Source organism: Ensifer oleiphilus, assembly GCF_013371465.1.
Classification (GTDB): domain Bacteria; phylum Pseudomonadota; class Alphaproteobacteria; order Rhizobiales; family Rhizobiaceae; genus Ensifer; species Ensifer oleiphilus.
In genome coordinates this window covers 475,666-530,978 of the sequence record NZ_JABWDU010000002.1, presented here as the reverse complement: position 1 = coordinate 530,978, position 55,313 = coordinate 475,666, and the positions used below count along the sequence as shown (strand labels likewise).

Here is a 55,313-nt window from a genome sequence, read left to right as displayed (position 1 = left end):
CGACCTCAGAACGCGCACCAGCACATCGGGCAATTCGGGCCGCGGCACATGCAGAAGCGAGGCCTCCGCCCAGATGGCGTCGAACCTCTGGTTCCACTCTATCTCCTGGAAGGCGACGACCTCGACCTTGCGGCCGGTCCGTTGTTCTGCGGCGCGCGCCAGTTCCGCGGACCCGTCGCAGGGCGTGACGTCAAGCCCGGCCTCGATGAGATGCAGGCTGTCCTGGCCGCCGCCGCAGCCGAGATCGAGCACGGCGGCGCCAGGTGCCAGTCGGGCGATGAAGGCGGCGAGGCGTTCGGTCGGCGGTTGCCGGTCGCGCGCTGCATAGGTCTCGGCATTGTCGCGGTAAAAGGCCATGGTGTCGTTGCCGGTCGTCGTCACTTGGTATTCCCCTTGCGTGTGCGCTTCATCGCTTCATTTCCAAGCGTTTCATCATGAACAGCCACGTCGGACGTTTCGTGGAAATGCACTGCGAAGTGGCTGACATGCGGCGATGGGATTGCGCCAATGTTGCGCGCAGTCAATCTTCTGCCGAATGGCTGCCTTTTGCCGTGCGATACCCCCGCCGCGCTCGCTGCATTCGGGCGAGCGAAGCCGCCGGGGCGGTCGACGTTTCTGCGGTTTTCTGTCGGATCCGGGCTCTCTTCTACGTCCTTGGAACAGGACCAGACGATTGGATGGGAGACGAATCATGCTGGTTATTGCAGGCCATTACAACGTCCCGGCCGCGCGGCGTAAGGCGTTCGTCGATGCCTTTGCTGATCTGATCAGGCGTGCGCGTGCTCATCCAGGCTGCCTCGACCTGTCGATCAGCGAGGACCCCGTCGATCCAGCGCGTGTCAACATGATGGAGCTTTGGGAATCCGAAGCCGCCCTCAAGGCTTGGCGAAAGATCGCGAAGCCGCCGAAAACTGGTGTAAAATTCGATGCAGGGAATGTCCGCAAGCATGAGATCAGTCATTCGGGGCCGCCGTTCTGATCACGGATCGACGCTGCAATCGTATTGAAACGGAGGAACGCCGAGATGATGAAACTCTATGGACTGGGTCCGACACGCTCGCTTCGCGCGCTCTGGGCACTTCAGGAACTGGATGCGGACTTCGAGTTCGTGCCCGTCAACCTGCTGGGTGGCGAAAACCGTCACCCCGATTTCCTGCGTCTCAATCCCGCAGGCAAGGTTCCCGTCTTGGTCGACGGAGATCTGGTGCTGACGGAATCGGCCGCGATCGTGTTCTATCTGGCCGAAAAATACGGCACCCGGGGGTTGATGCCGGCCGATCTGTCCGAGCGAGCGCAGGCCTATCGCTGGTCGCTGTTTGCCGTCACCGAACTGGAGCAGCCGCTGTGGCGGATCTCCAAGCACAGCTTTCTCTACCCCGAAGACAAGCGCCTGCCCGAGGATATCCCTCTTGCCAGGGAGGACTTCGCGGCGATGGCTACGGTGCTCGAGCGCCACATGGACGGACGCACATTCATCGTCGGCGACCGCATCAGCGTTGCCGATTGCGTCACCGCCTATGTGATCGACTGGGCCAACGAGGTCGGGCTGATCGACGGTTGCCCCAATCTCAAGGCCTATCTCGAGCGGATGTATGCGCGCCCAAAGGCACCACCGCGGATCGCCGACGCACTTGCAAGCCTGGAGGCCACCGAATGATCAGCGGCGTTCGAAAGGGCACGCGGCCCAGGCTTGCCGAGGCCTGGTCCCGGTGCAGCGCTTCTCACCGTGCCAATCCGTGAACTTCGCGCCCTCGTTGCCGATGCGGTCGATGTTGGGCGTGCGATAGCCCATCATGCCGCGGTGGTGGATGCTCGGGTTGGAGCCAGCCGATATCGTGGCCCATGATCATGAGGATGGGCGCTTGCCGGCGCCGCTCTGACCGACGTGGTCGGCGCCAGAGCCTGCGCTCTGTTTTGGCGATGGACAAGCACGTAACGGTTACGCCGGTCCGCCGGACGGCGCGGATCCGTCCGGATGCGACCGGCCGTACGAGGTTGACGCAACGTCGCTTGGCTGACGCCGGGTGAGGGACGGCACGGTTCAGAAAATGGCGTGATTTAGGTCAACAACATTGACATAAATTAGCCGCCGTGATCCTGTCGAAGGACAAAGACATTGAATGCGGAACGCGAGCGCCGAAGACGCTGTCCGCTGCAAAAATCCTTGAGGAAACGACCCAATGCTCGACTGGGACCATATATTCGCGACGCGCTCCAGCCGGATGCGCGCCTCGGAAATCCGCGAACTGTTGAAACTGCTCGACCGCCCCGACATCATCTCGTTTGCCGGCGGCATTCCCGATCCCGAGCTGTTTCCCGACGTGGAGTTCAAGGACGCCTATGCGGAGATCTTCTCCGGCCCGGCCGTGAGCGCCGCCTTGCAGTATTCGGTCAGCGAAGGCTACAAGCCGCTGCGCGAGTGGCTTGCCAAGCAGATGGAAAAGATCGGCATTCCAGCCGGTGTCGACAACATCTTCATCACCTCCGGTTCGCAGCAGGGTCTCGACTATATCGGCAAGCTGTTCCTTTCGCCCAACGACACGGCGCTTGTGACCTGGCCGACCTATCTCGGCGCGCTGCAGGCATTCAACGCCTATGAGCCGCACTACGACCAGCTGAACCCCGGTGGCAACCGTACGCCGGCTGCCTATGCCGAGGCTGCAAAAGCCGCTGGCGGCCGCGTCAAGTTTGCCTATCTCTCGGCCGACTTCTCCAACCCGACGGGCGAGACGGTGGACTTGGCAGGGCGCGAGCGCGTGCTGGATCTCGCCGAAGAGCTCGATATCGCCGTCATCGAAGACGCGGCCTACCAGTCGCTGCGCTACGACGGCGAGGCGATCCCGCCGATCCTGGCCTTGGAAATCGCCCGCAAGGGCGACATCAACCATACGCGCACCGTCTATTGCGGTTCGTTCTCCAAGACGCTGGCGCCGGGCCTGCGCGTTGGCTGGGTCTGCGCCTCGGAAACGGTGATCCGCAAGCTCGTTCTCCTCAAGCAGGCGGCCGACCTGCATTCCTCGACCATCAACCAGATGGCGATCTGCACGGTTGCCGAGCGCGGCTTCGATGCCCAGGTCGCCAAGATCCACAGGGTCTACAAGCACCGCCGCAGCGCCATGCTGGCGGCCCTCGAGAAGTACATGCCCGCAGGCGTGACCTGGACCAAGCCCGAAGGCGGCATGTTCGTCTGGGTGACGCTGCCCAAGGGCATGGACGGCACCGCACTTCTGGCGAAATCGCTGGAGACAGCCAAGGTCGCCTTCGTGCCCGGCCGCGCCTTCTTTGCCGATGGTTCGGGCGAAAACACGCTGCGTCTCTCGTTCTCCTGCGCCAACGACAAGATGATCGAAGAGGGCATTCGCCGTCTCGGCGATCTCGTGCGCGGGGAAGCGGCGGCACTGGCGGCCTGATCGCTACTCCACCGGCTTTATAGAGAGGCGCGTCCGCGGAAACGGGCGCGCCTTTTTCGTTTTGCGGTGTTGCGGCTTGCTCGTTGCAGCCACGATGCGCTCTCGAACGCATTGCACCGGCGCGCCATGTCCGTTACAAGGGTCGAAATGGCCGGGCGCTGTCCGGCCACGTAAGCGTTAACGTCACTCAACGCGTATGATCGAACGGCTCAAGCGGCTTCGATCTGCGCGACTGTGTCCTGCGGATCGAGATTTGCGAGCCCCCAAAGGATACCGATGGATACGACCCAAACCTCTTCTCACAATGCAACGGCCCCGAAGATCGAGCGCGTGCGCCACGATCTCAAGCGGCGTTCGCTTGTTGTTACCGACGCCGAGCGGATTACGCCCGGCATGCTGCGCATCACGCTCTCGGGCGAGGACCTTGCCGACTTCGTCAGCCTTGGAGCCGATGATCACGTCAAGATCATCGTGCCGGCGGCCGACGGCACCGAGGAACGGCGGGACTATACGCCGCGCCGCTTCGACACTGCCGCGCGCACGCTGGTGATCGATTTCGCCCTGCACGAGGCCGGACCCATCACCCAATGGGCGATGAATGCCCGCCCGGGCGACGCCTTGACCATTGGCGGGCCCCGCGGTTCGGCCGTCATTTCCAATGTCGAGCGCTGGCTCCTGATCGGCGACGAAACGGCACTGCCGGCGATCGGCCGACGGATCGAGGAGGCAGCCGCCGGCGCCCGCATCACCAGCATTGCCGCGATCGCCGACGCCGCCGAGCACCAGGTGTTCGATACGACGGCAGAGCTCACATGCCACTGGGCCTATCGCCCGCTGCATCAGGCAACCGACGCTTCGGCGCTTCTGGCGGTCCTGCGCTCGGTTGCCATCGAGTCGAACACCTTCATCTGGGTTGCGGCCGAAGCCACGGTGACGCGGGCGATCCGCGCGCATCTGACCGAGGAACGCGGCTATCCGCTCTCCTGGATCAAGGCATCGGGATATTGGGTGAAGGGCAAGGCTGACAGCACCGAGAAGTTCGAATAGCCGGTGTAGCGGCATGGTGGCCGGCGTTCCGCAGGGCGCGCCACCGCCATTGCCGGCGGCCGTCGCGATCAGGTGGCGCTTGCGAGCCTGAGGCGAAGTTCGTCGAAATCCCGGACGAACCATATGGAATTGCCCTTGTTGGTTTCTCGCACAAAGTCGCGCAGCGCCTTGCTGCCTTCGAGCGCGGTCGAGATGTCGCCGATGATGGCGCATTTCATGCGGTAGTTGACGAACTTCTGGAAAACCTCGCCGGCGACGCGGGTGCTGAGATCGAGAAAATCCGGACCGAGGCGCGCGACCGGGATCGCCAGAAGCTCGGCGCCGTGGCTCCACGCATCACCAAGAAAATCGTTGGCGTCCGCTGGCACCTGAAGCGGCGCGCCTTCATCGGCGCATTGCAGGATGCGCGTGGATCCGATTTCGATGAGCTGTTCCATGGTATCGGGCATAGCGCGGGGGTCTGCAGGTTGCAAGAATTCATCATTGCCCGCCGCCGGCGTTGCTGACAGGAGGCTGCCAGGCCGACGCCGACGGCGGGCTTTCAGCGACGGCGATGGATCAGTTGTGCAAGCAGTGTCAGGACGGCAAAGGCCAGGATTGCGAAGACGCCAGGATAGAGCATGGCGAGCTCAGTGCCGGGCATGATTGCCGCAGTGACGACGGCAAGGCCGCAGGCGCCCCCGACCTGCAGGGAGCTGTTGAGCAGTCCGGCGGCAAGTCCCTGTTCCTCATCGGCAACGCCGCTGGTGCCGGCGACCATCAGTGCCGAGATGCTGAGCGCAAAGCCGATGCCCCAGAGCAGCGATGCGGGCAGCAAGACGGTCCACAGGTCGGGCGTCGGGCCGATCCTGAGCATCAGGAGATAACAGGGCACGAACGCTGCCAGCCCTGCCATCAACACGCGGCGGACGCCGAAACGGTTCATCAGGGCGCCCAGCTTCGGCCCGAGGATGACCACCATGAGACCGGCGGGCAGCAGCACCAATGCCATATGCAGCGGCTTCCAGCCCTGCAGGTTCTGCAGGTAGATCGCGATCAGGAACTGAAAGCCCATCGCGCCGCCATAGAGCAGGGCGGCACTGACATTGGCCGCCACAAGGCTGCGGTTGCGGAAGATGCCAAGACGGATCAGCGGCTGCTCGGCATGGCGTTCGATCAGCAGGAACGCGATGAGGAGCAAGGCGGATAGGGCAAACCCGCCGGTTGTGCGCCACGAGGTCCAGCCGGCATCGGCCGTCGAGGCAACCGTGAACACGAGCAGCAGCGTGCCGGCGACCAGGGTGGCGGCGCCGCCGACATCCAGCCGCACGCGCTCGGTTCGGGGCGCATCCGGTGGCAGGAAGCGCAGGGCAGCCAGCATCAACAGCACCGCGATTGGTGCGGGCAGTGCGAAGATATAGCGCCAGTCGAGCCCAGCAAGCAGGCCGCCAACGATGAGGCCGGAGGAGTATCCCGAGGCCTCGAAGAGGTTGAAGATGCCGAAGGCCTTGTTGCGCTGCGGGCCTTCCGGGAAGGTTGTGGCCAGCAGCGACATCGCCGCCGGTCCGGTGAAGCCCGCGGTCATGCCCTTGATGAAGCGCGAAACGATCAGCAGGATCGGATCGTTGGTGATCATGCCGAACACCGACACCACGGCAAAGACGCCGAGCCCGACGACCAGAACGCGCCTGCGGCCGAACAGGTCGGCACAGCGCCCGCCCAGAAGCAGGAAGCCGCCGAAGGCGAGGATATAAGCGCTGACCAGCCACTGCGCCGTGGCGGCGCTGATTGCGAACTCCTGCTGGATTTCGGGGATCGCCACGGCGATCATGGAAATATCCAGCCCGTCGAGCAGGATCACCCCGCTGACGATGAAGAGTGTACCCCAAAGGCGCGCCGGCCAATGGACCGCGTCGGTGCGTCCGGTCGCGGGGGTGCTGCCCCCTGATTGTTCGTCGCTCGGGGTCAAGCCAATTGACATAAGTTTGCTCCACGGAAGTTGAGGCGCCGCAACACGCAGATGTGCGGTCCCGATCGCCAGGATCGATCGATCATTGAATTACGGGTGGTCTCTGTTGATTGTTAAACGGCGCTTGAAGCTCCAGGCGCCGGATATGTTCCCGCACCGCCTATGGTGCGCCTGCGACGCAAGCGGTCGATACCGGTAATACCGCATGCGGGCGATGAGGCGGGTGATGAGATGATGTTGGCACCGGCGGTGTCGTCTTGGCACCCTTCAGCCAGAAGCCGTGCGGTTATGGCGAGAGGAGGGGCTCTGCCTCATAGGCCCGATGCAGCAGCCCCAGGAGCGCCGAGGGGTCACGCAGAGGTGTCGCATCGATCCGGTTGACGGCAATGCCCGGCGTCCACGAGTTCATCACCACGCCGGCAAGGCTCGCGAGGTTGGCAGGCCTGATCTCCTGCGTGCGCTGCACGACGCCGAGCCGTGCCAGTTGCCGCTGCAGGATGCCCATAGTGGTGCCGGTCAGCATCTCTGCTTCAGGCCAGACGACGGCATCGCCGTCCCAGAAGGCGAGGTTCCAGATCGAGGCTTCGCTGAGGCGGCCCCGCCGGTCGACGAAGGCGGCATCGTCAAACCCCTTAGCCACGGCCTGGCGCAGATAGTAGGTCTTGGCGACCTCGCCGACATGCTTGACGGTCGGCAGCGTGCGCTCGTGCTCGACGGTCAGGAGCGCCAGCGGACCGTTCGGACCTGAAGAGGCCGGCCCGGTGCTGACGAGCATATCGAGCCCGACATCCGGCCCGGCAACGGTGAATTCTCCCGCCGGCGAATAGACGGTCGCCATTAGCGAGCGGTCGGCCGGGGAGGTGGCGAGTGCTGCGCGCAGATGGGCGCGCAGCTGTTCGTCGGGCAGGGCCTTGCCGAACATTGCGATCGACGCACTGCGCAGACGGGCGAGATGCAGGTCGAGGCCGCGCACCTTGCCTGCGCGGACCTGCATGGCGGTGAAGTGGGCGTAGCCGGCAAAGGCGAGCGGCGAAAGTTCGTCGGCGCTCGCCGCGTGGCCGTTGCGTTGTGCGACTGAAGAAGTTGGGCCGGCAGACATGATGTTGCTCCAGGGATCCGGTTTGCGATGGGGCGACTGCCGCATCTCTCACCCTGATCATCGGCCATTGATCGACCAATGAAAAACAAGTAGTTCTCGAGAGATCATTAAACGTGGTTTGAAGATCCATGAGCCGTATGCTGCCAGGAACCCGCGCACTCAGAACCTTCGAGGCCGCCGGTCGGCACCTGAATTTCACCCGTGCCGCCGACGAGGTGGGGCTGACGCCGGCGGCGGTCAGCTACCAGATCAAGGAAATCGAGGACCAGCTCGGTCTCGTGCTGTTCACCCGCACCAGCCGCAGCATCCAGCTGACACCGGCCGGCGGCGTGATGTTCGAGGCGGCGGTCCAGGCGCTGGAGACGCTGCAGCGCGCTGTTGGCCGGGCGCGCCGGATGGAGCGCGGTGCCCGGCAGCTGCGCGTGTCGCTCAGCCCGCGTTTTGCCACCAACTGGCTGTTGCCGCGGTTGCCGCAATTCCGCACTGCCAATCCGAGCATCGAGCTTACCTTCGACATCACCGACGAGATCAGGGATTTCGACGCCGACGATGTCGATATCGCCATACGCTTCGGTTCCGGCCGATATCGACAGACGCGGTCCGAGCGCCTGTTCGAAGCGGTGATTGCGCCGGTCTCAAGCCCGAAGCTGATCGCGGCCGGTGCAAGACCGAAGACGCCGCGCGATCTCTTCGGCCAGACGCTGTGTCATGTCGAGTGCACCACCGAAGGCATGCTCTGGCCCAACTGGCGGATGTGGATGGGGGCAGCCGGGATAGATGATTTCGACGACAGCCGATGCGTTGCTTTCACCGACACCAGCCATGTGGTCGAGGCCGTCATCGCTGGCGGCGCGATCGGTCTCGTCGATCTCGCGATGATCCGCAACGAGCTGTCCGAGGGGCGGCTTGTGCAACTGTTCGACGTCGGCGTCAGCGTCGCCGGAGACTACGCCTATCACCTCGTCTATCCCGAAAGCTCTGCCCAGGATCCCCGTGTTCTAGCCTTTTGCGACTGGATGATGGGCGAGTTGGTGCCGGAGGAACAGTCGGTGGCAACGACGTCCGTGGCCTCGGGCTGACCTGTTGTCGAGGCAGGGCATTTGGGCGAAAGGTTCTGCTCGTTGTGCGAGCTGCAAATGAAAAGCGCCGCGTCTCGAAGAGAGGCGCGGCGCGAACCAAAGGCCAAAAAGGCTTTCGGCGGGGCAGGATTAGAACTTCACGCCGATACCGAAGGTAACCTGGTGCTGGTCGAGGTCGACCTTGACGTCTTCGATCGTCTTGCTGCCGAAATCGTTGAAGCGGTATTCGGCGCGGGCGAAGATGTTGTTGGTGAAGGCGTAGTCAACGCCAGCGCCAACAGTGTAGCCGCTGAAGGTACGGTCGACGTCGCCGATACCTGGGACTTCGACGTAGCCGCTCGTCGCGGTCCAGCCGGCGGTGGTGTAGATGAGCGCGTTGTCTAGGGTGTAACCGGCGCGGGCGCGAACAGAGCCTGCGAGGTCGGTGCCGACCTTCACGTCGGTGCCGAAGATGTCGTACTTGTTGTCGTTCCAGTTGTAGGTCAGATCGCCTTCAGCGCCGATGACCCAATCGCCGAACTGGTAGTTGTAGCCGACGAAGCCCGAGATCAGGCCGCCGTTGAAGTCTTCGCTGATGCTGTCGCCGGGAACGCTGAACTTGCCGTCCAGCCAGCCGCCGCCGCCCTGAACGCCGAGGTAGCCGCCGGTCCAGGTGAACGCCTCGACTGCCTGCGCTTCCGGAGCGGGCGCGATGTCCGCAACGGCGTCGGCTGCGACGGCCGGGGCTGCGAGCGCTGCCAGGATGGCGGCTGAAAGGATAAGCTTATGCGACATTTCAATGCTCCGTAGAATTTGGCACCACTTAATGGGGTGCCTGCTTCTAGCAAGCAGTGATCAGGGTTGCTGTCACAAATATGCCACAGTATGCAACTTCAAGTTATGTGAGCTTTCTCCTTCGACGGTCCGTGTCGATAAGGCTTTGTATCTACATGTGTTTTAATCTATTATAATTGCTTCATATTTGTCGATTTCCGGCGTGCGGCAAAATCTCACATTGCTCGCCTGAGCTTACTGGTGGTTGTGGTCGGCGTCCCCGTGGAATCGCGGATTTCCCGGGCTGGTCGAGGTGGCGCGACCGCCCGCTGGATCAGGCTTTGTTGCCGGCAAGATCGAGCCTGAGCACGGTTTCTCCACCGATCATCTTGCCCGTCTCGCGAAAGCCGAAGCGCTGATAGAGCGCGTGGGCGCGGGTGTTGTCCGGGTAGACTCCGAGATAGATCGCGTCGCACCCGGGAATGGTCGCCATCGTCTCGATCAAAGCAGCAAGCGCCTGGCCGCCAAACCCCTTGCCCTGGTGGCTGATGTCGATCATCAGACGGTAGATCCAGTGGTTGCCGTCGTCAGCGTCGAGCGCGTACATGGCAAAACCGACAGGCTGGCCCTCGGCCATGACGGCAAAGCCGACGCATTCCGGGCGTTCGGCCAGTTCTTCCAGTGATTCGTCGTTGCTGGCGATGAAATCCGTCTGGCTTTCATCAACCGCCAGATTGCGGATGGCATCGGCTTCTACGGCCTCGGCCGGCAGCAGGGATATCGGCATTCACGTGCTCAAGTTTGAAACCCTGACCACGCGTCAGGGCGGTTGGAAAACGACGGCTGAGAGGTCGCGCATCCGGATTGCCGCAGCATTGCGGGCGGAAAGGCAGGGCGGAAATTCACAGGGGCGCACGCCGGTAATGTCACCGGCGGCGCACGGTATGTGTGATCGAACTGATCTCTACCCCAATGGGGAACAGCGACAGGAGGGCGCGGAGGCGCCGCCTTCGGCGGGCTTTGACTGGCCTTGCCCTTGAGCCCCCGCAGAGCAACCGCGATCAGCGGCCGACGCGGGCCTGCAGGTGGGCGGGATAGCGATCGCCCTCGATAGTGACCTCGGCAAGCGCACTGTTGATTTCGCCGAGATCGGCTGATGTCAGCCGCACGGCCGTAGCGCCGATGTTTTCCTCAAGCCGGTTCAGCTTGGTGGTGCCGGGGATCGGCACGATCCAGGGCTTTTGCGCCAGCAGCCAGGCGAGCGCGACCTTGGCCGGCGTTGCCTCCTTGCGGGCTGCGATCTGGCCGACGAGGTCGACGAGCGTCTGGTTGGCCTTGCGCGCTTCGGGCGAAAACCGCGGCACGACATTGCGGAAATCCTTTGTGTCGAAGGCGGTCTCGGCGTTGATCGCGCCGGTGAGGAAGCCCTTGCCGAGCGGGCTGAAGGGCACGAACCCGATGCCGAGTTCTTCGAGCAGCGGCAGGATCTCGGCCTCCGGCTCGCGCCACCACAGCGAATATTCGCTCTGGAGTGCTGCGACCGGCTGTTCCGCATGCGCCTTTCGGATCGTCTGCGGGCCCGCCTCCGACAGGCCGAAATGCCTGACCTTGCCCTCGCCGATCAGCCGCTGCACCGTGCCGGCGACGTCCTCGATCGGCACGTTGGGGTCGACGCGATGCTGGTAGAACAGGTCGATCACATCGGTCTTCAGGCGTTTCAGGGCCGCATCGGCGACCCTGCGGATCTGCTCGGGCCGGCTGTTCATGCCGCTTTGCCCGCCTTGCGCATCGAAGTCGAAGCCGAACTTGGTGGCGATCACCACCCTGTCGCGGATGGGGCCGAGCGCCTCGCCGAGAAGCTCTTCGTTCCGGTAGGGGCCATAGGCTTCGGCGGTGTCGAAAAAGGTGACACCGCGCTCGAAGGCGGTGCGGATCAGGGTGATGGCCGCCTGCTTTTCGGTTGCCGGACCGTAGCCGTAGCTGAGGCCCATGCAGCCAAGGCCGAGGGCCGAGACTTCAAGGCCGCTTTTGCCGAGTGTGCGCTTTTCCATGGGGCTGTTCCTTGTGTCGAATGGCGATGTTTCAGGGATAGAGATGGGTTTCAGGGAAAGGGGAGTGTGCACGCGGCCGTGCGTGCGAGCGCGCCGCACCGTCTGGCGATCATTCCGCCTTGATTTCAGCACCGTAATCCGCATCGTCGACCTTCTCCATCCAGTCGACGACCTTGCCGTCGAGCGCTTCAGCGATGGCGATATGGGTCATGGCGGCGGTCGGCGAAGCGCCGTGCCAGTGTTTCTCACCCGGGTCGAACCAGATGATGTCGCCGGGGCGGATTTCCTCGACCGGGCCGCCTTCACGCTGGGCACGGCCAAGGCCGGAAAGAACGATGAGCGTCTGGCCGAGCGGGTGCGTGTGCCAGGCGGTGCGCGCGCCAGGCTCGAAGGTGACGGTGGCACCACCGACGCGCGCCGGGGCTGCCGCGTTGAAGGGGGCGTCGATGCGCACCGTGCCGGTGAAATAATCCGATGGTCCCTTGGCCGAGGCTGCAAAGCCGCTGCGTTTGATTTTCATGGCGTCGATCCTTTGCAAATGACGGCGTGGCCCGTGTTGGGCCTGATGCGGGGCCTGAGGTGGTTGCGTCCTGTCAGGCAATTTAAGGCGTGAGATTGATCAGAATTAGATGGTAAATCTTGCAAGGGCTTATGAGGGAAATTCATCAATGCCGCGTCAGCCGATCAACGATCTCATCGCCTTCCTTGCTGTCGCACGGGAACGCAGCTTTACCAAGGCGGCAGCGCAGCTCGGGGTCTCGCAATCGGCACTGAGCCACACGATCCGCGGGCTCGAGGCGCGGCTGGGCTTGCGGCTTTTGACGCGCACGACCCGCAGCGTGTCGACGACGGAGGCCGGCGAGCGGCTGCTGGTGTCGATCGGCCCGCGGCTCGACGAGATCGACCGGGAGCTTGCGGCTCTCACCGAATTTCGCGACAAGCCGGCGGGCACGATCCGCATCACCGCCGGCGAGGATGCGGCCGAACGTATCCTCTGGCCGGCCTTGCAGCGGCTCTTGCCCGATTACCCGGATGTTCATGTCGAGGTGATCGTCGATTATGGCCTCACCGATATCGTTTCCGAGCGCTACGATGCCGGCGTGCGGCTCGGCGAGCAGGTGGGCAAAGACATGATCGCCGTGCGTATCGGCCCCGAGATGCGCATGGCGGTGGTCGGCGCCCCCGGCTATTTCGCCACGCGAAAACTGCCGCTGACGCCGCAGGAGCTGACGGAGCACAATTGCATCAACCTGCGCTTGCCGACCCACGGCGGCATCTATGCCTGGGAATTTGAGAAAGATGGCCGCGAGGTGAAGGTGCGTGTCGAAGGCCAGCTCGTCTTCAACAACATCGCGCTCCGGCTGAACGCGGCGCTCGGCGGGCTCGGGCTCGCCTGTCTGCCCGAGGATGCCGTGGCGGCCGATCTTGCTTCGGGCCGGCTGGTGCAGGTCCTGGCCGATTGGTGTCCGCTTTTTGCCGGCTACCATCTCTACTATCCAAGCCGCCGCCAGACCTCGCCGGCTTTCGCGCTGGTTGCTGATGCGCTCCGGTATCGTGGTCCGCGTTAGGGGGACATCGTATCAGGCGTCGTTGCTCGGCCCCGTTTGATGGAAAAGGCAAAGGGCGTCCGTTGCCGAACGCCCTAGGGTTGCCTGCGTGCCTGCGATTGGCGGCTATGCCGAAAGCAAGCCGCCACGTTCACGTTATCAACTTTCCGCTGATTCCAAGTTTAATGAACGGTTAATACACGGAATTATTTTATTGCCGATGCAATCCAGGCGGTAACGCCGGCAGTATTTCTCTCGATTCCATTAGAAAGCCGCAGTTGCAGCCTCTGTTCTCGCCCGCAAACTCGTGTTGAAGCCGTTGTGGCGCCCCCTTTTTGGCGCCGCCCTCAACGGCGTCCTCCGCGCTTGGCTTGGTAATTTCTGCTAACCAGAAGGAGATTGCTATGAAAACGCAGATTGCAATTGGACTGACAGTGGCTTTCACCGCCCTCGTTGCAACGGGTGCGATGGCGCAAAGTAAATACGGCTCGGAAGCCGGCTGGGACATTCTCGTGAAGGACAATATGGGACCGGGTTGCTTGATGACAAAATCAAATGCAGACGGGACACAAGTTCAGATGGGCATCGATGCAACGGCGGCGCTGCGCGGTTACATGGCGCTCTACACAAAGGCCGACGCCAATGTTGCAGCCGACGAGAAGCTCGCGGTCCTGTTCGATGTCGATGGCCAGCAATTCAGTGGCGAGGCGAAGGGCCAGGTGATGGATGGCTATCGTGGCGCGTTTGTGTGGGTCAACAATCCTGACTTCATTTACGACCTTGCCAAGAAGACGGCTGTGACGATTACGCCCGCGGGCGGTAATCCGATTGTCGTGAAACTGGCGGGAACCGATGCCGCCTTCAAGGCGCTGAGGGCTTGCCAGGCCGCTCAGTAACGGCACTCAGGCAAAAGCGAAGGGACTGCGGGCGGGAAGCGTGGAACATCCGCCGTTGATGCTGTGCACACCCGCCGCATTTACGGCTAGCCACTCGCCAGCCTGCCGACGGGCGGCATTTTCGACCAGCTCCCGAGCGCCGGGCAATTGGCCACCGCGAACTGTTCGACAGGGCGGGTGCGTGGTTCAACATCCCTCGTTCCGGCCTTGCGCCGGAATGAGGGCAAGAAATGTTCGATCGGCTGAACGCTTCGGGCTTGCGCACCTCCTGGCCCTTGGCTTCCGCAGCACGGCTGCGGCATCCTCAGCCTTCGCGCCGGATCTCCGGCTCCGGCGAGCCCTTCCACGCGAAGGTGATCGTGCGGCCCTGGCGGATGTTCTGGATGACGGCGGGGCGGAAGACGGAGATGCATTCGCCTTGGGGATGACGGGCGGAAGGGTAGATCAGGCCGTTGCCGCCATCTGCAAGGATTGTCGCGGCGAGCGCCTGGCCGGCAGGATAGGCAAGCGCCGGGTCCGGGTCGAGATAGGCAGCCCCCGTTTCGCCGCGCACATCGTGGAAGCGGCAGGTGAAGCCGGCGATCAGCTCGCGGTAGGCGCCGATGTCCTCGAAGATGCCGGCATCGGCAAGCGCGCGGGTGCGGTGATAGACGATCTCGGCCTGGCAGGTTTCGAGCGCATTGTCGCCGAAGGCGCAGTACCAGGCGCCGCGATCCTCGGTGTTGAAACGGTTGCCCGGCGGGCGGGCGTGGCAGAAGGCGGCGTTGATCAGCGACCAGCCATAGCCGAAGCTATCGTTGAGTAGCTCGGCGGGGCTGACGCCGGCGGGAAGCGCCAGCGGGCTTAGCCGCGCCGACGTCAGCGCCTCCAGCCGGTTGAGGATCTCGATATCATCATCATCGTCGCAGAGCGGCTTGACGGCGGGTTCGTCGATATAGGCGGTCGAGATGAGCCGGATGGTGGCCGGATCGGTGAAATCGATCTCAGGGATCATAGGCCGCCGCGCAGGCCATCGAGATAGCGGCGCACTTTCATCATCGCGGGTATGCCGCCCTCGATCATCAGGTCGACGGGCGATTGGCCGTCAAACACCGGCCCGGTATTGACCGCCTTTGGCCATTGGTAGGTCAGCGGTCCGTTGAAATAGAGGCGCAGGCTCTTGAAGATGCCGACGATCAGGCTGGCGCGCATGCGCTTGTCCTGATCGAGCCGGCCCTTGAAATCGCCGGCCTTCATCCGGTTCCAGGTGGCGATCGGCACATCGAAGAGCTGCGAAGCTTCCTTGTTGGTGAGCTTCCACAAGTCGCAGGCCCTCACCACCGCCTTGACGATGACGGCTTCCTCATGTCTTGCGGCATCCCGTTCGGGGGCAAGAGCCGGCTGCGCGCTGGGCATGATCGTCTCCTATGAAACTTCTTGGCGTATCATATGATATAAAATGGATCGTTTGGGCGGGAAGTCAAGAGGCGTCGACGGTATGGTTGTCTACTTCCCACATGATGCATTGCTTTGACTGTTGCACTTCGTGTCGCCCCGGAGGGGGAGGAACCGAACGTGCCGGGGGCTACCGAATGAAAAGAAACGTGCCAAACTCCAGTAGGGTTGAGGTAAGTTGCGAAACCTATCAGCGGTGGAAGCGAGTCGAGTGGACGACAGGGGAAGCAAGCGACGAATTGACCTCATTCGTGAGTCGGCTGGCTCGCTGACGATCGGCGACGACAGTGATGGGGCGATTGTTTCAATGGCGACGATCGCTGGCCGCCTCTACGGAATTAAGGAGAGGGCGATCTACGTCATAGCTCTTGCTGACGATATTGACCCGGAGCGCACCCGAGAGGACATTCCGAATACCACTCAGAAGATCTTCGATGTCGGGTCAAAGGATGAAATTGTCATTCGGTTGCTTCTGACCGCCATCGAACTGTTCAAGAAAGATCGCCTTTCTGATTCCGTCTATTTTGAGAAGGCGCTGGCAATTGTGGTTGAGATACAGAAGGACTTGGCTGCGGCAAGCCTGATTGTTGACGAGGCCGAGGCTTTTTTAGCAAAGGCGCGCGAAAGCCAGCTTCATCCGAAAGGGAACGCGGTGTCCCTACCTTCATTTCCCGCTCTTCATTCGCAAACGAAAAGTTTCATTCAGAAGCTGGACCACGCTACGCAGAACATCTTCAATTTGTGCTGCGTATTCTATGACCAAGGTGTGCTTCGTAAAGCGGGAAAATGGTTGGACGGGCTTGCTAATCATCTGTCAAAGACGCTGGAGCCAAATGAGGATTTCGCACGTTTCGCCACCGAACTCGCAACTTTTGGGAAAATTGTTCGGAATACGAGGCATTGCATTGAGCACCCTAAGGCCAACCAACGGATTGATCTGCATGATTACAGGATCACGGCAACTCGATCATTAGCGGAGCCTACTATCTCGGTCATACATGATGAGACGCCGGTTGATCCGACTCCAATTGCTGAATTTATGCGATACTTCTATGAGCAGGCTTTGACCGGGGCCGAACTACTCATGGCCTTTCTTGCGGGATATCACGTGGCCGAATTCGGTCAATTTCCGATTGGCGTCGGTGAAGTACCTGAGAACCAGCGAAGTAACGGTGTTCGCTTTGGTTATCTGATCAACTTTGGTGGAACGGTTCATCGGCTGGGCTAACGGCTGGCTGAACATGACTGGCCGCTATGTTTGGGCGAAGTACCGTTGCGCGTCGCACGTCATTTTTTGGTGGTCGGCTTGAAGAATCGACGTTGGTCCAAGGGTGGTAAGCTCCATACATAGGTCTATAAATGCGGCCCCAGCAGCGACAGATCGGCCTCGCCGAGCCGGTCCTTGGCGCTGCGCAGCTGGTGCCAATAGGGATAGAGCACCGGCGGCAGGCTGACGGCGTCGAGCAACTCGCGCTCCTCGTCGCTCAGCTTGAGGCTGGCGGCGGCGAGATTGTCGCGGAACTGCTCCTCCTTGCGGCCGCCGATGATGACGGAGGTCACGCCCTTGCGGTCGATCAGCCAGGCAAGTGCCACCTGCGCCGGCGAGACGCCGCGCTCACTTGATATCGCGGTGAGCATGTCGACGATCTTCCACAGCCGCTCCTCGTCGCGGATCGGCGGCTCGTTCCAGCCGGCAAGCTGGCGGCTGCCGTCCGGCGTCTGGTTGCGCCGGTGCTTGCCCGACAGCAGGCCGCCGGCAAGCGGGCTCCAGACGAGCACGCCCAGCCCCTGGTCGAGGCTGATCGGCAGGAGTTCGTATTCGGCTTCCCGGGCCTCGAGCGTGTAGTGGATCTGCTGGCTGACGAAGCGGTGGCGGCGGTCGAGCGCGCTGATGCCGAGCGCCTTCATGATGTGCCAGCCGGAATAGTTGGAGCAGCCGATGTAGCGCACCTTGCCGTGGCGAACGAGCGTGTCGAGCGCTTCCATCGTTTCTTCGAGCGGCGTCTGGCCGTCCCATTCGTGCACCTGGTAGAGGTCGATCACGTCGGTCTTCAGCCGCCTGAGGCTCGCCTCGCAGGCGGCAATCAGGTGATGGCGCGAGAGCCCGCCGTCGTTCGGCCCCGGTCCCATGTTGAAGCGCGCCTTGGTGGCGACGAGCACGCCGTTCTTGCGCTTGCCGCCGAGGATATCGCCGATGATCTCCTCCGAGCCGCCGGTGGAATAGATGTCGGCGGTGTCGATCAGGTTGACGCCGGCGTCGAGGCACATGTCGACGTAACGGCGCGCCTCGTCGAGGCCGACATTGCCGACCTGCGCAAACTTGCCACCGCCGCCGATCGTCATCGTTCCCATGGTGATCGTCGAGATCTTCAGGCCGGAGCGGCCGAGCAATCGGTATTCCATGTCGCTGTCCTCTTCCCCTGGTGTCGGTCCATTGCCGTCGATGACAAACTAGGAGCGGAGAAGGGCCGAGCAAGGTGATAGTGCCGGCGAATTGGCCGCGTCGGGTCTCTTCTGAAGTTCGGTGCCGTCGTCAGGTGACGGGCGAAAGCGGCCCAGGCGCAGTGCTCGGCGATTTCAAGGGCCGGGTGGCGGCACTCGGCGGCACGGTCGGCTACAATTTCAAGATGGCGAAACGCCGGTCTCGCTGCGGTTGAAGCTGTTCCAGGAATTCGCAGCGAAGAACCGCATGGAAGGGACCGCCGGTTTTGTGACGGTCGCCTTCCCGATCGGCACGCCGCCGAAGCAGGTCGAGTAGCGTCACCCTGGACCGCGTTTGCCGGGGCTGCGTCAGGCCTCGGCGAGAAACCGCGCCGGCATCAGATCCCTTAAGGGAAACATGTGGAAGTGGGGCCGTGCTTCGGCCAGCACGCGGCGCATCGAGGGGCGTTCGAGCAGCCGCTCGAAGTAGGCCTGGAGATGCGGGTGCTTGTCCGCAAAGGGCTCGACAATTCCAGCATAGAAGAGAGCAGGGGCCGCGGCGCAATCTGCTAGACTGAAGGCGGCGCCGCCGGCAAAGGCGTTGGCGGCGAAATGCCGGTCGGCCATGCCGTAGGCGACGCCAAGCGTCGCGCGGGCGTCGGAAACGCCGCGAGGGTCGTTCTCGCCGCTTGCGCGCAATGTGTCAGTGACGATCTTCTGCATCGGCACGTGGATGTAGAGATCGAAGAAGCGATCCCAGAGCCTCACCTGCAGCGCCGCGTCGATATCCCCCGGGATCAGCGGTCGGCTGCCGGGATAGTGGCAGTCGAGATACTCGATGATGACAGAGGTTTCCGGGATCGTCGCGTCGCGGGCGCTGTCGCGCAGAACCGGCATCTTGCCGACCGGCCAGAGCTCGGCAAAGCGGGCCGCCTCTTCAGGGTCCAGAAGGTCCACCAGGCTGGCCTCGAACGGTGTGTCGTTCTCATAGAGCGCGATCAGCACCTTGTGGCAGAACGAGGCGAGCGGATGCAGATAAAGCGTGAGCGACATGCGGGCAGCCTCCGATGCTGACGTTACTGCGTTGCGTTGTGTGCGGCAGCGGCGTGCAACGCGCAGGGGTCTGGTTTCACGCGTGAAGTTATTGCAAAACTGATGCTGTTTTGCAATCAGTTTATGCGGTGGCCCCAGTGTCGTGCGAGGTATTGCGCGGCGCCGGATCTCTGCGTTTTTTCTCAATGCCTTTGAAAGTCAGAAACCTGCCCTAGAATTAATAGAAGGCGGGGCGTTGCAACGCACGGCGCTCTCGCGATCTCGATAGGGGAGGATCGCCGATGCGCTGCTTCACGGTAGTTGGGCCTTCGCAGACCGGAAAGTCCACGCTGGTGGAAAAACTGTCTGCGCTGGGGGAAAGCTCCAGAAAGGTCATGTCACCTTACGGATTGAACGTCACCGAATTCGAGATCGGCAAGGAGGCCTGGTGCGCGCTCGACGCGCCCGGCGCCACCGAAGCGCTTGCCCATGCGCAGCACGCGCTTCTGGCAAGCGACGCCTGCGTGCTCTGCGTCTCGCCGGCGCCGGAGGAGGCGGTGCTGGCGGCACCCTATCTCAAGGTGATCGAGGCGTCGGGCACGCCCTGCATCATCTTCGTCAACCGCATGGACGAGCCGCGCGGCCGCTTGCGCGATGTCATCGCGGCGCTGCAGGACTATTCCAGCCACATGCTGATCCTGCGCCAGGTGCCGATCCGCGAGGGCGACAGGATCGTCGGCAGCTGCGACCTGATTTCCGAGCGCGCCTGGCGCTATCGCGAAGGCCAGACCTCGGCGCTGATCGAGATCCCCGATACGGCGCTGGAGCGCGAGAAGGAAGCGCGCGCCGAGCTGCTCGAACACCTCTCCGAGTTCGACGACTGGCTGCTCGAAGAGCTGATCGAGGATCGCGAGCCGGCAAGCGACACGATCTATGCCATCTCCTCACGGCTGCTCCGGGAAAACCGGATCATTCCCGTGCTTGTCGGGGCGGCGAGCCACAGCAACGGCATCCTGCGGCTGATGAAGGCGCTGAGGCATGAGACGCCGCCGGTCGATATGCTGCGAAAACGGCTGGGTGAGGCAAGCAACATCACTGAGACGAGCCTCGCCGCCGTCAGCTTCCACGCCTACCACCGCCAGAATGTCGGCAAGACCGTGCTGGTGCGCGCCCTTTCCGGTGGCATCAAGCAGGGGGCAGCGCTCGGCGGTGGCGGTGTCGGCTCGCTGCAGGATCCGGCGACCGGCAAGCCGCTTGCGACAGGGATACCGGAGCCCGGCACGATCTTTGCCGCCGTCAAATCCGATCATTTGCCCGTGCCGGCGCTTCTGACCGCCACGGCCGCGTCCGAAGCCCCGGACTGGACGGTGCCGCCGACGCCGATGCTGGAGCGCATCCTGGTGCCCGACAGCGAGCGCGACGAGACCAAACTCTCCGGAACACTGGCCAAGCTCGCCGAGACCGACCGCAGCCTGAAGGTGATGCAGGAGGAGGGCACCGGCGCGCAGCTGATCTGCGTGCAGGGGCCGGTGCACTTGCGCGATCTGTGCAAGACGCTGGCCGATGTCTTCCATGTGGGGGTCACCGACAGGCCGCCGAGCCCGACCTATCGCGAGACCGTCCTCAAACCCTCAGATGTCCATTATCGGCACCGCAAGCAGACGGGTGGCGCGGGACAGTTTGCCGACGTGAAGCTCAGCGTCCACCCCAACGAGCGTGGCGGCGGCTTCAGCTTCAACGAAACGGTGAAGGGAGGTGCCGTGCCGCGCAACTTCATTCCCGCAATCGAGGCGGGTGCGCGCGAGGCGATGGAAAAGGGACCGCTCGGTTTTCAGGTCATCGATGTCGGCGTGACGCTGACGGACGGGCAGCATCACGCTGTCGACAGCTCCGAATTCGCCTTCCGCGCCGCCGCAAAGATGGGCGTGCGCCAGGCGTTGTCACAGGCCTCCGCCGTACTGATGCAGCCGGTGGTGCGCGTCGAGATCCACATTCCGTCGATCTACTCCGGCAGCCTGGTGCCGATCGTTTCCACCTACAAGGGGCAGGTTCTGGGTTTCGACCGCGACGAAGCCGCCAAGGGCTGGGACGTCTTTCGCGCGCTGGTGCCGGGTGCGGCGCTCGATGAGCTGGCGCGGGCGCTGCGCTCGGCAACGCAAGGGATCGGCTATTTCTCCAAGAGCTTCGATCACTTCGAGGAACTCTACGGCAAGGAGGCGGATGCGGTGATACACGCCCATGGCACGGCGCAGGCCGGATAGGCGTCCCGACCGATGGCATTCGCGTCGGCTGCGGTGGGCGAGGACACCGGATAGTCCCTTCGACAAGGGCCTGCATCGGCCCATTTCCCGCCAAATCGCTTGCCCTGGCTGGAGAAGTGCGGCGCGCGCCTTATCTCACCCGGACGCGAACAGCGAAAGGACCATACGATGGCAAAGAATACGATCTGCCTATGGTACGACAAGGACGCCGAGGAGGCGGCCAACTTCTATGCGCAGACCTTTCCCGACAGCGCAGTCGGTGCCGTTATTCGTGCGCCTGGAGACTATCCGTCCGGCAAGCAGGGGGACGTCCTGGTTGTCGAGTTCACTGTTGCAGGCGTTGCCTGCATCGGGCTGAACGGCGGCACCGCCTTCACCCACAACGAGGCCTTCTCCTTCCAGATCGCGACCGACGATCAGGAAGAGACCGACCGCTACTGGAACGCCATCGTCGGAAACGGCGGCAAGGAGAGCGATTGTGGCTGGTGCAAGGACAAGTGGGGCATTTCCTGGCAGATCACACCGCGCGTCCTGACCGAAGCGATGGCAATCGGCGGCGCTGAGGCAAAGCGTGCGTTCGACGCGATGATGACGATGGGGAAGATCGACGTTGCCGCGATCAAAGCCGCGCGGCGCGGCTGAGCCGCAGTCTCGTCGCCAGTGTGTAGACAGCACTGAACGTCATCGTCTTCGCCAAGAGGGCTGGAAGGCGAGATCATTGTCGACGGCGTCCCTATACCCGGAAAACCAGGGGCGTGTGTCAGAAACGAGCCCAGCCTCGCCGTGGGTTAGGGCAGCATCTTGGCTATCCGTAGATGTGCTTAACCCGGAAGTACTATAATTGGTGCGAAATTGCTCTATAGTGATGGCATAATTGTGCAATTGTTTGAATTGCATGGAATAAAGTCAACGTCATAGTGCCGAAGTGATTAAGAAAACAGACCTCATTACGCTAGATAAATGTACCTTTCCGTGCCCGGAAGGTGCTTGTAATCCTTTATATAGACCAGTCTGCGTTACTTTAATCGTATCCGTTGTCTACCGTGACTTGCAATCGGCTCATTTTGGGTCGCTTAGTGTTGGATCAGGCCAGCCGACAGGTCTTGTCAGTATCGACAAGGCACGCGATTTCGCGCGGCTATCACGACAGAGCAATCCGAAGCCACGACCTCCCCATTACAATTCCCGTCGCAGCGCGCATTGCTTTGCCTTTCGCCTGACAAAACGGAGGAATGAGCATGGCAATCGATGCAACTCCAACACGACGAGATATACTTTTGACCGGCGGGTCGCTGCTGGCGATGTCGGCAATCGGCACCACTGCGAGCGTCGCCTTGAGCCGCAGCGCGATGGCGCAGACAGCCGGCAAGAAACCAAACATCGTGGTCATCATGGCGGACGATGTCGGCATCTGGAATATCGGTGCCTACAATCGCGGCATGATGGCGGGTCGCACGCCCCATCTCGACAAGCTTGCCGCAGATGGGATGCTCTTTACCGACTACTACGCCGAGGCCAGTTGCACGGCGGGGCGCGCCAACTTCATTACCGGGCAACTTCCGATTCGAACCGGCATGACCACGGTTGGCCAGGCAGGGTCCCCCATCGGTCTGCCTGCTGCCGCGCCCACCATTGCAACGGTGCTGAAGTCTATGGGGTATGCCACCGGACAGTTCGGCAAGAACCATCTCGGCGATCTCAACGAGTTCCTGCCGACCGTTCATGGGTTCGATGAATTCTTCGGCTACCTCTACCATCTGGACGCGATGGAAGACCCGGCACATCCTGGTTATCCGCAGGAACTGCTGAACGTTGTCGGTCCGCGCAACATGGTCCATTCCTGGGCCACCGACGTGGACGATCCGACGGAAATGCCGCGATGGGGCAAGATCGGCAAACAGAAGATCGAGGATGCCGGCACGCTCTACCCGAAACGCATGGAGACGGTGGACGACGAAATTAGGGACCTCTCCTTCAAGTTCATCGACAAGGCAAAGGCCGACGGCAAGCCGTTCTTCCTTTGGCTGAACCCGACACGGATGCACATCGTCACGCATCTATCGGAAAAGTACGAGAAGATGCGCAACTCGGAGAATGGCTGGACCATCCATGAAGCGGGAATGGCGCAGCTGGACGACATTGTCGGCGAAACCATGCAGAAGCTGAAGGACATGGGCGACGACGACAACACCATCGTCATATTCACCACCGACAACGGCACGGAAAACTTCACCTGGCCGGATGGCGGGCAGACCCCGTTCTTCGGCGGAAAAGGCACCACCTACGAAGGCGGCTTCCGCGCCCCGGCAATGATCCGGTGGCCAGGGCATGTTCCTCCGGGTTCAATTTGCAACGGGCTGATGTCCGGCCTCGACTGGTTCCCAACCCTTGTGGCCGCCGCCGGGAGTACCAACATCGCCGTCGAATTGAGAGCGGGCAAGGAAATGGATGGCCAGACCTACAAGGTGCACCTTGATGGCTATGACCAGACCAGCCTGCTCGCTGGAACCGGCCCCTCGAACCGCCACGAAATCTGGTATTTCGCCGAAAGCGTGCTCGGCGCGGCCCGCATCGATGACTACAAATACACCTTCATGGAACAGCCCGATGGCTGGATAGGCAACACCATCAAGCTGGATGTGCCGACCGTTGTGAACCTGCGCCTCGATCCGTTCGAGCGAACGGCCTTTTTCAAGGGCAACGTCGGTTCGCAATCGTACTTTGAATGGTACAAGTTCGAGTTCTGGCGCTTTGTCCTCGTCCAGCAAAAAGTCGAGGAACTGGCAAAGTCGGCGATAGAATTTCCGCCGATGCAGAAAGGCGCAAGCTTCGGAATAGACGGTGTCAAGGCGCAGATCGCCGAAGCGATGCGCAAGCAGAACGGGCAGTAAACCCGGTTCGACATCCAGTGTCGGGAGCCGCCGATACGGTGCGGTGCGATTGGAGAGCCTATGCTCCCCAACCGCGTCGCACCGTGCCGAACAGCTGCGGCTGTCGGCTCCCGCTGCGATTTGGCTGATCTCTGCCGCAAAGATCTGGCGACACCTGATTGCGGCACGCGCATTTGCGATGCGTCACCGGGGACACCGCAGACAGACCTCGATCGGCCTCTCGAAAATTGAGACTTGTCGCGCGGGGGCGATCGGCGTATTTATTGCCCGTCGCGAAAAGCGACCGCTTCCCTTGATCCGCTCAGTGGCGGAGTAAACAGGTGGACGAATTGGCGTCCAGGCGGTCAAGCACATGTCATCCGTGCGCTCTTGAGCATGGATCGGCCAGCGGCTCCCAAAATCAATACCTGCACCTTGCAGCATGGCGCTTCACCTATGGCGCACAATTCGCTGCAAGCCCTTAAACTCGCTGCGCTATTCCCGCCATAATCCAAATGGTGTGGGGAATTGTGCGCAGCCTTATCGCGAGCGTTTGGCGCCTGTCGGCGCCCGCATGCTTGCGCCGGAGCGTGCCATGACCAGACCCCTTATCGTCATTTTCATTGCCATCGTGCTCGATGCCGTCGGCATCGGCCTCATCTTCCCGATCCTGCCTTCGCTCTTGAAGGAGGTAACCCACGCCGACAACGTCGCGCCCTTTATCGGAATAATGACCGCGCTCTACGCGGCCATGCAGTTCGTCTTTGCGCCGGTTCTCGGTGCGCTGAGCGACCGGCTCGGTCGCCGGCCGGTGCTTCTGATTTCGCTCGGCGGTGCCGCCATCAACTACCTGTTCCTGGCCTTTGCGCCCAATCTCTTCCTGCTGTTCATCGGCCGCGCCATTGCCGGCCTGACGAGCGCCAACATCTCCGTGGCGATGGCCTACATCACCGACATTTCACCCGAGGACAAACGCGCCCGCCGCTTCGGGTTGTTCAACGCCATGTTCGGCATCGGCTTCATCATCGGCCCCGTTCTTGGCGGCGCTCTTGGCGATCATTGGTTGCGGCTCCCCTTCATCGCGGCGGCCGTGCTCAACGGCTGCAACCTGCTGCTTGCCTTCTTCATCCTGCCGGAGTCGCGCACGCCCAGCCGCGAGAAACTCGACCTTTCGGCGTTGAATCCGCTTGCGCCGCTGCGCTCCGTGCTTTCGGTGAAGAGCCTGCTGCCCTTCATCGTCCTCTTCTTCATCTTCAGCGCCACCGGCGAGGCCTACGGCACCTGCTGGGCGCTCTGGGGTGGCGATGCCTTCCAGTGGAACGGGCTTTGGGTTGGGCTGTCGCTCGGCACCTTCGGCGTCTGCCAGACCCTTGCCCAGGCCTTCCTTCCCGGTCCGGCCGTAAAATTGCTCGGCGAGCGCGCGGCCATTCTGACCGGTGTCGCCAGCGTCTGCACCGCGCTCGTAATCATGGCGCTTGCGACGGAGAGCTGGATGATCTTCGCGATCATGCCGGTCTTCGCGCTCGGCGGAATCGGCGTGCCGGCGCTGCAGGCGCTTGCAACCGGCCAGGTGGATGACAGCCAGCAGGGTCAGTTCCAGGGCGTGCTGGCGTCGGTGGTGAGCCTCGCCTCGATCGTCAGCCCGCTGGCGTTCTCAAGCTTCTACTTCGTCGTCAGGGAACAATGGCCGGGAGCGATCTGGCTGTCCGTGGTCGTCGTCTATGCGATGGCTGTGCCGCTGGTTCTCGGCTTGCGGTTGGGGCCGAAGCCGGCGCCTGCAAAGTAGCTACGGCGTGCAAGGTGAGCGGTGATCGTCTTGCTGTCGCCGGGAAGGCGCGGGTGCACGTTTCGAGTTCGAAAGCGGCCGCGTCTCGGACAGCAACTTGGCGTCCGTTGGCGGACGCGCTGTCTCTCAAGTTTTGCTGTCGTGCAGCTCAATCAGACGTCCGCAGCCACCGAGCTCTGCAACGGTCTCCGCGGCCCAAGCGTCGACTTGATGATCCGAGAGGGCGGATTGCGCATTGGCGTCCTTTGCGAGACGTTTAAGATCCGACGCGTTCAGCTTTGCAATTGCTTTCTCGGTGTCCGAGTAAATTTCGGTCCCTGGGCGACAGCCATCTCGTTCGAGACGTTTCAGAAAGCGATCTTGCATCGATCTGGGTTCCGCGCCGCAGTATTTTTCGGCAAGGGCGAAGGCGATCAGTTCAAAGTCGAGGCCCATAAAGCGGGTCTGGATCGGGTCATTCGGGCCGAAGCTGGTTCTGCAATAACTAGGCGTCTTGGCGAAGGCTGGGCCACCAGAGGCGAGCGCCAGCGCCATGATGGTGATGAATCGAAACAAATCGGCCCCGCATTACTAAAACGTGTGCATGGGCGAAATGTGTAGTTTGAGCGTGCTTCTTGATCAAGCACTCCTCGGGGTTTTCCTAGCCAACAGTGCCGACGTGAGCAATCTCGGCATATCTGCGCTGGCGGTCGCCGATTTCCTGCAGGAGCCAGCCGAGAAAGCTCTTGGTCACCGGCTTGGTGCGGAACAGCTCTTCCTGGCAGACGAACTGATAGGTCTCGTTGGGTTCGTAAAAATGGTCGTGCGCCAGGCAGACCTGGCCGGATCTGAGTTCGTACTCCACCATGGTGCGGTCGATCAGCGCCACGCCCTGTCCTTCCTTCACCGCTTCCAGAATGATGTGCTGGTCGTCGAAGATCAGGTCCTGGCGGCTGGGCGTAAGCCTGAGGCCGGAGGAGGCGATCCAGCTCTGCCATTCCTGCAGTCCGCGATAATGCAGGCGGTTGCCGCAGAGCAGGTCGTGCTTGTCGACCTGCGCCTCCCAGATCGCCTTGCCGCAGACCGGCACGAGACGTTCGCGCAAGAGCCGCTGGGAAAAGCGGGCGGGCGGCGGGTGCAGGCAATAGTCGATGATGACGTCGGCGGTGCCGGTGGCGGGCGTGTTGGTTTCGAGATGGGAGAGGTGGATCTGCAGGCCGGGATTTTCCGCCAGAAACTGGGAAATGCGCGGCGCGATCAGCTTCATCGAGAAGAACGGCCCGACCTTGACGCGCAGGATCTTCTGGGTGTTGCGCGGGCGGATATGCTGGACGACGCCTTCGAGATCGTCGAAGGCACGGTTGCAGGACGCAAAGAGCAGGGCGCCTTCGGGCGTCAGCTCGACGCCGTGCTGTTTGCGGACGAAGACGCTCAAGCCGAGATTGTCTTCGAGAATCCGGATCTGGTGGCTGATGGCGCCCTGGCCGATACAGAGCTCGTTTGCGGCTGCCGTCAGGCTGCCATTGCGCGCCGCCGCCTCGAAGGCGCGCAGGGATTTGAGGCTCGGCAGATCGCGCATGGGCTTCTCCGGATGGCTGAACAATGGCTCGACCATATATGAATTTTTTGGATGGCTGTGATTATTTCTTTGACATTGCGAAGCGCTGCCGCATCGCCCATTGTCGACGAATAATAAAGCGAAAACGCAACAACGATCGGCTGTAAAATAACGGAATAGCACGCGAAATCGGCATCGGGTTCGGCCCGATGCTTGGCTTTGCGGACGATCACCCGGAAGGCGCCGAGACTGATAACAAAGGGAACGACATGCAAAAGAAGTTCATGCGTGCGTCAGCACTTTTCTTTGCCTGCGCGATGGCCGGCACCAGCCTTGCGGCAGACAAGCTTTCGATCGGCACGGAAGGCGATTATGCGCCCTTCAACTATGTGACGGCGAGCGGCGAAATCAAAGGTTTCGACTACGACATCGGCCAGGCGGTCTGCGCCGAGATCAAGGTGGAATGCGTGTGGAGCACCAACGAGTGGTCCGGCATCATTCCCGCACTTCAAGCCAAGAAATTCGACGTAATGATTGCCTCGATGGCGATCAACGAGGACCGCAAGAAGGAAGTGGACTTCACCAAGCCCTATTATTTCAACGCCATGCGCTTCATCGCCCGCAAGGACCTGGGGCTTACCGACGTTTCGCCGGAAGCGCTGAAGGGCAAGGTGATCGGCACGCAGTCCGGCTCGGTGGCGGTCGAAGCGCTGCAGGAGTTCTTCCCCGACAGCGAGGTCAAGCTCTACCCGACGCTCAGCGAAGTCTTTCTCGACATGGCCAACGGTCGGCTCGACCTGATCCTCGAGGGCCAGATGGCGCTGACGGACTGGCTGGCCAAGGATGACAGCGGCTGCTGCGATTTCGTCGGCGACAGTTTCATCCTCGATACGGCGCAGGGCAACGCCATGGCGGTGCGCAAGGGCAACGAAGAACTGCTCGGCAAGCTGAACGGCGGGCTGGAGGCGATCATGGCCAACGGCACCTACGACAAGATCCGCAAGCAGTATTTCGACTTCGACATCATGGCGCGGCCGAAGAGCACGAGCGAATATTTTCGGTAGATAGCGAGGGGGTAGGGCCAGGATCGTTGCGGGTTCATCGGAACCCCTCATCCGGCCTGCCGGCCACCTTCTCCCCGCGCGCGGGGAGAAGGGACATCGCGGCAGCCGCTCGTATTCCCAACGACCACCGGCCCTCTCAGTTGTCGCCTCTATCTCGACAAGGTGACGGGGGGCAGCCTGGCTCCCCGCCGCACGCTCAGCGAATGCGTGCGCAGGGTGAATAGGTTCGTAGCGGATCTCGTTCCCTCTCCCCGCCTGCGGGGAGAGGGCTAGGGTGAGGGGCAAGCCACACAAGGAACTTGTGATGGGCAAGCCTCTTCCAAGAAATTCGCTTGTCGCGCGCTGCGTTTCACGCAGGGCGCGACAAGCGACGGGCGCGGCGCCGGGGTGTTCGCGCTTCCCCGGCGCCCGTTTCCTCGATCTTCTCCCAGTCCCCGAATGAAAGTGCATGCCATGAGCTTCAAGGTCGCCGTTCTCGAGTTCAACCAGGAAACCAACACGTTCTCGAAGCTGAAGACCGGCTTCAAGGATTTCGAGATGTGCCACTATTTCAAAGGTGCGGCGATCGAGGACAATTGCCGCGGCACCAATTCGGAAATCGGCGGCTTCATCGACTGTTGCGACCGCTACGGCTGGCAGCCGGTCTACACGGTGGCGGCGCGGGCCGAGCCCGGCGGCCGGATCGACGAGGCGACGCGCCTGCGGTTCGTCGAAGACGTGACGTCGGCGCTCGTTGGGGAAAAACTCGACGGCGTCTTCATCGTCTTTCACGGCGCCATGTGCACGGAGACATCAGACGACGCGCAGATCCAGCTGCTTCAGGTGCTGAGAGGGATAGTCGGTCCGGATCTGCCAATTGCCGCCACTTTCGACCTGCATGCCAATTCGGCGCCCGACATGGCTGACCTTCTTGATATTGCCGTGTCGTTCCGCACCTATCCGCATGTCGACATGGCGGAATGCGCGATGAAGGCCGGGGCTCTGCTGGAAGCGGCGATGCGCAAGGAGATCGCGCCCGCCATCGCCATTCGCCAGCCCCCGATGATCAACGGCTGCAACGACGGGCGCACGACCCATGCCTGCGCCATGACAGAGCTGCTGGATATCGCCGATGCGATCGCGCGCGAGGACGGTATCCTCGCGACCTCCATCAATGCCGGTTTCTACGACGCCGACATCCACAACACCGGCCCGTCGGCGGTGATCTGCTATGACAAGGCGCGCCTGGCCGACACTGAGGCGATTGCGCACGCGGAACGGCTCTGCGACGAGATCTGGCAGCGGCGCGAACATCAGGACGAGCAATTGCCGCTGACGGCACTGCCCGGCGCCATCGCGAAACATTTGGCGGCCAAGCCCAAGCCCGGGCCGCTGGTAATCGCCGATTTCTCCGACAATCCCGGCTGCGGCGCCTATAGCGATTCCACCTGCCTGCTTACGGGTCTCTTGCAGGCGGGTGTCACCAATGCCGCCTTCGGGGCGCTGTGCGACCCGGCTGTGGTTGCCGAGCTGATCGAGGCGGGCCTCGGCGCCGAGCGCGAGGTGACGCTCGGCTGCAAGATCGACCCCGCCGTCGGCGGCGGGCCGATCCGCGTCAAGGGCACGGTGCAGGCGATCTCCGACGGGCGGATCATCTTCGAAGGACCGATGTTCCAGGGCCTGCCGGCGTCGCTGGGGCCCAGCGTGCGCTTCCGCGTCTCAGGCATCGACATCCTGATTTCGAGCGAGCGCCAGCAGCTTCTCGACCAGAACCTCTTTCGCGCCGTCGGCATCGAGCCCGCGAACTACGACATCGTCGTCGTCAAGTCGCAGCAGCATTTCCGCGCCGCCTTCGGCCCGATCGCGTCCGAGATCATCGAGGTCGATGCGGATGGCTTGAGCACCGCCAATATCGGCGCGCGCACGTATCGACGCGTGCGCCGGCCGATCTATCCGCTGGATCGGGCGGAGGAGATTGTGGCGGCGGTCGTTCGCCAGGGAGCGCTTGTCTGAGACGGCAATCGTTTGGCGACCTGCGTTGAGCGTGGGTAACGCCATCTCAACGCCTTCAGCATCGGGCAAGGAAGCCATCAGCCATCGCGCCGACCGCACGTTTCGCGCCGGCAGCGTTCATTGGCGTGGCTATCTGTAATGCAGAAAAGTGGATTTCTCGCCAAGACGCTGCGTGAACCGCTCGAGGTCGACGATGGCGCGCCGATGGATACCTTGTCCGATCAGGCCTGTTTCGTCATGGCATGTCACCTCGAAGAGGAGGGACTTGCCGGCTATCTCGATGAGCTCCACGTCGGCGGTAACCGTCATGCCGACAGGCGTTGCCGCGACGTGGCTGACATCGACGTGCGTTCCAACGGTTCTTTGCGCCTCACCGAGATAGGGGCGCAGACCCTGGATGCAGGTCTGCTCGATAAAGGCGATCATCATCGCGGTGGCGAATACGGGTGGCATGTCGCGAAATCCTGGCCACGCGTCATCGATTTCCGGCACCGTGTGAAGCGGTGCTACCTTCAGATGCTCTGTATGCCGCAGGCCGGCTGCGAGAACAGGAGGTGCAATGGATTGGTTCATAGTCTTCCCACACGCATGTTGATCGGCCACCAGACCGGGCGTTTTCTGGTCGGGTCTCCCCACAGGTCGGAGATGTCGTGAACAAAGGCCTCGAGGATATCCTCGCGCCCGGCTTCGTTGATGCGGCGCACGGCGGACCAGGTCGAGATATAGCCAAGGACCTCGCCAAGCTCCCAGGCTCGATCTATCGCCATTTCGGGATAGTCCATCGCTTCGAAGGGGAAATCGATATCCGCATAGCCGGAATCCACGAGCTTGCGCTCCGGTGGCCAATAGGGCCCGACCTCGTCTTTATAGAACCTGTCGAACCGCTCCTGAAGGTCGGCGGGCGCTAGACGCATTGTTCCATAGCTAACCAACGCGATGACTGCACCCTTCGCGGCGATCCGGGATGCCTCCTTGTAGAAGGAGGGGCGGTCGAACCAATGGGCGGCCTGGGCTGCGGTCACCAGGTCGACACTGTCGTCGGGAAGGGGAAGCAGTTCGGCGGGCGCGCAAATGTAGTCTACGTTTACGTGCCTATGGGCGTTTGCAATCTGGTCTCGGCTCGGATCGGCACCGACGACTCTGGCGAAGTGCTCTGCGAGCTGGCAGGTAAGCTGGCCGTTTCCACAGCCGACATCGAGCGCGCATCCCCTGTGATGCACCGTGTCCGCAAGGAACCGGGAGAGCGCGGCCGGGTATTCCGGCCGAAACAAGGCATAGGCGCTGCCTCCCTTGTCGAACCAATTCTGCGTGGCCGTGTCTTTAACCCGCATCGGTGACCTCCCGATCTTTAGCGGCGGCTTCCAGGCGGTCCGCGAAACCCTGTCGCTCCAATACCGCACTCAGTGCCTCCAGGACCTGGAGGAGTGGATATCCGATCTCATCCTCAAGCTTCTGGATGGCGGCGAACGTGATCTCCCAGTGCGGCTCCAGCGTCTTCAGCAGTTGCTTGCCTTTTTGTGTCAGGCGTAGACCGCTCTTTCTGCCGTCGTCGACGGCATGTCGAGCCACCAGCCCATCCTTCAGCATCAAACCCACGGTCTGGCTGATGGCGCCCTGGGTGAGATTGCTGCTGTTTGTAATGTCCGTGACGGTTTCTGCCCCTGCGCCCAGCGCGCGCAGGACGGGTGTGTATCGCGGCCGATAATCCATCTGGAGCGCGCGGTACCTTTCGGCTGCACCTTGATCGACGAGTTCGCCGACATATCGCAGGAGTTCGCCCAGGCCGGGTTTGTGTTCGATGTCCATGATTGCAAATTACATTAGCACTAATGTAAATTCAAGCTCGAAGTTTTGCGGTCCGACCGAATCGTCTGGTTCGGGCTGCCGCCCTCGCTCGGCACGATCACTGCGGCGCTGTAACTTCTCCGTGGATCGGAGTGGTCTTTCGGGGCGGTGGCGACGGCGCATTGTCGCGATTGACTGATCTGGTTCGTCCTTGGGTTGGACCAGCGAGAGGAGAACGCGATGAGAGAGTTGATCCTGAAGATGTCCATGTCGCTCGATGGCTTTGTCGGCGGCCCAAAGGGTGAAATCGAATGGGTGTTCAGCGGCGATCAAGAGGCCATTGCCTGGTCGGTGGAGACCGTGGAAAACGCCAGTCTGCACATCATGGGCAGCCGCACCTTCAAGGACATGGCGGCCTTTTGGCCCACCTCCACGCAGGCCTTCGCGCCGCCGATGAACCTCATTCCCAAGGCTGTTTTCTCAAGACGGGGGCAGGCGATCCTGAAGGCGGCGGGAGCGACCAGAGCGCTCGAAGATGCCCAGACCGACGCGGGCATCAGCCACTCGGGACAACTGCAACCGGGCGCGCAAAGCTGGAGCGAGGCCTATGTTGCCAGCGGCGACCTGGCCGACGAGATCGCAAAGCTGAAAGCCGGGGACGGCAAGCCGATCCTCGCCCACGGCGGCGCCGCCTTCGCGCGCAGTCTCGTCGCGGAAGCGCTGGTCGATCAATACGTCCTGCTCGTGCATCCGGTGGTGCTTGGCAGGGGCTTGCCGATCTTCTCTGAAATCACCGCGCAAAGGCGTCTCAAGCTGGTCAGCTCAAAAACCTTTCCAGGGGGCGCGGTGGCGCAGATTTATCGGCCGGCTTGAGCACGTCCGTGCATGCGAGCGACTGGTTCCTAGTGCAGATGTCCCAGCTTGTCGGGATTGCGCACGACATCGACCACGTCGCCACGACGTCGCAGGTTTATCGAGTATGTCTGGATGGGCACGGCGGCAAAAAATCGCGTTGCTGCACGGTGGCGCTAATGTTTTCAATGTGTGAAAGAGTTGTTAGGAGGGATCTCCGTCGAAAATGCAGTGTATGATTTGATGGGTGAATCAAAAGAGGATTTGGTAGAGCAGCCGCTCGGCACGCTGGCCAAGGTACTGTTGTTGGCCTGGTCGTTGTTGGGGATGTTGCCTCTGTCCGCCATGGTGGTTGGCTATCACTTCCTGCCGTCGAGCGAGTGGATGTCTACAACAAGCTTGCCTGGACTTGGGGCCGGCCTGGTCTCAGCCGGCTTGGTGCTTTGGCTCTTCCTAAAAGGTGCGCGCATGGTTCCAATCAGTGACATGAATATGGCTGTCGGTGCCGTGTTCGCTCCGATCTTCGGCTACCTCGTGGGAAAGAACATCGTTGTCATCGCCGGTCCGATGATTTTTGCGCTGGTTGCGGGCCGCCAGGTTGAGCTCACTTTCACCGTCGCACGCGCCGATAGTGACGGGATCAGTAGATGCACTTCGCCGCTTGAACTCGAGGGTCTTCCACTCGTCTTCGACACTCTTTGTGGAGTATCAGAGGATTTCAGGCGGGAACTTGAACCCGGCCAGCGCATCGTCGTCATCGGTCGCGGCACCAGTTTGGGTGTTTATGCGGAAGGTCTGCGTCGGATTTATTAGGCACTCTAATGACCGCAATGGCCGCAAGCTATCAAGCCCCTCGCTTGACAATGGGCGCTGCAAGCCGTTCCGCACTTTTGCTGGAATTGCCCTAATGCAGATGCCCCAGCTTGTCGGGATTGCGCACGATATAGATCGCCACCACCTTGCCGTCCTCGATCTCGAGCGCCGTCGACTGCAACTCACCGTCAGCCTCGCGGGTGACGAAGCCGGGCAGGCCGTTGATGAAGCCGGCGCGCACGAGATCCGAGCCGTGCTTGCGGAAGAGGGCGGCCAGTTGCTCGTGCACCTTGATGACCGCGTCGAAGCCGAGGATCGGGTGCATGGCGGCCGAGCGCTTGCCGCCGCCGTCGGCGTGGATGCTGACATCGGAGGCGAGCATGGCGCCGAGCGCCTTCAGGTCCCCGCTGCGCGAGGCGGTGAAGAAGGCTTGCGCCAGCTCGACGCCGCGCTGTTGTTCGACCTGGAAACGGGGTCGCCCCTCGCGCACATGGGTGCGGGCGCGGGCGGCGAGTTGGCGGCAGGCGGCCGGATCGCGGTCGATGGTTGCGGCGACTTCCTCGAACCCGAGACCAAAGACGTCATGCAGCAGAAAGGCGGCGCGCTCGAGCGGCGACAGGCGCTCCAAGGCGAGCATCAGGGGCAGGGTGACGTCCTCTTCCGGCTCTTCCTCGACGATGGGGTCGGGCAGCCAAGGGCCGACATAGGTCTCTCGCTTGAGCCGCGCCGACTTCAGCTGGTCGAGGCAGAGCCGCGTGACGGTGCGGCGCAGGAAGGCTTCTGGCTCGCGCACCGCCGAGCGGTCGGCCCCCATCCAGCGGATGAAGGCCTCCTGCACCATGTCCTCGGCATCAGTGACGGAGCCGAGCATGCGATAGGCGACGCGGATGAGCTTTGGACGCAGCGGGGCGAAACTCGCCGCTGCGTCCTCCTTTGCGCTGTCCGCCATCAGGCGGCCGCCTGCGCGGACTTGGCTGCTGCCGGCTCGATCCACAGGCCGAAGCCGACGGCGAGGCGATTCCAGCCGTTGATGACGTTGATCATGAGCGTGAGCTTCACCTGTTCCTCCTCGCTGAACTGTTCGGCCAGCGCCTGACGGGCGCTTTCGTGGGAATGGCCTTCCGACAGGCGCGTGAGCGCCTCGGTCCAGCCAAGTGCTGCACGCTCGCGTTCGGAATAGCAAGGGGCTTCGCGCCAGGCCGAAAGCAGGTAGATGCGCTGTTCGGTCTCGCCTTTGGCGCGGGCTTCCTGCGTGTGCATGTTGATGCAGTTGGCGCAGGCATTGATCTGCGATGCGCGGATCTTGACGAGCTCGATGAGATCGGGCTCGAGGCTGGCGGCGATGGCCATCGAGACGCTGGTCCAGCTCTTCATCAGTTGCGGGGCAGCGGCGAAAAGGTCGATCTTGGCAGTCATGGTTCCATTTCCTTCTGTTGGTTCCGATACCATGACGAGACAGGATCGGCCGGTGTGACATGGGGGCCGATTTTTTTCTTTTCCGCACGCCCGGCTTTCCTCAGCGGGCAATCGCTTTCGGCCGACTTGCCGCGGGCGTAGCTCATGTGCCTGCACATGTCGGACCTTGTCACCTTCAAGATGCGTCGCCGTTGGCGGTGAGGGCGCCTAATCCCTTTAGACAGCTGTTCCTGCTGCGGGCGATGTGTGAGTGTGTCTTTCAAGCGGCAATCTATTTCAGGTAGCAACTGCATGCTCTGGGGAGGAGCCCATGCCGGAGGAGATCAATGCTGCATTCGATATTCCATTTGTCTTCGAGATAACGATCGATGACCTCGAAACGATTTGGCGCAAGTTTCAAGACCGACGTTTCACCTTGACTGCCCAGTCACCAAGCATGCTCAGTGAACGGCGCTCGGAACTCGAAGTGTCTTTTGGGGCCAGTGATCTATTTCTGGAAATTGACTACGTCGGCATCCCTGTGCATGGCATTGAAAAGACCGCCGTGGAGACAGTTGTCGCGGCGATCCTCATGCGCCGCATTGGCGCAGCCATCCGAGAGCTTGCATTGGAGGCGGCGGAAATGGCTGCCTTCGCCGGCGGGCGCGGCCAGGAGGAGGGGCGCCTGCAATTCGGCGAGAACGGTGCAATCGTCGGCGTTAAAGCGGACTATCTTGCCCGCCTGCTTGACCCGTCTGGAGACCATGCGGGCGACGGCTGCGTCTTCGAAGTCCTGGACGTTTCACTCAACAGTCCGTTGCGCGTGCGGTCGAGGATTGCCTCGATGATGCTGTCGCTGAATGTGGCAATAACGCCCGTTGGCGCAGCGGCGACGGACTACAATCTCATTCTGAATTCCATCAACACGTTCATAGCGGCCGCGAACTTTGGCTACACGCTGTCCGTCAATCGTCAGCGCGAAACGGATAATCTATCAAGAGCGATAGAGCAGGAATTTCTGAGACTGGATAAGTATTGCCAGAACGGCGATGTCCGGCTTGTGCAGACTTATCTGAAGAGGCTGGGCCACTATCAAGGCGAGATAGACAACAAGTTCGGGCCGACTTCTACGCAGGCGGCAGAGAATTTCGCCAGGGCATATCGAATATACGACTACGTCCATTTTAGCGATCGCGAATTTTTGTACACCCTCGCCAAGGTGTATATTCACCACCAGATCCTCGTTTCCGCACCGCCTCCGTGAGGGTGCGACCCCGACTGAGCGCGCTGCCAACGACGGCACGTCGATGTGCCGGCGACCAGATCCGGCACGAGAGCCGGCGATCTGTCACACCGCTGTAAAACATCCGCACTAAGCCTCGGCGCCATCTTGAACCGAGGATATGTCGATGAAATCGTTTGTTTCCGTCGTTGCCGGTGCGCTTGTCGCCTCGCTGCTTTCCACCGCCGCCTTTGCCGAGAGCCTGGTGCTCTATACCAGCCAGCCGAACGAGGATGCGCAGGCGACGGTCGATGCCTTCAAGGCGGCCAATCCCGGCGTCGAGGTGGAGTGGGTGCGCGAAGGCACGACGAAGCTGATGGCCAAGCTGATGGCCGAGATCGAAGCCGGCAACCCGGTTGCCGACGTGCTGCTCATTGCCGACACAGTGACGATGCAGCGGCTGAAGGAAGCCGGCCAACTGCTTGCCTACAAGTCGCCGGAAGCGGCCAGCTACGACGCCGCACTCTATGACGCCGACGGCGCCTATTACTCCACCAAGATGATCACAACAGGCATCATCTACAACACCTCGGCCCCGGCGAAGCCTGCGGGCTGGCAGGATCTGGCGAAGGCCGACGCCAAGGGCCTGGTGACGATGCCGAGCCCGCTGACCTCGGGTGCCGCCCTCATCCACGCCCAGACGCTCGCCGGCATCGACGGCCTCGGGTGGGATTATTACAAGGCGCTGGCTGAAAACGGCGCGACGGCTGCCGGCGGCAATGGCGGCGTGCTGAAGGCTGTTGCCACCGGCGAGAAGGCCTATGGCATGATCGTCGACTTCATGGCGATCCGCGAAAAGGCCAAGGGCGCGCCGGTCGAGTTCGTCTTCCCGGCGGAGGGCGTTTCCGCCGTCACCGAGCCGGTCGGCATCCTGAAAACAGCCAAGAACCCCGACGCCGCCAAGAAGTTCGTCGACTTCCTGATTTCGGAAGAGGGGCAGAAGACGGCGGTGAAGATGGGCTACATCCCGGCACGCAACGGCGTGGCGCTGCCCGAGGGCTATCCGTCGCGCGAGACGATCAAGGTGCTGCCGATCGATGCGGCCGCGGCGGTGAAGAACTCCGACGCCGACCTCAAGATCTTCTCCGGCATCTTCGGCACGAATTGATCGCCTGAATGTCGAAACAGGGTGAAACCAAACGCAGCCGGCCCCGCTGGCTGCGTTTTTCGAATATGGCTGTGGCTCGCACCAGCCGCGTGAAGCCGGGTGCATCGCCGGCCGGCGAGCCGCGTTGGCTCGTGCCCTTCGTGCTCGCCTGCCTTTTCCTCCTTTGTGCGCTGCCGCTCATCAGCCTTGTCAAAGCCGGCTTCGCGGGGTTGGTCAGCGGCAATTCGATCGGCGTGTTGACCGAGCCCGCGACCTATGCGGCCATCCGCAACACATTGCTGACGGCGACCGGCGGCATGCTGATCTCTGTCGTGATCGGCGCGCTCTTTGCCTTTTCCGTTTCGCTGACCGATATCAGGGGCAAGCTCACCTTGAGTTTCGCCTTCATGCTGCCGATGATGATCCCGCCGCAGGTGACGGCGCTTGCCTGGGTGGAGATGACAGGGCCGGCAAGTCCACTTCTGAAGACGCTGGGCATCGCGCCGCCGCTCGGCAGTCCGCAGCCGCTCTATTCGCTGTTCGGCATCTCGGTGCTTCTCGGCGTGCAGCACGCGCCGCTGGTGTTCCTGGCGCTGAAGGCGGGGCTCGCAGCCTCACCGCGCGACGGCGTGGAGGCGGCAAGGCTCTCCGGCGCGTCGCCGTTTCGCGTCTTTCTCGATATCGTCGCACCACTGGCCGCCCCCGGGCTGATCGCGGGTGCGGCGATCGCCTTCGTCTCCGGCGTCGGCAATTTCGGCATTCCGGCAATCCTCGGCATTCCCGCCGGGATCTCGGTGCTGCCGACGCTGATCTATACGCGGCTCGCAAGCTTCGGCTCGGGCACCTTCGGCGAGATCGCGTTGCTTTCGAGCCTGATCGCCGCGATTGCCGCCGCCGGGCTGATCCTGCAGCAGCGGGCGCTTTCCGGGCGGGACTACCGCATCATAGGTCTTTCCGGGGCCAATGCCGCCTTTTCGCTCGGGCGGTTTCGTGTGGCTGTCGAACTTGGCCTGGCGGCGATCCTGTTTCTGGTGCTGGTGGCGCCGCTTGCAGCACTCATCGCCAGTTCGCTGGTGCCGGCCTATGGCGTGCCGCTCAATTGGCAGACGATGTCGCTGCGCGCTTACGAAGAAATCCTCTTTCGCCAGACGATGACGCTGAGCGCCTTTACCAATTCGCTGTTCCTGGCGAGTTCGGCCGCCCTCGGGTTGCTGGTCGTTGCCCTGCCGGCGGCCTATCTCATGAACCGGCGTAAGGGCGTGCTTGCCAATACGCTCGGGATCCTGATCGAGATTCCCTATGCGCTGCCCGGCATTGTGCTGGCGGTCGCCTTCATCCTCACTTTCGCCGCGCCGCTGCCGATCCTCAACGTCTCGCTCTACGGCACCATCTGGATCATCCTGATCGCCTATTTCTCCTCGTTTCTCGCCGTTAACCTGAAGCCTGTGATGAGCGCTTTCCTGCAGATGGACCCATCACTGGAGGAGGCGGCAAGGCTGTCGGGCGCCGGATTCTTCCGGCGGATGCGCGACGTGATCCTGCCGCTGGTGGCGCCGGCCGCGGGCGCTTCGATCATCCTCGTCTTCCTGATTGCCACCAACGAGCTGACGGTCTCGGCGCTGCTCTGGTCGGCGGGCACGCAGACGCTGGGGGTGGCGATCTTCAATCTCGACGACAGCGGCTCGTCCGATCTCGCCTCGGCGCTTTCGGTGCTGGTCGTCGTCATGGTGATGGCGCTGATGGCGGCGCTCGAAACCCTTGCAAATTATCTACCGGAAGGCGTGCTGCCGTGGCGCAACTGATCCTCAATCACCTGACCAAGGATTTCGGCGGTGGCCGTCCTGCCGTCTCCGACGTTTCGCTGACGGTGCGCGAAGGCGGATTTCTGGCGCTGCTGGGGCCGTCGGGCTGCGGCAAGACCACGGTGCTTCGCATGATCGCCGGCTTCGAGCAGCCGACGGACGGCTCGATCGACTATGGCGAGCGCCGGCTATCGGATGCCGCACGGGCGCTGCCGCCGGAAAAGCGCAACATGGCGATGGTGTTCCAGTCCTACGCGCTCTGGCCGCACATGACGGTGGCGGAAAATGTCGGCTATCCCCTGAAGGTGCGCGGCATTTCGGGCGAGACCTGGCGGCGGAAGGTGGGCGAGGCGCTGGCGCTGGTGAAACTCACCGATTACGCCGAGCGCCGGCCGGCAGCGCTTTCCGGCGGGCAGCGGCAGCGGGTGGCGCTGGCGCGCTGCCTGGTGACGTCACCCGACGTGGTGCTGCTCGACGAGCCGCTCGCCAATCTCGACCAGCACCTGCGCAAGTCGATGGAGGAGACCTTCCGCATCTTCCACGAACGCTCCGGTGCGACGATGATCTATGTGACGCACGACCAGTCGGAAGCGATGGCGCTGGCGACCGATGTCGCCGTGATGTCGGAGGGACGGCTGGTACAGATGGCGCCGCCGGCGGAAATCTATGCCCGGCCGGAAGGCGCTGTCGTCGGCGGCCTGATTGGCCGCGGCTCGATCCTGAAGCTGCCCGTGGCCGAGCATGCGCCGCGGGCGCTCGGCTGGCCGCGGCTTCGAGACGCGATCGGCTCCGCGGGTGACGGCCTTCGCCGCGATGTGTTGGTGCGGCCCGAGCATGTGCGCCTGGATGCCGAGGGTATTCCGCTCGAAGTCAAGGCCTGCGTCTATGAGGGTGAACGCTTTGCGCTAACACTGGTGCTGCCGGATAGCCAGGCGCTGAAGGCCTATGGCGATAGGGCCATCCCCGTTGGGCAGAAGGCTAATTTTTCGATTAGCAGCGGCTGGCGGTTGTGAGGGAGTGGGGCAGACAGCCGCGGCGGCGAACATCAACACGATCGACGCCGGCGCGACAGCCCACCTTATGGCCTCAATCGCAACGGGGCTTGCCGAGCTCCACCTTGAACTGCCTTGGCCCGACCAGCCCCGGCTTTGCCGGCAGGTCGACGATATGGGCGATAACAGTACATTTGCCGGCGACCACCGCGTAACGATCGCGGCCCTGGTGGATGATCTTGTCGATCGGATGTGTCGCCACCGCCTCGGCGACCGCGGTGATGACGGCGGTCAACTCGTTGGCGCGCTGGTAGTTCGGCGCGAGCGCGGCATGGGACGCGCCGGCGCTGAAAAGCGCGATGGCGGAAAGGGCGAGGGTTCTGATTTGCATCGGTGTCTCCTGTCTGCCGCAACAGACCACCGGTGGCTGGTGTCTTCAAGGCGGCTTGTCGTCGCGTCTGAGACGTTGACACCGTCGTTTCCCGTGACCTTCTCCGGCGAACCATATAGTTAAATAAAACTGGTTGCTAAAAACAACTGGTATGCCATGATGGTGGCATCAGGAGAGCGCTGGCGACGCTGACGCCGAGCGGATGGAGGACGCGATGAAACTCTATCAGGGCATGGGACCGAATTCATACCGGGTACGCATCTTCATGGCGGAGAAGGGGATCGAGCTGCCGATGGTGGATATCGATTTCTCCAAGGCGGAGCACAGGGCTCCAGCCTTCCTGGCGCTGAATTCGCTCGGCCAGATCCCGGTGCTGGAACTGGACGACGGCACCATCATCACCGAGAGCGTCGCCATCTGCCGCTATCTTGAGGAGACGCATCGCGAGCCGCAGCTTTTCGGAACCGACGCCGTCGGCCGTGCCAAGGTGGAGATGTGGAACCGGCGCGCCGAGCTGGTGATCTTCGGCACGATCGGCAATGTGGCGCTGCATTCGGATGCCTTCTTCAAGGACCGGCTGACGCAGTTTCCAGCTTTTGCCGAGACCGAGCGGCAGGCGGTGCCGAAGAAATGGTCCTGGGTCGACCGCGAGCTTGCCGATGGTCGGCCGTATCTGGCCGGCGACGCATTCTCGATCGCCGATATCACCGCCGGCGTCTGCGCCTGGCTTGGGGACGTCTTCGGCATGGCGGTGCCGGAGGATCTCGCAAACGTTCAGCGCTGGCTCAAGCGCGTGCGGGCACGGCCGAGTTTCCAAGCTTAGGGAAGGGGCGCGGCGGTGTTTCTGGCTGTGCTGCCCCTCATCCCCCTGCCGGGACCTTCTCCCCGCCAAGCGGGGAGAAGGGGCATTGCGGCACTCGCCGAACAGCTTGTTGGGCAGACAGGGAGCCTCCGGTTCTCCCTCGCCCCGCAGGCGGAGAGAGGGTCGGGGTGAGGTGGCAAAACCTCGCCGTAATTTTGGAGTTCGCGTCTGCGCCATTTGGGTGCTGCCAAGCCCCGCTTCGCCGATTGACAGGGAGCAGGAACAGTGGCGCCGCGCCATTTCGGCCTGTCGAAGCCAGAAGAGTGCGTTTTCAGCTCGATCGAGGGCAAATGGTGGTTGCGGCGGTGCAGCTAAATCAAGTCTTTGATAAACTGTCTTAATTCGTCCGTCGCCGCGATCTGGTCGGCAGACTGAAATCCCGCCCATCCGCCAAATGACAAATCATGTGTGGAAAGTGACATTCCCCTTTTCGCTTGCCTTCTCCGTGGCTTTTTTCAATTCCTAAAATAACAGCTGCCCGATTCGCCCCGATCCGTTGTTTTGGCGGCGTTCGCCCTAGGAGACAAAGCCATGAACGATTTCAAGAAGCCGACGATCACCGAGATGCGCCCGAAGATCACCGTCATCGGTGTCGGCGGCGGTGGCGGCAACGCCATCAACAACATGATCACCGAAGGGCTTCAGGGTGTCGATTTCGTCGTGGCCAACACGGACGCGCAGGCGCTGGCGATGACGAAAGCGTCGCGGCTGATCCAGCTCGGCGCGCATGTGACCGAGGGGCTGGGCGCCGGCTCGCTGCCGGAAGTCGGGCGGGCAGCCGCGGAAGAATCGATCGACGAGATCATGGATCACCTCGGCGGTACGCACATGTGTTTCGTCACCGCCGGCATGGGCGGCGGCACCGGCACGGGGGCAGCCCCGGTGATTGCGGCTGCAGCCCGCAAGGCCGGCATCCTGACGGTTGGCGTCGTCACCAAGCCGTTCAGCTTTGAAGGCAAGCGCCGCATGCAGACGGCTGAAGAGGGCATCGAGCGCCTGCGCGAAGCGGCTGATACCGTCATCGTCATCCCCAACCAGAACCTCTTCCGCATCGCCGACGCCAAGACCACCTTTGCCGACGCCTTCGTGATCGCCGACCGCGTGCTCTATTCGGGCGTCGGCTGCATCACTGACCTGATCGTCAAGGAAGGTCTGATCAACCTCGACTTCGCCGACGTGAAATCCGTCATGAAGGGCATGGGCCGGGCGATGATGGGCACCGGCGAGGCGACCGGCGAAGGCCGCGCGCTGATGGCGGCGGAAGCCGCGATCGCCAACCCGCTGCTCGACGAAGTGTCGATGCGCGGCGCCAAGGGAGTGCTGATCTCGATCTCCGGCGGCATGGACATGACGCTGTTCGAGGTGGACGAGGCTGCGACCCGCATTCGCGAGGAAGTCTACGACGAGGCCGACATCGTCGTCGGCTCGATCTTCGACCGCACGCTCGACGGCACTTTCCGCGTGTCGGTGGTGGCAACGGGCCTCGACGGCCAGCGCTCGGCGGCAGACCCGGCCGGTGCCGCGGCAACCGCCGGCCAGCCCGGCCAGGTGCCGACGCGCACGCTGCAGTAACGGTTCGGCGCCACGCGCCGCAGGTTGTTGCGGTGTCGGTGTCTTCTCTCTTTCGTTGAAAATCCTCCCGTGCGATGACAGCCTCCGGGAGGATTTTTTATGCGGAGACGGATATGGCGGACGCGGTAGGAAACCGAAAGACGGGCTTGCCCTTAGGCGAGGCAAGGGCAGAGCAGCGGATTCAGGCCGTTGCTGCGGCCGAAACGATCCTCGGTGAGCGCTACCCCGACGCACTTTTTGCCATCGCTGCCGGGTCGATCTTGCGCGGCGATGGCACGCCATCGTCCGATATCGATCTTGTCGTGCTCCATGAGCAGCTGGATGCCGCCTGGCGGGAAAGTTTCACGACTGGCGGGTTTCCCGTGGAGGCATTCGTCCACGATTTCGAGACGCTGAACTGGTTCGTCGATCAGGATGTTGCGGGCGGCTACCCCGTACTGCTCGACATGGTGGCCGGCGGGACGGTGATCGGCAGGGACATTGGCCGTGGCGAGGTCTTGCAGGCGCAGGCAAGGGCAAGGCTGTCATGCGTGCCGGACGAGCTGGCGGCAGAACGCCGCAACGCGCTACGCTACCACATCACCGACCTGCTTGACGACCTGAAGGACGAGCGGCCGCCGGCGGAGATACGCGGGATAACCATTGCCCTTCACCAGCCGCTTTGCGACCTGGCGCTTCTCGGGCGCGGCCACTGGTCGGGCAAAGGCAAATGGCTGCCGCGGCTGCTTCAGCGTCTCGACCCCGAACTGGCGCAACGCTTCGACGATGCCTTCCGCCTTGCCGGCGAGGGGCAGGCGGATGCGTTGGTGGCGCTGGCTCAGGATGAGCTCGGACGCCACGGAGGGCGGCTGTTCGACGGCGACCGCCGCGATGCGCCGCCGGCAGCGCGACGGCCGGGTGGGCTTTCCGGTTGAGCGCCTGCATCGCGAACAGAGTCAGGAAACCGCTCTATCGCCTTGTTTTAATGCATGCCGGGCCTTTTCCCGGTGAGCGCAAGTGGCAGCGACGGGACATCTGTCCGTCGCTCGCACGTTTCGGCCCGGCACTGTCGCAGGCGTCGTCAGCGCCCGGCTTAACCCGCACCGCGCCGCGAACGCATCCGGGAGAAATTGGCGGGCGTGATGCCCGGGCCACGAGATGGGCCGATGCTGCTGGCGCTGCTTTATAGGGCCTGCAAGGTCTCCCTACGGTTGCCGGGAAGCCTTCGCCGATCGGCTGGCAGCACGGATGTGTCCATCGACGGCGCCGCCCGATCGGGCAACTCGACGATGATGGGCAAGGCCAAAGGGACATCCGACAAGGGGTGGCGTGGACGACCCCGCGGCAAGTCTGCAAGCGCAGTCAGCGTTCGCGAGGTGGCTTGCCATCCTGCTTCAAGAAATCCTCGGCGGTTCGCCCCGGTTCGGTCGTGAAATATTCTTCGAGTGCACCGAAGTCCGACATCCGATCGATCCGGAAGACGCGAAAGCCGTTGCGCGTTTCGCACCATGCCGCAAGCAGCCAGACGTGGCCGTAGAACGCCATGATCAGCGGGCGGACCCGCCGATCGCTCGTCCTGTCCTCGAGGTCACGATAGACGAATTGCACCTTGCGCTTTTCCCGGATGGCGCGTCGCAACGCAGCCTGGTCGATGGTGATCGGTACGCGGGCAGGTTCGACTGGCGTCCAGAGATTGACCAAGTCGAGTTGCCGGCCCAAGGCGTCGGGCACCACCTCTCCGATCTTGTAGAGGGCGCTGGCTGCCGCTTCCGCCAATTCGGGATCCGCCCAGGATTGAACGATGCGCGTGCCGAGAAGCAGTGCCTCGATCTCGTTCTCATTGAACATCAGCGGCGGCAGATCGAAGCCGGGACGCAGGATGTATCCGACGCCGGCTTCTCCCTCGATCGGCACGCCACGCGAGATCATGTCGCTGATATCGCGATAGACCGTCCGTTCGGACACTTCCAGAAGGGCGGCAAGGTCAGCCGCCCTCGTCGCCTTCCTCCGGCGTAATATCTGGATGATCTCGAAAAGACGGTCAGCGCGGCGCATGCAAGCGGTTTACGCGACCATGACGCGGCTCGTCCAGCGCTGCTGCGCGACTGCATCGGGCCAGGTCGAGCCGAGCGGCTGCATCGAAAGCCAGGTTTCGGCGAGTTTGCCGTCTTCGATCCTGTAGGATTGAATGCCGGCGCGATTGCGGGGCTCGCCCGTTGCGACGTCGGTCCACTTGAAGGTGAAGCGAAACCAGGCGCTGTCGCCCTGAAACGCATGATCATAGACGGCGACACGAATATCGGGCCGCTCCAGCCTGATCCTGGCGAGCTCGGCTGCGTAGGCATCGCGCGCTACGGTGCGGGAGCGGCCTTCACCGTGGCGGATATAGTGTTCGCACACGCAGTCGGGCACCAGATCGTATTGGCCCTCGTGCCACACCTTCTCCCAGCGATCGAACAGGGCGGTTAGTTCGGCATTGTCTGTCATCTCAATCTTTCCCGAATGCTTGCTTGCGTTTCGCGTGGGGGCTGCCAGCCCCTCACGTCAGCGAAGACACTACAACGGGGCTCCTGACACCGTTCTGTCAGGAGAATGTCAGGAGCGGGAACTATCTACGGAGGGTCATGTGCGTGCTGTTGCTATGCGTAAGGCGCCACGCTGGTGGCGCTCCGGTTCGCGCGCCGGCAGCATGCTCTGGCATGCTGCCGGTGGTTAGGTGTTGGTCGGCTTGGCGCCTCTGGCCGCCGATGGAGCGGGGCGTGTCGTCGATTTCCACAGGGTGCAACTCGAGGTCAGCGGACTTGGTCGCAATGATCCAGCGCGAGGCCGGGAACGCAACCAATCCTGATCGCGCGAGGATTCTGGTGCCGTTCTGGTTCAGTTGCTCCAACTGGGCGATAACACCCGATAAACCGGGGTGACCAGACCGCGGTGATGGGGCAATATTGAGGTTTGCCTTGCGGCATTCCCGGCATAGGCCCGTTGACGGTGGGCTTTCGCCCGGAGGCAGTGTAAGAGCCTGCCGCGTCCAAACGGAGTTCGATCGTGAGCGTTGCCTTTACCAAGGAAGAAAGTGCCGAAACCGCGGCTGAAACCCTTTTGCCCGACCGCCCGGTTTCGCCGCATCCCAACCTTGTCACCGAGGCGGGGCTGAAGGCGCTGGAAGAGCAGCAGCGCGAGGCGCGCGCGGCCTATGAGGCGACGAGTGGGATCGACGACGTGAACGAGCGCCGGCGCCAGGCAGCCGGTCCCTTGCGCGATCTGCGCTATCTTGCCGAACGCCTGCGCACCGCCGAACTCGTTGCCGCCCCGACCTCGACCGACACCGTCGCCTTCGGCAGTACCGTCACCTTCAGCCGCGACGACGGCCGGGTGCAGACCTACCGCATCGTCGGCGAGGACGAGGCCGACCCGAAGGCCGGCTCGATCTCCTATGTTTCGCCGGTGGCAAGGATGTTGATGGGCAAGGGTGTTGGGGATGTGGCGACTGTTGGCGGGCAGGAGCTGGAGATTACGGGGATTTCGTAGGGTTGGGCGTTTTGCCGGACCCGCCCCTTGCCGTCGTCCTTCGCCGCGCGTGCAGGTTTCTGTCTGCAGCCCGGAGGCACCGGCGTGTTAGTTTATCGGGTCCGACAGTCGCGGTGTCGCCTATCCCTTGCGTGACATCCCTTCTGAAAGGTGCCGCAAGTGCAATTGGCCATTGACCTGGGCGTTCCCAAAATAGAGCGATCCCGGTTTGAGGACCTATGCAGCAGGACCGAGCGGCCGTTGCCTTGCCGAGCAGTTCCCATCCTCGGTGTCGAGCGCTAAAGCTCGCAGGTGCAAGCCGCTTGCAAGTCCGCTGGCAAGCCGGTTAAATCGACCCGCGCCAGCAATCGCTCAATCCCCTTCAGGCTCTCCTTGTCGCGCATGCTGAACAGGAAATGCGAATGTCGTCTTTTGGATCAACCCTCCTGAACGAGCTGTCGATCACGCCCAATCTCGCCATCGCGGCCTTCCTTGGAATGGTGATTGGGCTGGAGCGTCAGTGGCGACAGCGCTACACGGGCCTCACCACTCATGCGCTGGTTTCGCTGGGTGCTGCGGCCTTCACCTCGCTTGGCATGCTGATCGATGGCGGCACGGATGTGCGCATGGGCGGGCAGGTGGTGACCGGGATCGGCTTTCTCGGGGCCGGCCTGATCATGCGCGATGGGCTGAGCGTTCGGGGCTTGAGCGGAGCGGCGACGGTCTGGTCTACCGGTGCCGTCGGCGTGCTGGCCGGCTATGGCTATTTGCTTGCGGCGGCTGAGGCCTGCGCGTTCGTTCTCCTGATCAACCTCACCATGCCCCGCATCGGCGCGCTGATCGAGCGGCACGCGCCGGAGAAGGAAGCCGTCGAGCGTTATTACATGATCGAGCTGAAATGCCTGGCCAAGGAAGAGGCGGTCGTGCGCTCAGCCCTGTTGCAGGCGATGGAGGCGCGAAAGCTGCGTCTCCGGGGACTTGAAAGTCACTCGGCGAGCGAGGGCGGCATTGTCGCCGTCGAAGCCGTCGTCTACACCGCGAGGGAGCAGAACCAACTGGTCGAGCAGGTCGTCGGCGATCTCAGCCTGTCGCCGCTCGTCCTGTCCGGCAAGTGGACATCGACGACCGCGCCCGAATAGCATCTGTGGGTCGTCTACTCGCCGGAATACCGCTTGTCGAGGATTTGCGTGACGACGAAAGCCGCTGTCATCTACAGCGCCGCGCGTCTTATAAGGCGCGCAGAGCCGTCACGGCAGGACCCGCATTCCGGTGGGTGCTGGTTTGCAATCGCAGCCGCGTGCGTTTCACATACCTCACTGCCCGTTGCACCCCAAGCGATCGACCGAGGCTTCTTGCAAAGCGAACATGGCCCGCTCCCTCTGCCAAATCACCCTCGACATTTGCGCTTCAATGCCTAATCTCCGCGGCAATTCACTCATGGAATTGCTTGATGTCCCTTAGACTTGCCACCTTCAATATTGAAAATCTCATGAGCCGGTTCGATTTCTCCGGCTTTCGCAATCAGCTCAAGCAGGATCGGGTGCTGAGGCTCTTCGAGGTGAAGAGCGAGGCGGAGTATCAGCGGCTGGAGGAGGCGCGCACGATCGCCCATACGGACGATACGCGGCAGATGTCGGCCTTGGCGATTGCCGATTGCGATGCGGATATTCTCTGCCTGCAGGAGGCCGACAACATGGCGTCGCTGCAGGCCTTCGAATACAACTATCTCTTCCGCATGGTCGGCAACGGTTACCGCCAGAAATACCTGATCGAGGGCAACGATTCGCGCGGGATCGACGTGGCGGTGCTGATGCGCGAGGAAACGCGCGACGGCCAGCCGATCGAGTGCCTGGAGGTGAAGAGCCATGCGGGGCTCACCTATGCGGATCTCGGTATCTTCAACGATGCGCTCGCTTCCTCCAACCGGCCGAACGACCGGATCTTCAAGCGTGACTGCCTGGAACTGGACCTGAGGATCGGCGGGCGGCCGCTGACGCTTTATGTCGTGCATTTCAAATCCATGGGGCCCGCGCGCGAAGGGCTCGACGGACGCCAGGCGACGATGCCGCTGCGCGTGGCGGAAGCGAAAGCCGTGCGGCACATCATCGAAAGCCGCTTTGGCCGCGGGCACACGGCCGACAAGATGTTCGCGATCTGCGGCGACATGAACGATTACCAGGAGAAGGTCGACATTCTCGGCGACCGGCGCAACGGCTACGAGTTCGTGCCGCGTGAGGAAGAGGAAAGCGCGCTCGATGTGCTGACTGCGGACGGTTTCGTCGAAAACCCGATGCTGCGCCGGCCGGTGCTCGACCGCTGGACGCTGTTTCACAGCCGCGGGCCGCAGGAGCGGCATCTCTGCCAGCTCGACTATATCTGGCTGTCGCCGGCGCTTGCCCGGCGCAACGCGTCCCAGGTGCCGGAAATTATCCGTGGCGGCCAGCCGTTCCGCACGATCTTTCCGCCGGGCCAGGAGGTGGAGCGCTATCCGCGCACCGGCTGGGACCGGCCGAAGGCATCGGACCATTGCCCCGTGGCGATGACGCTGGACGTGTGACGATGGCCATCCTCGAAAGCAACACGGCTGAATGGCCTGACGAAGGCGAGATCCTGCCGATTTCGGGCGTCGATATCCGGGTCAACGAGGCCCCGCATCCCTTCCATCTGGACCAGCTGGATCAGGCACAGGAGAATTGGCGGCAGGAGATCGCCGCCAACCCGCATCTCTTTGATGGGCGCATGGTCCTGCAACGGGCGCTTCGCATCGAGAACGGCCGCGTGGTGGGCGAGGGGCATGTGGTGCCCTATTCGACCTTCCTGTGGTGGCGCAAGACCCGCACGGACGCGGCCTTCCACTTGTTCGCGATGCCGGTGATCGTGTCTTCCGATGGTGCCTTGATCCTTGTGCGCATGGGCTCGCATACGGCCAATCCGGCCCGGGTCTACAGCCCCTCCGGGTCGCTGGAGCCGGATGACGTGGTTGACGGGCGCTGCGACATCGCGGGCAACATCCGCCGCGAGGCGCTGGAGGAAACGGGCATCGACCTTGACACGGCCACAGCCGAGCCCGGTTATCACGTGCTGCACATGGGGCGGGCCGTGACGGTGTTCCGGCTCTACCGGGTGGCGGAGACGGCCGAAGCGCTGGTCGAAAAGGTGGCCGCCCACATCGCCGACGATCCGGAACCGGAGATCGACGAGGCAATTGCCATCTGGGGGCCGGACCCGGGCGCGCACAACTATCCGCCGTTCATCCTGCCGATTCTCACCTGGCTGTTCGACGGCAAGCGCTGATCCCTCGGGGAAGCGCGGAATGGACGGGGAACGTGGACGCCGCGCATTGCCGCGGCAACGGCAGCGTTCTGGGCGCGCCGCCGAGAGATTTGCGGCGTTCCGGCAGGGCGTAAAGGTCACTGTAATGCGCATGCGACGCGCGGAGTGTGGCCAATAGGCGCAAATCGGAGGCGCTGTTGCGGGCCGACCGCGCTGATTTTCAAGCGTGCGATCACGCCTCCAGGCGAATTTCGCAGCGTTCTGCCATTCACAACGCCCGGGCCAAAACCTTCAGGCTGTGCTCTTTCGTGCCGATGACGGCAGGCCCTGCCGTGCGAACCGGCGTGAAGCCCTGACTTTCCCAGAAGCGAAGTCCAGCCTCGTTCCCGGCGAAGACGGCGAGTTCCACGCGGTCGGCGCCTTGTGACTTCAGCCAGTCAAAAAAATCGCAGCACAGGGTTTTCGCCACGCCTTGCCCGGCCGGGTCGATCAGGAGCAGGGCGATCCACCAGGATTTCTCCTTCGGATAATCGCGGTCGCAGGCGAGCATGCCGACGAGCTCGCCGCTTGCCGCCTTCAGGCCGAAGACGAACTTGTCGGCGCCTGTTCGGCCCGGGGGAAAGCTCTGAAACTCTTCGCGCACCACGCTGGCGTCGGGCGGGTGGCCGCGTTGTAGCACCACATAGTCCTGACAGCTTTGATAGAGCTGCATCAGCCGCAAAGCGTCCGCCTCGGTCAGGCCTTCGATTTCATAGCCGGAGAGTGCGATTGGGAAAGTCGTCGTCTTGTCCATCGCTCGCACATGACATGGCGAAGCGATGGGTGCAATGATCCCGGCGCGGGCGCGCCTGAGCATCCGCCGTCACGGGATCAAGGTCCGGGAAGCTGCCTTCGTGGTGTTCTCACTCGCATCACCGATCAGCCTGTTTGCGGGATCGACGACATGCCAGCATGCGGCGTCATGGTCGATAATGGCTGTTGCGCTTCTTTTCTGCGATTCGGACCCAATACCGAAGAATGATCGTGATCAGGCAGGCGGCTGCGGCGGAATAGATCGGGGTCCACAGGCAAAGCGCTCCGACTATGGCACCCACGTAGCTGGCTATTCCACAATACACGACGATGGAAAACGACTTGAGATAAAACGAGTTGATGCGGCGATAGTCCCGAAGGAACTCGGCCAATCCCCTGCCGAACCTCGACAACAGCCTCCGAGGCGGTGGCCGTTGGGCGTTGCGCCGCGCTTCCATCTCTCTGAGCTTGTTCAGCAGCCCTTTTTGTTGTTCTCAGCATTTGTCGATATTGACGGGTGTTGTGACGAGATTGCCGTCTGGATTATCTCAAGACGAGTTTCGGCAAGGTAAATGCAACTGTCCCGCGTAGCCGATGCGTGGCGTCGCCGCGATGGTGCGCACAGTGACGATGTCGGCCCGACGGAAAGCCAAGCCGGGCGCTCTCCTTCGTCAGGCCTCGATCTTGCGTGCGATTGCGATCTTCGGGTTGCGGAAGCCCATGGCGATCCAGGCGCAGAGAAGCTTGGCGTAGAACGACACTGTGTGGGTCTTCAGATTGGGAATGTCCTTGGGCAGCCGGGAGGCGTCCGGCAGGTCGCCGACCATGGTGCGCAGCTCGGCCTTCGGCCTGGTGTCGGCGGGCCAGAGGTGCAGGTAGAGGCTGAGCCAATGGGCGCCCTTCATCTCCAGGAACATTGGCGTGTTGCAGCAGGTGGCGACGACCCGGCGTGAGCCGGCGTCGGGGGACAGCCGGAATTCGCTTAAGGTTTCCTCGCCGGAGACGATGGTGATCCGGTCCTTGCGGTATTCCGCGCTGGGGGTGGCATCGTAGGGTGTCAGGATGTTGCGGGCGCCGGGCAGGGTCGAGAGACGGCTGGCTGCCGCCCGGCAGCTGTCGCATAGGCATTCGGAGACAAGGATCGGTGCTCCCTTGACCTTCAGCCGCGTCTGTCCGCAGGCGCATCCGATATGGGTGGTATCGCTCATGTCGTATCCTCCTTACGTGACGTGAAACAGGTGCCGGATATACCGGTCGAGATGGTCCAGGCTTTCACGCGCAAGTGCGGGATCGTTGCCGGCCTTGGCGAGCACGAAGCCGCCCTGGATGACGGCCTGCGTGTGCCGGGCGAGGCTTTCGGCTGTCCAGTCACCGGCTATGCCGCGGTCGCTGCGTGCGGCCTCGATATCAGCCTCGAGTGTGGCCGTGTGGCCGAAGATGCTGCGGGCGCAAGCCTCGCGAATCTCGGGCGTGCTTGAATAAACCTCCTGCGCCAGGGTGCCGACGAGGCAGGTGAATTCCGCAATCTCGCCGAGGATGATTGCCTTGCGGAAGGCGACATAGGCGAGAACACGCGCCAGCGGGTCGGGCGGTGCGTGATAGGGCGCTGCGGCGAAGAATTCGGTCGTCGTTTCCGCCCAGTATTCGGTCGCGGCGACGCCGAGCGCGTCCTTGCTTGCGAAATGGTGGAAGAACGCGCCCTTGGTGACGTCGGCTGCGCGGCAGAGATCATCGACGCTGGTGGCGGCGAAGCCCTTGGCGCGGATGATGTCGCGCGCCGCCTCGAGAAGCCGGAGCCGGGCGTTGCCGCGTTCGGGGGATTGTTTGGTCGGTCTGGGCATGCTGAAAACATACCATACGGTTGGTATGTGTCAATGTGTCTGAATTTCCAGAGGTTTTGGCGCCGGCGAGCACCTTGGGAAGCGATGACCATGGCATGTGATGGTGAGATTGGTCCTCCTAGAAGCGGTTGGGCAGCGGAGCGCTTGCGCACAAGACTGCATCAGGAGAGCTTCTCCGATATCGCAAATGCCCGAATCGATTCAAGGAATTGCGCGGTATATTTAACGTGCAACATATCCTGCCGCGTGGCGGTTGGCCACGCCCGCATATCGGTCTGGCATGAGCCGTGAGCGCCAGGGTGGCGCGCTGCAGTGTTCCTTCTCGCGGTCGGACAGAGCGCGCACGTGTAGTCTTCAGTGCGCGGCGGTGTCGGTGATGGGAAGGCCGAGGTCCTGCCACTGATCGGGCGGGATAGCATCGCCGACCTTGAAATCGAAGCCGACGATCGTGTTGCGATCCGGCGTGGCGGTGCAGGAATAGGCGATGCGAAACCATTTCCGCTTGCTGCGAAACGCGCCGCCATTGGCTTTGAGTGTCTCGCCTGAAAACCGAACGCCAGAATATGCGTAGGCGACGAGGAAGTCGGGATCGAAATCGGCGTCCCAGCGGTGGACCTGCTCCATCGCCTCGAGATTGCAGAGTTGCACCACGCGCTCTTCAGGCGCCAGTTGCGCCAGACCCTTGCGTGCCTGCCGGCTGCGCGGTGAGGCGAGGATGTCTGCGGAATAGAGTTTATCGGCACGCACCATGCCCTGTGCCTGCGGCGTGGGTGTGGTGGTGGCGGGGCGCTGGCCGCTGGCGTCAGGGAGTGCCTTCGGATCCGCGTGCTGCGGCTCCCTCACTGGCAGGTTCGCTTCGAGGGCAGGCACGGGCGGCATACGCGTCATGGTCTTCCTCACCGGCATCTCAGCCAGGATTTCGACCTCGATGCTGTCTTCCGCGGGAGGTAGCGGCATCGGCTTGGGTGGAAGACGCGAAAGCGCCGTGAAGGCGAGGGCGTGCAGCATCAATGCGAGCGCCAACGCGCGCCATAGCATCCGGTCATCCGCCCGCTGCACCGCTTGCCGCATTGCCTAGGCCATTTTGCGTAGGGTCGGTTTCATGCGTCGTTCTCTGGCTCCCGGCTGAATGGATGTTGTAACCCGAACCCACGGCACTGTTCGGGCGACAGGCATGAGCTCAACACCAAATCCGCGCCGTGGTCGAGCCTTGTGGGCCGCGGCGATCACATTCCCGTCACCGGCAGGCGGCGGGCTCGTGCCATCGTGCCGCTGAGGCGTTGCGGGAAGCCCATGGTGACAACGCTTTCGGCCGGGTGCTGCAGCGGTATCGCGATAGCGGTGAGTGCTGTGCGTGACGGCGTTTTTGCGCTTGCCGCCCGGGCGATGACATTGCAAGTTCGTGGCCGGAGTATATGCGCAAGGGGAAATGGATGCCGCTCAGCTACGCGATCTACGATGTCTTCACGCAGAACCGGCTGGAGGGCAATCCGCTGGCCGTCGTCTTCGGGGCGGATGCGCTCGACGATCAGGCGATGCAGACGATCGCGCAGGAGTTCAACCTGTCGGAGACGGTGTTCATCCGCCGGCCGGGGGGAGCTGCGCACACGGCGCGGCTGCGCATCTTCACGCCGGGGCGCGAGCTTCCCTTTGCCGGACACCCGACCGTCGGTGCTGCGGTGGCGATCGCCGAAGCCGCGCATGGCGCGGCTGACGAGAGCGCCGATCTGGTGCAGGTTCTGGAGGAGAAGGTGGGGCCGGTGCGCTGCGGCGTGCGCATCAAGCCCGGCGAGGCGAGCTTTGCCGAATTCGACCTGCCGCGCAAATCCGCCCGGCTCGACGCCCGCTTCGACAAACAGGCGCTTGCCGATGCGCTGAGCCTGAAGACGTCGCAGATCGGCTTCGAGAATCATGCGCCGTCGTTCTGGAGCGCCGGCGTTCCCTTCGTCATGGTGCCGCTGCACGATGTGTCGGCCGCGGCCAACGTCGAGTTCGACCCGCAGCGCTGGGAGCAACTTGCGCCGCTTGCCGAAGGCCGGCTGGCGTCGGCCTATCTCTACTGTCGCGGCGGCATCAATCACACGGCGCGCTTTCACACCCGCATGTTCGCGCCCGAGATGGGCATCGTCGAAGATCCGGCAACGGGGGCTGCGGCCGCCGCCCTTTCCGGCGCCATCCACCATTTCGACCAGCTGGTCGACGGCCACCATCCCTTCCTGATCGAGCAGGGGGTGGAAATGGGCAGGCCGTCCTACATCCACCTTCATCTCGATGTGGCGGGCGGGCAGATCAACTCGGCGCGCATCGGCGGCCATGCGGTGAAGATCGCCGCCGGCGAACTTTTGCTCTGACGCGGCGCATGCGGCCGCAGGCAGATATCAGCCTGGCTGTGGCGTGGCGGTCAAATATTGGCAAGGAGGGCGTGTCGATTCAGTGAGTTGGCCGCCAGCGTCCCGGGCGCAACGCGCCAGGGGTGCGGCAGACGCCTGTGGAAAAGCCGGCTTTCCGGGCCACTGGAATTTTTTCTCAGAAATTTTGCAATCGACGCTAGACAAGGTGAGGGAACGCCTTTATACGCCCCTCCAGACCGCAGCGGCAAACACCGAGGCGGTCCGGATGGGTGATTAGCTCAGTTGGTAGAGCAGCTGACTCTTAATCAGCGGGTCCACGGTTCGAGCCCGTGATCACCCACCAAAACAACGACTTGGCGGGACTTATATCAGCCTCGCATTAACTTCAAGATCGACTTCTTGTAACGCTCCTTGGCGACACACACCGAAGCGGTCCGGATGGGTGATTAGCTCAGTTGGTAGAGCAGCTGACTCTTAATCAGCGGGTCCACGGTTCGAGCCCGTGATCAC

At 62.6% G+C, this 55,313-nt stretch carries 55 protein-coding genes and 2 tRNA genes (1 of these 57 running past the window's edge); 31 read left to right on the top strand and 26 right to left on the bottom strand.

The features are described 5' to 3' along the window. Window positions 1-357, bottom strand: the 5' portion of a protein-coding gene (locus HT585_RS09310) for a class I SAM-dependent methyltransferase (RefSeq protein ID WP_176353251.1). Its footprint begins 228 nt before the window's first position; the window shows 357 of its 585 coding nt (coding positions 1-357); the start codon lies at window positions 355-357; its stop codon lies off the left edge, out of view. A 334-nt stretch (window positions 358-691) separates the two neighbouring features. On the opposite strand from HT585_RS09310, the gene HT585_RS09305 reads away from it, so the two are divergent. From HT585_RS09305 to HT585_RS09290, 4 genes are all read left to right on the top strand, one after another. After that, entirely contained in the window at window positions 692-979 is a 288-nt protein-coding gene (locus HT585_RS09305) for a putative quinol monooxygenase (protein ID WP_176352638.1), read from the top strand. Window positions 980-1,024: 45 nt separating this feature from the next. Next, entirely contained in the window at window positions 1,025-1,657 is a 633-nt protein-coding gene (locus HT585_RS09300) for a glutathione S-transferase family protein (RefSeq protein ID WP_176352637.1), read from the top strand. Window positions 1,658-2,180: 523 nt separating this feature from the next. Beyond that, the gene (locus HT585_RS09295) at window positions 2,181-3,410 is read left to right on the top strand and encodes an aminotransferase-like domain-containing protein (RefSeq protein ID WP_176352636.1); all 1,230 of its coding nucleotides are present in this window, start codon (window positions 2,181-2,183) and stop codon (window positions 3,408-3,410) included. A gap of 276 nt (window positions 3,411-3,686) precedes the next feature. Continuing rightward, window positions 3,687-4,457, top strand: coding sequence for a siderophore-interacting protein (locus HT585_RS09290; RefSeq protein ID WP_176352635.1), 771 nt, complete (start codon window positions 3,687-3,689; stop codon window positions 4,455-4,457). Window positions 4,458-4,525: 68 nt separating this feature from the next. On the opposite strand, the gene HT585_RS09285 is transcribed toward HT585_RS09290, so the two are convergent. From HT585_RS09285 to HT585_RS09275, 3 genes are all read right to left on the bottom strand, one after another. Then, window positions 4,526-4,906 carry a DUF4180 domain-containing protein gene (locus HT585_RS09285; protein WP_246707613.1) on the bottom strand — a complete coding sequence of 127 codons (381 nt, stop codon included), beginning with the start codon at window positions 4,904-4,906 and terminating at the stop codon, window positions 4,526-4,528. Window positions 4,907-4,998: 92 nt separating this feature from the next. Continuing rightward, complete coding sequence (locus HT585_RS09280; protein WP_176352634.1) at window positions 4,999-6,417, bottom strand: MFS transporter; 1,419 nt, start codon at window positions 6,415-6,417, stop codon at window positions 4,999-5,001. Window positions 6,418-6,691: 274 nt separating this feature from the next. Beyond that, window positions 6,692-7,504 carry an aminotransferase class IV family protein gene (locus tag HT585_RS09275; protein WP_210270362.1) on the bottom strand — a complete coding sequence of 271 codons (813 nt, stop codon included), beginning with the start codon at window positions 7,502-7,504 and terminating at the stop codon, window positions 6,692-6,694. 128 nt (window positions 7,505-7,632) lie between these two features. Here HT585_RS09275 and HT585_RS09270 point away from each other — a divergent pair, with 128 nt between their 5' ends. Continuing rightward, window positions 7,633-8,583 carry a LysR substrate-binding domain-containing protein gene (locus tag HT585_RS09270; RefSeq protein WP_176352632.1) on the top strand — a complete coding sequence of 317 codons (951 nt, stop codon included), beginning with the start codon at window positions 7,633-7,635 and terminating at the stop codon, window positions 8,581-8,583. Between the two features lie 129 nt (window positions 8,584-8,712). On the opposite strand, the gene HT585_RS09265 is transcribed toward HT585_RS09270, so the two are convergent. From HT585_RS09265 to HT585_RS09250, 4 genes are all read right to left on the bottom strand, one after another. Continuing rightward, window positions 8,713-9,357 carry an outer membrane protein gene (locus HT585_RS09265; protein ID WP_176352631.1) on the bottom strand — a complete coding sequence of 215 codons (645 nt, stop codon included), beginning with the start codon at window positions 9,355-9,357 and terminating at the stop codon, window positions 8,713-8,715. A gap of 313 nt (window positions 9,358-9,670) precedes the next feature. After that, window positions 9,671-10,123, bottom strand: coding sequence for a GNAT family N-acetyltransferase (locus HT585_RS09260; protein ID WP_176352630.1), 453 nt, complete (start codon window positions 10,121-10,123; stop codon window positions 9,671-9,673). 274 nt (window positions 10,124-10,397) lie between these two features. Continuing rightward, window positions 10,398-11,387, bottom strand: coding sequence for an aldo/keto reductase (locus tag HT585_RS09255; protein ID WP_176352629.1), 990 nt, complete (start codon window positions 11,385-11,387; stop codon window positions 10,398-10,400). A 109-nt stretch (window positions 11,388-11,496) separates the two neighbouring features. Next, window positions 11,497-11,907 carry a (R)-mandelonitrile lyase gene (locus HT585_RS09250; protein WP_176352628.1) on the bottom strand — a complete coding sequence of 137 codons (411 nt, stop codon included), beginning with the start codon at window positions 11,905-11,907 and terminating at the stop codon, window positions 11,497-11,499. A gap of 148 nt (window positions 11,908-12,055) precedes the next feature. On the opposite strand from HT585_RS09250, the gene HT585_RS09245 reads away from it, so the two are divergent. Together HT585_RS09245 and HT585_RS09240 are read left to right on the top strand one after the other, a co-directional pair. After that, window positions 12,056-12,955 (top strand): LysR family transcriptional regulator, encoded by a 900-nt coding sequence (locus tag HT585_RS09245; RefSeq protein ID WP_176352627.1) that lies wholly within the window; start codon window positions 12,056-12,058, stop codon window positions 12,953-12,955. Between the two features lie 314 nt (window positions 12,956-13,269). Further along, entirely contained in the window at window positions 13,270-13,830 is a 561-nt protein-coding gene (locus tag HT585_RS09240; RefSeq protein WP_246707612.1) for a hypothetical protein, read from the top strand. 304 nt (window positions 13,831-14,134) lie between these two features. Here the strand turns inward: HT585_RS09240 and HT585_RS09235 are convergent, their stop codons facing one another. Continuing rightward, window positions 14,135-14,824, bottom strand: coding sequence for an RES family NAD+ phosphorylase (locus HT585_RS09235; protein ID WP_176352626.1), 690 nt, complete (start codon window positions 14,822-14,824; stop codon window positions 14,135-14,137). Then, complete coding sequence (locus HT585_RS09230) at window positions 14,821-15,225, bottom strand: antitoxin Xre-like helix-turn-helix domain-containing protein (RefSeq protein ID WP_173420435.1); 405 nt, start codon at window positions 15,223-15,225, stop codon at window positions 14,821-14,823. Before HT585_RS09230 ends, HT585_RS09235 begins: the two co-directional genes overlap by 4 nt. Window positions 15,226-15,475: 250 nt before the next feature. Here HT585_RS09230 and HT585_RS09225 point away from each other — a divergent pair, with 250 nt between their 5' ends. Next, complete coding sequence (locus tag HT585_RS09225; RefSeq protein WP_176352625.1) at window positions 15,476-16,492, top strand: hypothetical protein; 1,017 nt, start codon at window positions 15,476-15,478, stop codon at window positions 16,490-16,492. 125 nt (window positions 16,493-16,617) lie between these two features. On the opposite strand, the gene HT585_RS09220 is transcribed toward HT585_RS09225, so the two are convergent. Then, entirely contained in the window at window positions 16,618-17,667 is a 1,050-nt protein-coding gene (locus HT585_RS09220; RefSeq protein WP_176352624.1) for an aldo/keto reductase, read from the bottom strand. Between the two features lie 387 nt (window positions 17,668-18,054). Then, the gene (locus tag HT585_RS09215) at window positions 18,055-18,738 is read right to left on the bottom strand and encodes a glutathione S-transferase family protein (protein WP_176352623.1); all 684 of its coding nucleotides are present in this window, start codon (window positions 18,736-18,738) and stop codon (window positions 18,055-18,057) included. Window positions 18,739-19,019: 281 nt separating this feature from the next. Between HT585_RS09215 and HT585_RS09210 the strand changes: the two genes are divergently transcribed. From HT585_RS09210 to HT585_RS09195, 4 genes are all read left to right on the top strand, one after another. After that, entirely contained in the window at window positions 19,020-20,978 is a 1,959-nt protein-coding gene (locus tag HT585_RS09210; protein ID WP_176352622.1) for an elongation factor G, read from the top strand. A 168-nt stretch (window positions 20,979-21,146) separates the two neighbouring features. Next, window positions 21,147-21,620 (top strand): VOC family protein, encoded by a 474-nt coding sequence (locus tag HT585_RS09205; protein WP_176352621.1) that lies wholly within the window; start codon window positions 21,147-21,149, stop codon window positions 21,618-21,620. Window positions 21,621-22,216: 596 nt separating this feature from the next. Then, complete coding sequence (locus HT585_RS09200) at window positions 22,217-23,869, top strand: arylsulfatase (RefSeq protein ID WP_176352620.1); 1,653 nt, start codon at window positions 22,217-22,219, stop codon at window positions 23,867-23,869. A gap of 574 nt (window positions 23,870-24,443) precedes the next feature. Then, window positions 24,444-25,634 (top strand): TCR/Tet family MFS transporter, encoded by a 1,191-nt coding sequence (locus tag HT585_RS09195; protein ID WP_176352619.1) that lies wholly within the window; start codon window positions 24,444-24,446, stop codon window positions 25,632-25,634. Window positions 25,635-25,760: 126 nt separating this feature from the next. Here the strand turns inward: HT585_RS09195 and HT585_RS09190 are convergent, their stop codons facing one another. Together HT585_RS09190 and HT585_RS09185 are read right to left on the bottom strand one after the other, a co-directional pair. Continuing rightward, window positions 25,761-26,189, bottom strand: coding sequence for a hypothetical protein (locus tag HT585_RS09190; RefSeq protein WP_246707611.1), 429 nt, complete (start codon window positions 26,187-26,189; stop codon window positions 25,761-25,763). Between the two features lie 85 nt (window positions 26,190-26,274). Then, window positions 26,275-27,192, bottom strand: coding sequence for a LysR substrate-binding domain-containing protein (locus HT585_RS09185; RefSeq protein WP_176352618.1), 918 nt, complete (start codon window positions 27,190-27,192; stop codon window positions 26,275-26,277). A 248-nt stretch (window positions 27,193-27,440) separates the two neighbouring features. Here HT585_RS09185 and HT585_RS09180 point away from each other — a divergent pair, with 248 nt between their 5' ends. Then, the gene (locus HT585_RS09180) at window positions 27,441-28,235 is read left to right on the top strand and encodes a transporter substrate-binding domain-containing protein (RefSeq protein WP_246707610.1); all 795 of its coding nucleotides are present in this window, start codon (window positions 27,441-27,443) and stop codon (window positions 28,233-28,235) included. 453 nt (window positions 28,236-28,688) lie between these two features. Continuing rightward, complete coding sequence (locus HT585_RS09175; protein ID WP_176352617.1) at window positions 28,689-30,227, top strand: M81 family metallopeptidase; 1,539 nt, start codon at window positions 28,689-28,691, stop codon at window positions 30,225-30,227. Window positions 30,228-30,356: 129 nt separating this feature from the next. Here HT585_RS09175 and HT585_RS09170 read toward each other — a convergent pair whose 3' ends face one another. Genes HT585_RS09170 through HT585_RS09160 form a run of 3 tightly spaced genes read right to left on the bottom strand, consistent with a single transcriptional unit; the run spans window position 30,357 to window position 32,033 of the window. Continuing rightward, on the bottom strand, window positions 30,357-30,800 hold the full coding sequence (locus HT585_RS09170; RefSeq protein WP_176352616.1) for a thioesterase family protein: 444 nt from the start codon (window positions 30,798-30,800) through the stop codon (window positions 30,357-30,359). After that, complete coding sequence (locus HT585_RS09165) at window positions 30,797-31,558, bottom strand: class I SAM-dependent methyltransferase (RefSeq protein ID WP_176352615.1); 762 nt, start codon at window positions 31,556-31,558, stop codon at window positions 30,797-30,799. The genes HT585_RS09170 and HT585_RS09165 overlap by 4 nt, the downstream gene beginning before the upstream one ends. Next, entirely contained in the window at window positions 31,548-32,033 is a 486-nt protein-coding gene (locus tag HT585_RS09160) for a MarR family winged helix-turn-helix transcriptional regulator (RefSeq protein WP_176352614.1), read from the bottom strand. The genes HT585_RS09165 and HT585_RS09160 overlap by 11 nt, the downstream gene beginning before the upstream one ends. Before the next feature lie 219 nt (window positions 32,034-32,252). Here HT585_RS09160 and HT585_RS09155 point away from each other — a divergent pair, with 219 nt between their 5' ends. Further along, window positions 32,253-32,885 carry a dihydrofolate reductase family protein gene (locus tag HT585_RS09155; RefSeq protein ID WP_176352613.1) on the top strand — a complete coding sequence of 211 codons (633 nt, stop codon included), beginning with the start codon at window positions 32,253-32,255 and terminating at the stop codon, window positions 32,883-32,885. Between the two features lie 210 nt (window positions 32,886-33,095). Continuing rightward, the gene (locus tag HT585_RS09150) at window positions 33,096-33,677 is read left to right on the top strand and encodes a hypothetical protein (protein ID WP_343213950.1); all 582 of its coding nucleotides are present in this window, start codon (window positions 33,096-33,098) and stop codon (window positions 33,675-33,677) included. 91 nt (window positions 33,678-33,768) lie between these two features. Here HT585_RS09150 and HT585_RS09145 read toward each other — a convergent pair whose 3' ends face one another. Both HT585_RS09145 and HT585_RS09140 read right to left on the bottom strand, forming a co-directional pair. Then, window positions 33,769-34,626: a sigma-70 family RNA polymerase sigma factor gene (locus tag HT585_RS09145; protein ID WP_176352612.1), complete on the bottom strand. Its 858-nt coding sequence runs from the start codon at window positions 34,624-34,626 to the stop codon at window positions 33,769-33,771. Then, complete coding sequence (locus tag HT585_RS09140) at window positions 34,626-35,093, bottom strand: carboxymuconolactone decarboxylase family protein (RefSeq protein ID WP_176352611.1); 468 nt, start codon at window positions 35,091-35,093, stop codon at window positions 34,626-34,628. The genes HT585_RS09145 and HT585_RS09140 overlap by 1 nt, the downstream gene beginning before the upstream one ends. A 310-nt stretch (window positions 35,094-35,403) precedes the next feature. Here HT585_RS09140 and HT585_RS09135 point away from each other — a divergent pair, with 310 nt between their 5' ends. The 4 genes from HT585_RS09135 (at window position 35,404) to HT585_RS09120 (ending at window position 40,256) form a co-directional block, all read left to right on the top strand. After that, window positions 35,404-36,336: a peptidoglycan-binding domain-containing protein gene (locus HT585_RS09135; protein WP_176352610.1), complete on the top strand. Its 933-nt coding sequence runs from the start codon at window positions 35,404-35,406 to the stop codon at window positions 36,334-36,336. Between the two features lie 145 nt (window positions 36,337-36,481). Then, window positions 36,482-37,462 carry an ABC transporter substrate-binding protein gene (locus tag HT585_RS09130; RefSeq protein ID WP_176352609.1) on the top strand — a complete coding sequence of 327 codons (981 nt, stop codon included), beginning with the start codon at window positions 36,482-36,484 and terminating at the stop codon, window positions 37,460-37,462. A 71-nt stretch (window positions 37,463-37,533) separates the two neighbouring features. Next, window positions 37,534-39,243 carry an ABC transporter permease gene (locus HT585_RS09125; RefSeq protein WP_343213949.1) on the top strand — a complete coding sequence of 570 codons (1,710 nt, stop codon included), beginning with the start codon at window positions 37,534-37,536 and terminating at the stop codon, window positions 39,241-39,243. Next, window positions 39,231-40,256 carry an ATP-binding cassette domain-containing protein gene (locus HT585_RS09120; RefSeq protein WP_176352607.1) on the top strand — a complete coding sequence of 342 codons (1,026 nt, stop codon included), beginning with the start codon at window positions 39,231-39,233 and terminating at the stop codon, window positions 40,254-40,256. The genes HT585_RS09125 and HT585_RS09120 overlap by 13 nt, the downstream gene beginning before the upstream one ends. 73 nt (window positions 40,257-40,329) lie before the next feature. Here the strand turns inward: HT585_RS09120 and HT585_RS09115 are convergent, their stop codons facing one another. Then, window positions 40,330-40,626: a hypothetical protein gene (locus HT585_RS09115; protein WP_176352606.1), complete on the bottom strand. Its 297-nt coding sequence runs from the start codon at window positions 40,624-40,626 to the stop codon at window positions 40,330-40,332. Window positions 40,627-40,840: 214 nt separating this feature from the next. On the opposite strand from HT585_RS09115, the gene HT585_RS09110 reads away from it, so the two are divergent. From HT585_RS09110 to HT585_RS09100, 3 genes are all read left to right on the top strand, one after another. Further along, window positions 40,841-41,449: a glutathione S-transferase family protein gene (locus HT585_RS09110; RefSeq protein WP_176352605.1), complete on the top strand. Its 609-nt coding sequence runs from the start codon at window positions 40,841-40,843 to the stop codon at window positions 41,447-41,449. 570 nt (window positions 41,450-42,019) lie between these two features. After that, entirely contained in the window at window positions 42,020-43,060 is a 1,041-nt protein-coding gene (gene ftsZ / locus HT585_RS09105; RefSeq protein ID WP_425513727.1) for a cell division protein FtsZ, read from the top strand. Between the two features lie 113 nt (window positions 43,061-43,173). Then, window positions 43,174-43,974, top strand: coding sequence for a nucleotidyltransferase domain-containing protein (locus HT585_RS09100; protein ID WP_176352604.1), 801 nt, complete (start codon window positions 43,174-43,176; stop codon window positions 43,972-43,974). Window positions 43,975-44,401: 427 nt separating this feature from the next. Here the strand turns inward: HT585_RS09100 and HT585_RS09095 are convergent, their stop codons facing one another. Together HT585_RS09095 and HT585_RS09090 are read right to left on the bottom strand one after the other, a co-directional pair. Then, window positions 44,402-45,094: a helix-turn-helix transcriptional regulator gene (locus HT585_RS09095; protein ID WP_176352603.1), complete on the bottom strand. Its 693-nt coding sequence runs from the start codon at window positions 45,092-45,094 to the stop codon at window positions 44,402-44,404. Window positions 45,095-45,103: 9 nt separating this feature from the next. Continuing rightward, the gene (locus HT585_RS09090; RefSeq protein ID WP_176352602.1) at window positions 45,104-45,526 is read right to left on the bottom strand and encodes an ester cyclase; all 423 of its coding nucleotides are present in this window, start codon (window positions 45,524-45,526) and stop codon (window positions 45,104-45,106) included. Window positions 45,527-46,084: 558 nt separating this feature from the next. Here HT585_RS09090 and greA point away from each other — a divergent pair. From greA to HT585_RS09070, 4 genes are all read left to right on the top strand, one after another. Further along, window positions 46,085-46,567: a transcription elongation factor GreA gene (greA, locus tag HT585_RS09085; protein ID WP_176352601.1), complete on the top strand. Its 483-nt coding sequence runs from the start codon at window positions 46,085-46,087 to the stop codon at window positions 46,565-46,567. A 401-nt stretch (window positions 46,568-46,968) separates the two neighbouring features. Beyond that, window positions 46,969-47,685: an MgtC/SapB family protein gene (locus HT585_RS09080; protein WP_176352600.1), complete on the top strand. Its 717-nt coding sequence runs from the start codon at window positions 46,969-46,971 to the stop codon at window positions 47,683-47,685. 311 nt (window positions 47,686-47,996) lie between these two features. Then, window positions 47,997-49,103: an endonuclease/exonuclease/phosphatase family protein gene (locus HT585_RS09075; RefSeq protein ID WP_176352599.1), complete on the top strand. Its 1,107-nt coding sequence runs from the start codon at window positions 47,997-47,999 to the stop codon at window positions 49,101-49,103. A gap of 2 nt (window positions 49,104-49,105) precedes the next feature. Continuing rightward, window positions 49,106-49,840, top strand: coding sequence for an NUDIX hydrolase (locus HT585_RS09070; protein ID WP_176352598.1), 735 nt, complete (start codon window positions 49,106-49,108; stop codon window positions 49,838-49,840). A gap of 247 nt (window positions 49,841-50,087) precedes the next feature. Here HT585_RS09070 and HT585_RS09065 read toward each other — a convergent pair whose 3' ends face one another. Then, window positions 50,088-50,612 carry a GNAT family N-acetyltransferase gene (locus HT585_RS09065; RefSeq protein WP_176352597.1) on the bottom strand — a complete coding sequence of 175 codons (525 nt, stop codon included), beginning with the start codon at window positions 50,610-50,612 and terminating at the stop codon, window positions 50,088-50,090. 25 nt (window positions 50,613-50,637) lie between these two features. Here HT585_RS09065 and HT585_RS09060 point away from each other — a divergent pair, with 25 nt between their 5' ends. Continuing rightward, on the top strand, window positions 50,638-51,183 hold the full coding sequence (locus HT585_RS09060) for a hypothetical protein (protein ID WP_176352596.1): 546 nt from the start codon (window positions 50,638-50,640) through the stop codon (window positions 51,181-51,183). A 99-nt stretch (window positions 51,184-51,282) separates the two neighbouring features. On the opposite strand, the gene HT585_RS09055 is transcribed toward HT585_RS09060, so the two are convergent. The 3 genes from HT585_RS09055 to HT585_RS09045 all read right to left on the bottom strand — a co-directional run bounded on the left by HT585_RS09055 (window position 51,283) and on the right by HT585_RS09045 (window position 53,490). Further along, on the bottom strand, window positions 51,283-51,819 hold the full coding sequence (locus tag HT585_RS09055; RefSeq protein WP_176352595.1) for a GFA family protein: 537 nt from the start codon (window positions 51,817-51,819) through the stop codon (window positions 51,283-51,285). A gap of 12 nt (window positions 51,820-51,831) precedes the next feature. After that, window positions 51,832-52,452, bottom strand: coding sequence for a TetR/AcrR family transcriptional regulator (locus HT585_RS09050; RefSeq protein WP_176352594.1), 621 nt, complete (start codon window positions 52,450-52,452; stop codon window positions 51,832-51,834). Window positions 52,453-52,806: 354 nt separating this feature from the next. Beyond that, window positions 52,807-53,490: a DUF930 domain-containing protein gene (locus HT585_RS09045; RefSeq protein WP_176352593.1), complete on the bottom strand. Its 684-nt coding sequence runs from the start codon at window positions 53,488-53,490 to the stop codon at window positions 52,807-52,809. 395 nt (window positions 53,491-53,885) lie between these two features. On the opposite strand from HT585_RS09045, the gene HT585_RS09040 reads away from it, so the two are divergent. From HT585_RS09040 to HT585_RS09030, 3 genes are all read left to right on the top strand, one after another. After that, a complete protein-coding gene (locus HT585_RS09040) occupies window positions 53,886-54,803 on the top strand; it encodes a PhzF family phenazine biosynthesis protein (RefSeq protein ID WP_176352592.1) in 918 nt (305 codons plus the stop codon). A 267-nt stretch (window positions 54,804-55,070) separates the two neighbouring features. Next, window positions 55,071-55,146: transfer RNA gene (locus HT585_RS09035), tRNA-Lys, on the top strand. A 97-nt stretch (window positions 55,147-55,243) separates the two neighbouring features. Further along, window positions 55,244-55,313, top strand: a tRNA-Lys gene (locus tag HT585_RS09030).

Bases quoted from the DNA above. Each gene is read 5' to 3' on its own strand.
- HT585_RS09305 (WP_176352638.1), top strand. From the start codon at position 692: ATGCTGGTTATTGCAGGCCATTACAACGTCCCGGCCGCGCGGCGTAAG.
- HT585_RS09300 (WP_176352637.1), top strand. From the start codon at position 1,025: ATGATGAAACTCTATGGACTGGGTCCGACACGCTCGCTTCGCGCGCTC.
- HT585_RS09295 (WP_176352636.1), top strand. From the start codon at position 2,181: ATGCTCGACTGGGACCATATATTCGCGACGCGCTCCAGCCGGATGCGC.
- HT585_RS09290 (WP_176352635.1), top strand. From the start codon at position 3,687: ATGGATACGACCCAAACCTCTTCTCACAATGCAACGGCCCCGAAGATC.
- HT585_RS09285 (WP_246707613.1), bottom strand. From the start codon at position 4,906: ATGCCCGATACCATGGAACAGCTCATCGAAATCGGATCCACGCGCATC.
- HT585_RS09280 (WP_176352634.1), bottom strand. From the start codon at position 6,417: ATGTCAATTGGCTTGACCCCGAGCGACGAACAATCAGGGGGCAGCACC.
- HT585_RS09275 (WP_210270362.1), bottom strand. From the start codon at position 7,504: ATGTCTGCCGGCCCAACTTCTTCAGTCGCACAACGCAACGGCCACGCG.
- HT585_RS09270 (WP_176352632.1), top strand. From the start codon at position 7,633: ATGAGCCGTATGCTGCCAGGAACCCGCGCACTCAGAACCTTCGAGGCC.
- HT585_RS09265 (WP_176352631.1), bottom strand. From the start codon at position 9,357: ATGTCGCATAAGCTTATCCTTTCAGCCGCCATCCTGGCAGCGCTCGCA.
- HT585_RS09260 (WP_176352630.1), bottom strand. From the start codon at position 10,123: ATGCCGATATCCCTGCTGCCGGCCGAGGCCGTAGAAGCCGATGCCATC.
- HT585_RS09255 (WP_176352629.1), bottom strand. From the start codon at position 11,387: ATGGAAAAGCGCACACTCGGCAAAAGCGGCCTTGAAGTCTCGGCCCTC.
- HT585_RS09250 (WP_176352628.1), bottom strand. From the start codon at position 11,907: ATGAAAATCAAACGCAGCGGCTTTGCAGCCTCGGCCAAGGGACCATCG.
- HT585_RS09245 (WP_176352627.1), top strand. From the start codon at position 12,056: ATGCCGCGTCAGCCGATCAACGATCTCATCGCCTTCCTTGCTGTCGCA.
- HT585_RS09235 (WP_176352626.1), bottom strand. From the start codon at position 14,824: ATGATCCCTGAGATCGATTTCACCGATCCGGCCACCATCCGGCTCATC.
- HT585_RS09230 (WP_173420435.1), bottom strand. From the start codon at position 15,225: ATGCCCAGCGCGCAGCCGGCTCTTGCCCCCGAACGGGATGCCGCAAGA.
- HT585_RS09220 (WP_176352624.1), bottom strand. From the start codon at position 17,667: ATGGAATACCGATTGCTCGGCCGCTCCGGCCTGAAGATCTCGACGATC.
- HT585_RS09215 (WP_176352623.1), bottom strand. From the start codon at position 18,738: ATGTCGCTCACGCTTTATCTGCATCCGCTCGCCTCGTTCTGCCACAAG.
- HT585_RS09210 (WP_176352622.1), top strand. From the start codon at position 19,020: ATGCGCTGCTTCACGGTAGTTGGGCCTTCGCAGACCGGAAAGTCCACG.
- HT585_RS09205 (WP_176352621.1), top strand. From the start codon at position 21,147: ATGGCAAAGAATACGATCTGCCTATGGTACGACAAGGACGCCGAGGAG.
- HT585_RS09200 (WP_176352620.1), top strand. From the start codon at position 22,217: ATGGCAATCGATGCAACTCCAACACGACGAGATATACTTTTGACCGGC.
- HT585_RS09195 (WP_176352619.1), top strand. From the start codon at position 24,444: ATGACCAGACCCCTTATCGTCATTTTCATTGCCATCGTGCTCGATGCC.
- HT585_RS09185 (WP_176352618.1), bottom strand. From the start codon at position 27,192: ATGCGCGATCTGCCGAGCCTCAAATCCCTGCGCGCCTTCGAGGCGGCG.
- HT585_RS09180 (WP_246707610.1), top strand. From the start codon at position 27,441: ATGCAAAAGAAGTTCATGCGTGCGTCAGCACTTTTCTTTGCCTGCGCG.
- HT585_RS09175 (WP_176352617.1), top strand. From the start codon at position 28,689: ATGAGCTTCAAGGTCGCCGTTCTCGAGTTCAACCAGGAAACCAACACG.
- HT585_RS09170 (WP_176352616.1), bottom strand. From the start codon at position 30,800: ATGAACCAATCCATTGCACCTCCTGTTCTCGCAGCCGGCCTGCGGCAT.
- HT585_RS09165 (WP_176352615.1), bottom strand. From the start codon at position 31,558: ATGCGGGTTAAAGACACGGCCACGCAGAATTGGTTCGACAAGGGAGGC.
- HT585_RS09160 (WP_176352614.1), bottom strand. From the start codon at position 32,033: ATGGACATCGAACACAAACCCGGCCTGGGCGAACTCCTGCGATATGTC.
- HT585_RS09155 (WP_176352613.1), top strand. From the start codon at position 32,253: ATGAGAGAGTTGATCCTGAAGATGTCCATGTCGCTCGATGGCTTTGTC.
- HT585_RS09145 (WP_176352612.1), bottom strand. From the start codon at position 34,626: ATGGCGGACAGCGCAAAGGAGGACGCAGCGGCGAGTTTCGCCCCGCTG.
- HT585_RS09140 (WP_176352611.1), bottom strand. From the start codon at position 35,093: ATGACTGCCAAGATCGACCTTTTCGCCGCTGCCCCGCAACTGATGAAG.
- HT585_RS09135 (WP_176352610.1), top strand. From the start codon at position 35,404: ATGCCGGAGGAGATCAATGCTGCATTCGATATTCCATTTGTCTTCGAG.
- HT585_RS09130 (WP_176352609.1), top strand. From the start codon at position 36,482: ATGAAATCGTTTGTTTCCGTCGTTGCCGGTGCGCTTGTCGCCTCGCTG.
- HT585_RS09115 (WP_176352606.1), bottom strand. From the start codon at position 40,626: ATGCAAATCAGAACCCTCGCCCTTTCCGCCATCGCGCTTTTCAGCGCC.
- HT585_RS09110 (WP_176352605.1), top strand. From the start codon at position 40,841: ATGAAACTCTATCAGGGCATGGGACCGAATTCATACCGGGTACGCATC.
- ftsZ (WP_425513727.1), top strand. From the start codon at position 42,020: ATGAACGATTTCAAGAAGCCGACGATCACCGAGATGCGCCCGAAGATC.
- HT585_RS09100 (WP_176352604.1), top strand. From the start codon at position 43,174: ATGGCGGACGCGGTAGGAAACCGAAAGACGGGCTTGCCCTTAGGCGAG.
- HT585_RS09095 (WP_176352603.1), bottom strand. From the start codon at position 45,094: ATGCGCCGCGCTGACCGTCTTTTCGAGATCATCCAGATATTACGCCGG.
- HT585_RS09090 (WP_176352602.1), bottom strand. From the start codon at position 45,526: ATGACAGACAATGCCGAACTAACCGCCCTGTTCGATCGCTGGGAGAAG.
- HT585_RS09080 (WP_176352600.1), top strand. From the start codon at position 46,969: ATGTCGTCTTTTGGATCAACCCTCCTGAACGAGCTGTCGATCACGCCC.
- HT585_RS09075 (WP_176352599.1), top strand. From the start codon at position 47,997: ATGTCCCTTAGACTTGCCACCTTCAATATTGAAAATCTCATGAGCCGG.
- HT585_RS09070 (WP_176352598.1), top strand. From the start codon at position 49,106: ATGGCCATCCTCGAAAGCAACACGGCTGAATGGCCTGACGAAGGCGAG.
- HT585_RS09065 (WP_176352597.1), bottom strand. From the start codon at position 50,612: ATGGACAAGACGACGACTTTCCCAATCGCACTCTCCGGCTATGAAATC.
- HT585_RS09060 (WP_176352596.1), top strand. From the start codon at position 50,638: ATGGGTGCAATGATCCCGGCGCGGGCGCGCCTGAGCATCCGCCGTCAC.
- HT585_RS09055 (WP_176352595.1), bottom strand. From the start codon at position 51,819: ATGAGCGATACCACCCATATCGGATGCGCCTGCGGACAGACGCGGCTG.
- HT585_RS09050 (WP_176352594.1), bottom strand. From the start codon at position 52,452: ATGCCCAGACCGACCAAACAATCCCCCGAACGCGGCAACGCCCGGCTC.
- HT585_RS09045 (WP_176352593.1), bottom strand. From the start codon at position 53,490: ATGCTATGGCGCGCGTTGGCGCTCGCATTGATGCTGCACGCCCTCGCC.
- HT585_RS09040 (WP_176352592.1), top strand. From the start codon at position 53,886: ATGCCGCTCAGCTACGCGATCTACGATGTCTTCACGCAGAACCGGCTG.